The organism is Acinetobacter ihumii (genome assembly GCF_900625095.1).
GTDB lineage: Bacteria > Pseudomonadota > Gammaproteobacteria > Pseudomonadales > Moraxellaceae > Acinetobacter > Acinetobacter ihumii.
The window spans coordinates 902,774-960,444 of sequence record NZ_LR130760.1; the positions used below are offsets into that span (position 1 = coordinate 902,774).

Below are 57,671 nucleotides of genomic sequence, written 5' to 3' on the forward strand. Positions count from 1 at the left end.
TGTAACTCCAATCTATCGACGTCAAGGTTCAGCTCGACAACTGATTGATACCGCTATTCTCTTTGCTCGTCATGAAAATGCGCTCAGAATTAGCTTAGAAACCCAAAGAACCAACATTGAATCACATCGCTTATATGAATCTATGGGCTTTATCAGAGATGATGAATTTAGTACATATCACTGTTTTTTGAAATAGATTTTTTAACTGAGTTTTTAAGCCAATATTCCAAACAAGTTGGCTAAAATTATGTTGAAATCAATGATGTTCAACACTTTTTGACTTATGAATTGCCACCTTGTTGCGCCGCCATCACTTGTTGCGGATCAAGATAAATCCACTCTCCTTGTTCAAGCTCTGGTAAATCCAGCAAACCGATACGCTGACGATGCAAACTTTCCACTTTGTTGCCGACCGCAGCCAGCATACGCTTAACCTGATGATAAACCCCTTGATGAATGGTCATACTGAGTTGATGTTCATTTAAAAGTTGAACTTCGGTAGCAACGAATATGCCTTTTTCGTGATGTAACTCGACACCTTTTTCTAAAGCAATTAATTGTTGTTCCGAAATGGGATCAACTGTTGTGACATGATAAACCTTGGGCACATGACGTTTAGGATGCGTGAGTCCATGTAAAAACTGGCCATCGTCTGTCAGTAATAATAATCCTGTCGTGTCCTGATCAAGCCGACCTACCGCAGCCAAGCCACGTTCACGCAGTGTATCTGGAAATAAATGAAATACGCTTTGGTGATGTTGAGGTTGATGTGAACATTCAAAGCCTTGCGGCTTATTCAATGCGATATACACTTTTTCACGATAAATATAGTCCTCACCAAATACGGAAAAATGTAAATTTTCGAGATTTACCCGCAATTTCAGATCGGTTTGTAATTCACCTTGAATGCAAATTGCTCCATTTTTAATCAGTTGCTGGCAATGTTTACGTGAACCAAAACCTTGTGACTGCAACATTTTTTCCAAGAGCATAACCACATCCTAAATCAGCGATGAGATAGTTTAACTGATTTTCATAAAGCTTGAGTAGCGACATCACAACTGGAACTACCAAGATTCGCTGTCCCATCCATCATTGGAGCAACTTATTATCCAAAAAACTTAAAGAATACTCTAATCCATTGAATCAGTTAAATGATTAAGACTATGATCTTTTTAGATGAGTACATAAGAAAATCTATCTCGAATAGTTTGTACTCAAAGAGAAATGATCTTTTTCAACCATTGCTAAAATCATTATACAATACACCCTCTCCCTCTTAGATATTTGCCATCATTATGTCCCAGCTTGATATCAATCTGTTGGTTTTACTCATCCTCTTAGCCTGCGGGATCTTTAGCCAAAATTCAGCAGTCACGATTGCGGCTGGTGTACTGATTTTGTTTAAACTTACACCACTCAGTCAATATTTCCCTTATTTACAAGAACATGGCTTAAATATAGGCGTGATAATCCTCACCATTGGTGTACTTACGCCTATTGCGAGCGGCAAATTAAGTGGCGAAAGTATTCTTAAATCCTTTCTAAGCTATAAATCAATTTTAGCAATTGCAGTGGGTTTACTGGTTGCATGGCTGGGTGGACGTGGTGTCAAACTCATGAGCAATCAACCTGATGTAGTCGCAGGCTTATTAATTGGAACAGTTGCTGGTGTCGCTGTGCTAAGAGGCGTTCCCGTAGGACCACTCATTGCTGCTGGAATTTTATCTTTACTGGTTCGCTATTAATTTAGAGAAAATTTAACTTGTTTGAAATCTTATCTTGCTTCTTTAGTCTTTTAGATAAGTACATTTGTTGATCCGCAAATTCTAAAAGTTCTTCAACAGAACGTGCATCGGTAGGATAAATTGCAATGCCTGTACTACAGCGAATATTGAGATTTTTATCCTCAAAGATAAATTTTGGTTTACAAATCTGCTCAATCCGCTTTAAAACCTGTGTACTTAAATCGGGATTTTTTAACTGAGTTAAAATAATCGCAAATTCATCTCCCCCGATACGGGCAATATGATCCTGCGAACGAATGACTAATTTCAATCGTTTTGCAAACTCTTTTAGCACAGCATCCCCGACACGATGCCCATATTGATCATTAATTGGTTTCAATTCATCCATATCAATAATAAATAAAGCAAAAGAATGTTGATCAGACTGTGCTTTTGCTAAGCATTGCCTAAAACGATCTAGAAATTGACTACGGTTGGACAGTTCAGTCAGAACATCCTGTGTTGCCATCCGATACAGTTCTTGTGTGCCAAAACGTGTGGCATGATACATGGCAGCAGCAATCAATTCAGACATGAGTTCAAGTAGTTGTAAGTCACCCGATTGATATGCTTCTACGCGTTTTGAATAAATTTTTAAAACGCCCATGGGTTCATCACAATGAATAAGTGGCACGACTGCCATTGATCGCAGCCCTACATAACGACAAGCTTCACGGTCAACTCGCGCATCATCTTCAGTATCGGAACTATATAAAATTTCTTTTTTTTCAATACATAAACCAGATAGGCTATTTTTAATTTTGATACGATGCCCCAGTAAATTTGAGGCACTGCCAGCCACTGAGTGCACCACCATTTCATCTGCTTCTAGCAGTTCAATAATTGCTCCATCTGCCCCAATGATGGTCTGTGCCTGCTGAGTGACCATCATCATCACTGCATTTAAGTCCAAACCTAATTTTGCAATGGCGGTCTGTGTCTTGATGACTAAAAGTAGCTGTTCAACTGTGGGTTGACCTTGACCTGACATGTTGACCCCTGAGCTTTGTTTTAATTGATTGTAAAAATTTTAGCTTTTGAATTTAGTCGTGAAAGTATGTTTCTAATTTTACGTCTTCTAAAAATAAATGCATAGCAAAGAATGAAATACATAGTCACGCAAATATTTGCTGAACTGATTCAGCTCAAACTCAGCTGATCGGGAAAGATCAGCTTGAGTAATCATCCGATCCAGTTAAGCGGTATAAAAATTGGTTCGTTTTTGAGAAAATTTTTCGAGCTGTTTTAAAAAGCCTTCAAAATAGCTTTTTTCCTTTTCCTCTGTTCGATAGCCTGCATATAAAGTACGACGTAATCCATGGGCTGACACACAATCCAGACGGCGGCTGGTCACCCAACCCTTTTGCTCATATTCGTTAACCACCCAATCAGGTAAAGCCGAGATCCCTCGACCGCTTGCCACCAGTTGTATCAACATTTGAGTTAAATCAGTAGTTCGTATTTCTTTGGGCTGTATATTTGCAGGAATAAATAAATGCGCCATGATATCCAGACGATGCTTATCGACTGGATAGGTAATCAAGGTCTGTTCTGACAAATCCTGAACGGTAATTGTTTCAGCGCGAACCAACGGATGTGTATTTGAAAGCACCAAACGCGACTCATATTCAAAAATTGGAAAATATTCAATCCCTTTTAATGCAATCGGATCTGCGGTAATGAGCAGATCAAATTCACCTGTTTGTAAGAGCTCATGTGGATTAGCTTCAAAAGCCGAAGCAAAGTCTAAATCAACATCCGGATATTGTTGGCGATATTGATTCAATAAAGGCATTAACCAGTCAAAACAGCTATGACATTCCGATGAAAAAATAATGCGCCCCGTTTGTCCATGTACAATACGAGTGATATCACTTTGTGCAATCTGGATTTGTGGCAAAACATCATCTGCAAGTTTTAATAAGCGTTGTCCTACACTGGAAAAAGTCACTGGACGACTGCGTCGATTGACCACTTCTACCCCATACCAATGATCCAGCTCTTTAAGTTGATGCGAAATGGCTGAGGGTGTTAAACACAGATCATTTGCCGCAGCAACCAGCGAACCATGCTCACGTAAAGCCAATAAAGTTTTAAGATGACGAATTTCAAGCATGATCAATATCCAGTAAGATGACTTTAAGGTCTCGTCATTGCAGATACTGCATACAATGTAAAAAACTAAAGTTACGAGATAAAAGTGAATACTTTTCATCTTAACATAAAATTAATGAGTTTCTTTAATACGTTATTTATTTCATTCTTCGATGGATGAAGTAAATCAGGCTAAACTAAAAGCAGATGAAGATAAAATTTGCTGATGATCAACGTCATAGCGAGCAATAAACTTGCATGAAAACTCATATCTTGTGCTTGGTGTCTACTTGGCGATTTCATCCTAAAGTCATAGACAGGCTTCATGTTAGCCATCAATCTGAATAAAAAAGCAAATAAGCTTCAGTGTTCACTACTCTAAATCAAATTTGATCTAGAGCATTGATAAAAGAATCATCTTAAAGCATTCGTTTATTGTGCAGTTGTCGTGGTTTGAGTTTGAGATGGAGTCTGTACCGACAGTAATTGATGACTTGCCACATGGTCTTGCTGATCAAATACGATCTGATATGACAGTTTTTTTCCATCAAAATAAGATTCGGCAGGTGTGCCAATCACTTCCCACAATCCTGCCGATGCTACATCTGCCAAACCGTGCCAGATCACACGACTGGTTTTATTTAATTTAGAGTAACCCTGTTGAAAGGTATAAATTTCTACACGCTGACCATCTTTATATTCTGACATCACGGGTGCGCCAAACTCCGCAATGACATGATTTCGTGGGATACCCGTATTAAGTACAGTCAAATTTTTCTTACTTGGCTGATTACTCGCCATTACCACGGCACAACCAGAACTTGCCAACACACAAACTGCTAACCCCACCACCAGCATATTTTTTAACATCTTAAATACTCATTATTTTGATCAATTCCCCAACCGCATTATTTCCAGCAAATGCAGCAGCTAAATATATTATAAGTAAAGTTTTTTTCAATGATTATTTAAAATAAACTTCAACAAAAACTTAACCAATTCCAAGTAAATTGCTAAACTTTTAGGCGCAATTTCCACTATAATAATTAAGGATATTTCTCTCCCTATTTAAAATTTTTATGCTTTCTTCATCGAACAACTCGATTTCTCCTTCGCCACACCGTTCATTATTTTGGATCATTCTCGCCCTTGCCATGGGTGGTTTTTGTATAGGAACCACTGAATTTGTAGCGATGGGACTTATTCAGGAAATTGCGCTTGATTTGCACATCAGTCTTCCGGATGCAGGTCATTTTATTAGTGCTTATGCTCTAGGCGTGGTCATTGGCGCGCCTGTCATTGCAATTCTGGGTGCGCGTATTCCGCGTAAGTCACTATTGCTTGGGCTCATGCTGTTTTATGGCATTGCCAATGCATTCACAGCCTTAGCAAATACTCCTGAAACAGTTTTACTTTCCCGGTTTATCGCTGGCTTTCCTCATGGTGCATATTTTGGTGTTGGTGCTTTGGTCGCTGCAGAATTGGCAGGGCCTAAAAAACGAGCTTCGGCAGTTGCACAAATGATGATGGGTCTAACAGTCGCGACTGTACTTGGAGTTCCACTGGCAACATGGCTTGGCCAGCAATTTGGCTGGCGTTCGGGTTTTGAGTTTTCTTCCATTATTGCTTTTTTGACTTTATTCGCGATCGCATTTTTTGTGCCTGCAATTCCTGTACGTGCTACAGCCAGTATCAAAACCGAATTGGCTGGACTGAAAAATATCAACATGTGGTTAACCCTTGCTGTAGGTGCAATTGGGTTTGGTGGCATGTTTTCTGTTTATAGTTATGTCTCACCGATTTTGACTGAATACACTCAAGTGAATATTGATATCGTTCCGATTGCACTGGCCATTTGGGGCGTTGGTATGGTGATTGGGGGGCTGGCTGCTGGATGGCTCGCAGATCGTAATTTAAATAAAACAATGGTCGGAGTGCTCATCTGTTCTGCTCTGGCGTTTGTTTTTGCAAGTTTTATGATGAGTCAAATATATACTGCCATCTTGGCGTTATTTCTGATCGGTCTAACTGTCATGGGCTTAGGAGGTACACTACAAATGCGTTTAATGGATGTGGCCGGTGAAGCACAAGGTTTGGCAGCGTCGCTCAATCATTCAGCATTTAATCTGGCAAATGCATTGGGTGCATTTCTTGGCGGATGGGTTTTGAGTCATAAAATGGGTTGGATTGCGCCAATTTGGGTTGGTTTTGTTCTCAGCCTTGCAGGATTAATCGTATTATTATTGGCTTTTGCAGTAGAGAAGAAAAAGCAATTTCAGGCAAAAGTTTAAGGTGAATCTATTAAACTAGTGCGGTGAAGTATAAATTAATACGCATTTAAACTCAGCAGCAAAGCCTATGTTTATATTCACGTATATCTACATTGGGCTTTGTTGCATGAGGGACTCGCGCTTATTTAATCTCCATAAATATTAGGTTGCATTCATCTAATTGTTTATTCATAACTTGCAAGACGGTGTGAAAGTAACTGAAAAAAACCATCCCGATTAATATGACGTAGAAATTCTGCATTGGCTTTACGATCAGTCACACGCCACCAATCTACTACTGTCGCTCCTAGTGTAAGTGCACTGTTGGTTTCAATTTCAACATTCACCCAGCGTCCAGAAAATAATTCTGGCTGTATCAAATAAGCGATCACGCAAGGATCATGCAGTGGCGCACCTTCTGAACCATATTTTTCTCGGTCATAACGTTCAAAAAAATCTGTCCACGCAGCGACAGCGGTTCCGACCTGATTATTCATAGCGCGCAAATCATCGAGCCATTGTTTAGAAGTTAACGCCTGATGCGTCACATCTAAAGGAATAACTGTCAAAGGAATACCTGATGCGAACACAATTTGTGCCGCTTCAGGGTCAACATACATATTAAATTCTGCGGAAGGTGTAATGTTGCCACCTTCAAAAAAACCACCACCCATCAGCACAATTCGTTCAATGCGGGATGCAATGTCTGGGGCTTGCATAAGTGCTTGGGCTGTGTTGGTCATTGGCCCCAAAGAACACAAGGTAATGGTTTTTTCGGGTGCTTGTCGTAAGGTTTCAATCATAAAATCCACGGCATGCATGGACTGTAGCGGCATAATGGGTTCAGGTAACTCAATACCATCCAGTCCTGTTTTGCCATGCACATTTTCAGCCGTTACCAATGCACGTTTAAGTGGTTGATGACACCCAGCAAATACTGCAACATCAGATCGTTTCGCCAATTCACACACTCTACGCGCATTCAAACTGGTCAGTGCCAAAGGCACATTGCCTGCAACGGTGGTAATTCCTAACACTTCTAATTCAGGGCTTGCCAAAGCCAGCAAGATTGCAACGGCATCGTCTTGTCCAGGATCTGTATCAATAATAATTTGACGAGGAAAATGTGTCATAGAGCCGCCTTGATGCCATGCATCCAGATATTAAAAGTTAAAATATTAAGCATTATCTTTCTATGTTTTATATCGACTATTACAGTAAAATTTTTCCATCCTGAATGACCTTTAGCTCTTGCATACGCTGTGTATGATAAGCTCCCGCAGTATAACGTTCTGATAACACTACATCTTTACGCGGTTGTAAAAAAAATGGCATCGCAATCCGTTCTTGCTCTAAATCCTGATTTTTATATTTCACCACGCGATGGGTAGTGGAAGGATAATAAAACTGTGAGGCTTCTTGCAGCATATCTCCAATATTAATAATGATCGAGTTAGGTTCTACAGGGACATCGTACCATTGCCCAGAAATATCTTTTACCTGCAAACCCGGAGCAGTTGCAGCAGGCAAAATGGTGATTAAATTAATATCTTCATGCGCTGCTGCACGCACATAATCATCCTGAGTATCTATGGGTGTATAACGAAGTATGCGTAATAAACTCTCTGAACCCTCAATCATTTGAGGTAAGGGCTCACTATAGTTTTTTTGAACGTCGGCAGGAGAAAAGTCCTGAATCCATTGCAATAACTGTTTCGCCAATAATAGTGCTTGTTGATAATATTGGTGAGTCTGATTGGACAAATGTTCAGGAAAAACGCCTGAGGGGAAAATATGAAAGAACTCTTTTAAATCTTTGACAGTTTGCCCTTTCGCAGTTTCAGATAAATCTGCTGGAAAAAATCCTCCTTTCATATCAGGACGCACCCGATACTGATGTTTTCCCTCTGATTGGAAAAAATTCAGCCATTCTACATAAATAGACTGAATTAAATCCCAATCTAAAGGATGATGCACAATCACCGCAAAGCCTGTCTGACGAAGTGACTGTGTAAAAAGCTGAGCTGCATGAGGAGCTTGATAATCAATAGTCGCAATCTGCATAGAAACTCCTTATCTTTCACTTCTTCTAGCAAGAAACAAGCCGTAATCAGAATTTAGCATAAAAGCTCATCATTCAAGTCAACTCTGAGTCAAATCATGATGTTGATATATCTCTTTATATTCAGCGTGATATATGATCATCATCAAACTGGGCTGATACAAAACTTAACCTTCTGGCAGTTTCTCCCCGCAATGCGGGCAATATCGAAAACTGGCTTGGCTCTGTTCTTTTTCTTCCAGATCCTTTTCACGAATAAGTTGCATAATGACATCATGGGTTTGTTCTTTACCTAAACCGATTTTTTTCCTTATTTTTTCAATTTGTTCATTTTCATGTAAATAATCAATTTGATTGGACAGTAGCATATTTCTAAACTCCTGAACCAGCCGTTGATTACGTAAACTCAACTCATTGGCAAGACCTGTTGCCAAAATACCAGCGGGTAAAGCTGCCAAGCCTACCCCTAATATTGTAATCACTGCGCCTAATAACTTACCAATATTGGTAATAGGTGTGACATCGCCATAACCTACTGTCGTGAGAGTAACCACTGCCCACCACATGGCTTGTGGAATTGAACTGAATACACCCGGCTGGGCTTTATTTTCAACAACATAGATTCCACCTGCTGCCATCACAATCATAATCAACAAGATAAAAACAACTGCCTGAAATGAACCTTTTTCACGTTCAATCACGGCTAGCAAAATTTGAAGCGATACAAAATAACGTGTGAGTTTGAGTAAACGAAGTAAGCGTAAAATTCGAAGGAAACGCAAATCTATCGGGACAATAAAGTTTAAATACGCAGGCAAAATTGCCAGTAAATCAATAATTGCGCCGCCACTCATCATCCATTGCAATCGTGTTTTCCATGCCTTTTGCTCAGGATGTTCTTCAGGCACACACCATAACCGCAAAAGATATTCGATACTAAATAATCCAATTGAAATAAATTCAAAACCATCAAAAAAAGGTTTATATGCCCAATAAATTGAATCGACCGATTCCAGCATGACTGCGAGCACATTGGTAACAATTAAAATAATTAAAAAAAAGTTAATCAAACGACTCAGTGGACTTTCATAATCACTATTATGTAAATGATTAAAAATGAAACGGCGTAAATAACGGATTGAAAATGTAGCCATAACCATCGACACTTATCGTGATACTTCGTATTTCCTTCAATTTATCACGTCTTTTAAAAATTTATATCACCTTAAATGTGAGCATTGAAAAATGCCAGATTAACAGATGACGAACAATTCTGTGTTTGTCGCCTGATTCATCATCTTTCATAATCAATCTATAAAACATAAAACAATCGTTCTCCATACAAGATTGTTCAACACATAAATTAAAACTTAATCATATTCATAATAAGGCGGTCATTATGGGTTTTAAACCAATTCCAGCAGCCATTGCCTGTGCTTTAGCACTCATTATCTGGTTTCTTGTGCCAGTTTCTCAAGGCGTTCAACCTGATGCTTGGCATTTATTTGCAATGTTTGTGGGGGTGATTGCAGCAATTATTGGTAAAGCCTTACCAATTGGTGCAATTGCTATGCTTGCTATTACGTTGGTGGCAGTCACAGGAGTCACCAATGATCAGCCTAGTGAAGCAATTAAAGATGCGCTAAGTAGTTTTTCCAACCCGCTCATCTGGTTGATTGGTGTATCAATCATGATTTCGCGCGGTCTACAAAAAACTGGATTGGGTGCTCGCTTAGGCTATTTATTTATTGCAGTCTGGGGCAAACGTACCATGGGCATTGGTTATAGTATGGTGCTGTCTGAGCTGATTCTAGCTCCCGTAACCCCAAGTAATACTGCACGTGGCGGTGGGATTATTCATCCGATAGTCCGTGCAATTGCGACTAGTTACGACTCTGACCCAGCCAAAGGTACGGAAGGTCGTATGGGTAAATATCTGGCATTAGTCAATTACCACGCCAACCCAATTACTTCTGCCATGTTTATTACCGCAACAGCACCAAATCCCTTAGTGGTTGATCTAGTTGCCAAAGCCACCAACTCTGAAATTTCTCTTAGTTGGAGCACATGGGCAATCGCCATGCTGGTGCCGGGCATTATTGCTTTGGTGATTATGCCGATTGTAATCTATTTTATGTATCCGCCCGAAATTAAGAGAACACCCAATGCAGCGCAGTTTGCTAAAGAACGCTTAAAAGAAATGGGTTCTGTCACAGTACATGAAGTCATTATGCTGGGTGTTTTTGGCATTATGTTATTACTCTGGGCGGGTATTCCTGCCATGATCTTGGGGCCTGCATGGGCTGTCGATGCAACCACCACAGCCTTTATTGGTTTAAGTTTGTTATTGCTGACGGGAGTATTGACTTGGGATGACATTCTTAATCAAAAAAGTGCTTGGGATACTGTGACTTGGTTTGCAGCACTGGTCATGATGGCAACTTATCTTAATAAACTCGGACTGATTACTTGGTTTTCTGGTGTATTAGAAAACAACATTGCACACTTGGGTTTAAGTTGGGTATTTGCCAGTTTATTACTGATGCTGACATATATATATGCTCATTATATGTTTGCCAGTACCACAGCACATATTACTGCCATGTTTGCTGCTTTTTATACCGCGGGTATTGCGCTGGGTGCGCCACCAATGTTATTTGCCCTGATCATGGCTGCTGCTTCCAGCATCATGATGACGCTTACCCATTATGCAACAGGAACTTCACCAATTATTTATGGTTCAGGATATACCACGCTAGGCGAATGGTGGAAAACTGGATTTGTCATGAGTGTCATTAATATTGTGATTTTTATTTTAATTGGTGGAATCTGGTGGAAATTCCTCGGTTATTGGTAATAACTTAACATAGTCGATTAATCATCGATCTGATTTAAACAGTCTGTTGTGAATATGCCACAACAGACTGTTTAAAATGTCTGAATCATGAATGCTTTAAGCACCAATCACGACAAGTTTCTTTTGTACAAACTCATTGAAGCCCAGCTCAGATAATTCATGGCCATAACCTGAACGCTTGACCCCACCAAACGGTAACTCTGGTGCAGTTTGGGTTAAGCTATTAATCCAGATCATGCCTGTTTCAACGCTTGATGCCAATTTTTTAGCTCGATCAATATCTTGAGAATGAATTGCCCCACCTAAACCATAGTGCGATTGGTTTGCGATTTTGACGATTTCCTCGTCATCTTTGGCGACATAAAGTTGTGCTACTGGTCCAAAAAACTCTTCATACCATGCTGGATTACTTTCCTGAATATTTTCCAAAATAGTGGCTTCAAAGAAATTTCCAGCACCTTCCACAGGTTTTCCGCCTAAAACCAGTGTTGCCCCTGCACTCACAGCTTGATCAACCTGCTTATGTAAGTTTTCAACTGCGGATGAAGACGATAATGGGCCTAAACTGGTGGACTCATCCAATGGATCGCCCATTTTCAGCTTTTGAAATGCCTCAATCATGCCCTGCTTAAATTGCTCTGCAATTTTTTCATGTAAAATAAAACGTTTTGCAGCAGTACAGACTTGACCTGCATTATTTAAACGCGCTTGACAGCCCACTTTAATCGCACGTTCAAGATCTGCGTCATCCAGTACAATAAAAACGTCGTTACCACCTAATTCAAGCGTCGATTTTTTCACATACTTACCCGCTTGCTCTGCCACACTACTACCGGCGCCTTCCGAGCCAGTTAATGCAACCCCTTGCACACGTGGGTCTTTAATAATGTCAGCCACCTGATCGGTTGAAATAAATAAATTTGTCCAGACACCTTCGGGTGCACCTGAATCGTGAATAATCTTCTCAAAGGCTTCCGCACACTGTGGAACAATACTGGCATGTTTGAGTAATACAGGATTACCAATTGCGCAGTTCGGTGCGAATACACGCATAAGTTGGTAGAATGGAAAATTCCACGGCTCTACCGCCATAATGACTCCCAAAGGATGATGTTCAACCCATGCTTCACCTAATTCTGAAGGGTATTTTTGAGGGCTCAGGAACTCAGGAGCACGTTCAGCGTAGTATTCTGCAATGTTGGCACAAAGTTCAATCTCGCCACGACTTTGTTTAATCAGTTTGCCCATTTCTTGAGACATCAATTGCGCTAGCGGTTCTTTTTGCTCACGTAAATGTGTAGCTACTTTTTTTAATAACGCAAGACGGTCTTCAAGATTTTTTCTTGACCAATCAGAGTTGAGTAGCTTTTCCGCAGCGTCAAGGCTTTGATCAATTTTAGCTTGATCATGAGAAGAATAGCGTTTTAAAATTTCACCGTTATAAGGGTTAACCGATTGGTAACTCATGGAAATCTCCAATAATTGTGTTTATATACATGCTTTATCTAAATCTACACTTTCATTTTGAATGACTTGAGCGATGTCTAGCTATACGACTGACTCTAAAGAACCGGTTCTAAACAAACTACTCACATGCATGAGTAAATTTTCTAAAAATATCTGCTTTAAATATCGACCACTAGACACCTACAACATACTGTTCCACCTTAAATGCAGTTGAATGGGTTGAACAGGCTTTGCAGCAAAATGTCGCTAAAGCCTCACTCATTGATACAAAAGCGCTTTCTACATAGTATTTGAGTAAATAAAACCGCGGTTTTTGTATGTGATAAGACAAAAAAAAAGCCTTATTTTAGTTCCCTAAAATAAGGCTTTTCGCAACAATTAGTGTGATACCTAGATACCACGCCAATCGACACGTGCATTTCGTTCGGTAGCATAAATACGCTGTACATACTGACCTAGCGGCAGACTCAGTAAATATTCTTTATATTGACGTAATTCTGGAGAGCTCACTTCGTTATTTTCACGCTCCCAAGGCGTCCCTGACAGTTCTAAAATGGGGGCCAACATGGAACAAACTGCAATATCGGCCAAACCTAAACGGTCACTGACCAAATAACGCCCAAAGTTGTCAATTAAGCGTTCGTTTAAAACCAGCACCAATTCATCTATCCGTAATTTGGACTGTGCAATCTTCTGCTCTTCTAACTCATAACTTTTGGTCACGAGTGTTTTTAAGAACGGTTTTGAAAATTTTTGAAATTGGCGTAAATAACCTTGCTCACCCATCATAATTTCAAGGGGTTCATCGCCATGGGTTAAAGCATGTCCGAGACTCCAGCGCCGAACATGTACGCCAAGCTCATCCGCAATTTTATCGATATCAAGTGCCAGATCTCTTAGATGGACATCACGTCTTAACAATGAATGTTCAGGATAATGATCATCCAGATACAAGGCAATTTGCGTTGATTCTGCAATCCATTGTTTATCATCTTTTAAAATCGGGAGTTTGTTTTGACCCGTTTTGAGTTGGGCAAAGGCACGATGGAATCCTGGAATCAGATTATGCGCAACATAATCCAGTTCCTTATGATCTAGTAACCAGCGAGCTTTTTCACAATAATGAGATAAAGGAAACTGGTATAAAACCCGCATAAAAGCTCCAAATTATTTTTTTATTAAACCAAATGTAAAAAACAACCTCTTGTTTTTGTTACTTTAGAAGTAACCGAACATGAAAACAATGTACTTTTTGTGCCAAAGATTTGTCTAAATCGCCTATTGATTTCTTTTTTTGAGTAAAAAATACATATCACAATTTATATGTTTTCATGCGGTTATTATGCATAAATTGAATAATGCACTTATTTGAGACAGCAGCATCACTGATTAAAAAATAACAAACCCCTGATTCTTATCATTTTAAATATATATTGAAAAGTGAACCATTTAGCTTAAAAATTTTTAAGATTTTTTATTGATAAACTTTGAACAATACTTCGTTTAACCTGTTTTACCAAGTTCTCTAAGGTAGTGATATCTCAAGTAGGTATCATTATGTCAGTGTTAAATTCTTCCTCCCCACGATTAGCTCAGATCATTCAAAACGATCAACAAGCCATTAATGCGGCTTATCAGGTCGCCGATTTTGCTTTGGAAGGTCGTGACCAACGTGATCAAAAGCGGATTTTACCTTTCGAAGAAATTGATCAGTTTAGCCTCAAAGGTTTGGGGGGAATTCGTATCCCGAAGCGATATGGCGGTGCTTTTGTTTCCAATAAAACATTGGCACAGGTTTTCCGTATTTTAAATAAAGCCGACTCAAGTGTCGGACAAATTCCACAGAATCAAATCAGTTTATTGAATTTAATTGATTTAATGGGTACAGAATCACAAAAACAATTTATTTTTAATGAAATTTTATCAGGCAAACGTTTGGCAAATGGTGGACCTGAACGCAATACCAAAGACTCCAAAACACTGCATACCCGTTTAACTTTGCAGAATGGTCAATATATTTTAGACGGCGAAAAGTTTTATTCCACAGGCAGTATTTTTGCGCATTGGCTTGCCATTAAAGCCATTCATCCTGAAGGTCATGTGGTATTGGCAATTGTCAATCGACATAGTGATGGGATTGAAGTCATTAATAACTGGAACGGTTTTGGACAAAGAACGACGGCCAGTGGCACTGTAAAATTGCATCAAGTCAAAGTTGACGCAAACTTAATTTTTGACGAACGATTGCTCACTCAAGCACCGACTTATCGGGGTGCTTATTCACAATTATTACAGGTTGCTATTGATGTGGGTATTGCTGAAGCTGCCTTCGCTGATTTAGTTTCAGCCATAAAAAAAGCACGACCTATCCTTGATGCACATGTCGAAAAATCCAGTCAGGAACACTACACCTTACAGGAAACAGGCAAGCTCGATATTTTACTGAACGCTGCCATTTTACTGCTAGACGAAGCAGCGGAATATCTGGATGAACTGGATCAGTTAGATCACATTACAGAAGAGCAAGCAGCCAAAGCTTCTATTTTAGTCGCAGAAGCCAAGGTCTATGCCAATGATGCTGCTTTACAGATTTCTGAAAAGTTACTCGAACTTGGCGGCAGCCGTGCCAGTTTAAGTCAGTTCAATCTCGATCAGCACTGGCGCAATGCACGCGTACATACCTTGCACGATCCTGTGCGCTGGAAAATCCATGCGATTGGAAATTACTACCTGAATGGTGTTTTTCCTGCGCGTCATGCGTGGATTTAAGCTCTAAATTTGAGGATCACAATCATGACATCTTATCAAGCAGCACACCAAGCAATTCATAAAACATTGAGACATCCAAGTACTCAAAATTATTCAGCGTTACGTGTCATTCAAAATGATGCGGAAGCTTTAGCAATTGCAAAAGAACTTAGCCAGCAATTTAAAGAGAAAAGTATCGCGCGTGATGCCGAACGTCTTTTACCTTTTGATGAGATTGAAGCCTTTAGTCAGTCTGGACTGTGGGCAATTACTGTACCGAAACGTTATGGCGGTGCAGAAGTCTCTAGTTTCACTGTTGCCAAAATTATTGCGCTCTTTAGCGGAGTCGATGGCTCGATTGGGCAAATTCCACAAAACCATTTTTATGCGTTAGAAGTGCTACGCAATACGGGTACAGAACAACAAAAACAACGCTTATATCAAGAGGTTTTAAAAGGTGCTCGTTTGGGTAATGCCTTGGCAGAATTTAAACCCAAGAATGCCAGTTTAAAACAGACTGCACTCACAACGTTTGAAGATGGCTACCGGATCAATGGTGAAAAATTTTATTGCACAGGCAGTTTGTTTGCGCACCGCATTCCTACATTGGTCGTCGATGCTGAAGGTCGTGAATATCTAGCTTTTGTCAAACGCGATAGTGAAGGTTTAACCCTGATTGATAACTGGACTGGTTTTGGGCAACGTGTCACAGGCAGTGGCAGTGTCAAGTTTCATCAGGTATTTGTCGCTGCTGAAGATGTAATCCCCTTTGATAGCGCATTTCATCAACCCACATTGGTTGGGCCATTTGCACAAATCATGCATGCAGCGATTGAAGTCGGCATTGCTCGTGCAGCATTTGAGGAAACCTTAAAACGGGTGCATCAGGCACGTCCGTGGATTGACTCAGATGTCGAAACAGCCGCACAAGATCCGCTCAGTATTTATGAAATTGGTCGGATTGCCGCCGATGTACGTGCCAGTGAAGCCTTACTGAAACAAGCCGCTCAATCGATAGATGCTGCAAAACTCAATACAACTTCAGAAAGCATTGCCCAAGCATCCATTGATGTTGCTAAAGTCCGTGCACATAGCACCGATACAGCGCTTAAAGCCTCTTCAAAGCTGATTGAACTGGCAGGCAGTCGTGGCAGTCAGACAGAAGATGGCTTGGATCGCTTTTGGCGTAATGCACGTGTTCATACTTTACATGATGCTGCTCGCTGGAAATATTACTTTATTGGCAACTACATTTTAAATGGTGTACTCCCACCACGCAGAGGGACATTGTAATGACAAATGCAATACCAAAAAAAATTCTGCTAAATGCCTTTGATATGAACAGTGTCGGTCATATTAATCATGGTTTATGGACCCATCCTCGTGATCAATCGCATCGTTTTAATGAACTCAGTTATTGGACAGAACTGGCAAAAACGCTCGAAAAAGGTCTTTTCGATGGCTTGTTCATCGCAGACATTACAGGGGTTTATGATGTCTATCAAAACAATATCGATCTGACCTTGCGTGAATCGATTCAACTGCCGAGTCATGATCCGAGCACACTGGTTTCTGCCATGGCTGCCGTCACACAGCATTTAGGTTTTGGGATTACCGTCAATTTAAGTTATGAAACACCTTATCAATTTGCACGACGCTTTGCCTCACTGGATCATCTCACAGAAGGACGAATCGGCTGGAATATCGTCACAGGTTATCTGGACAGTGCTGAACGCTTGATCGGTCATTCCGGCTTAAAAGATCATGACTTGCGTTATGAACAAGCCAAAGAATTTTTGCAGCTTTGCTATAAATATTGGGAAGGCTCATGGGAAGATGATGCAATTCAAAAAGACAAAATTCAGCGCATTTTTACTGACCCAAAAAAAGTGCATGAAATTCACCATCAAGGGCAGTTTTACCAAAGTCAGGGCGTGTTTCAGGTCGCGCCATCTATTCAGCGTACGCCTGTTTTATTTCAGGCAGGCGCTTCCCCTCGTGGATTAACGTTTGCAACTGAGCATGCTGAATGTATTTTTATTGGCGGTGATCAACCTGAAAAAATTCGCCAACAAGTGCGTAAAATTCGCGAGCAGGTCGTACAACAAGGTCGCCAAGCCAGTGATATTAAAATTTTTCTCGGTATTACGGTTGTCACTGGGGAAACTGAGCAAATCGCTCAAGACAAATTGGCCGAATATCGTCAATACGCCAGCCCCGAAGCAGGACTTGCGCATTATGCCAGTTCAGTCGGAATTGATTTATCCAAATTTGCCGATGATGAGATCATCCCCTATCAGAAAAGTAATAGCATTGCTTCGGTCAATGAGAAATTCAAAACCCAACAAATCAGCAAAAATGATTTAAAAAATCAGCATGTTTTGGGTGGACGTTATCCATTGATTGTAGGAAGTGGCAGCAGTGTCGCAGAGCAACTGATTCATTTGCTGGATGAAACAGACATTGATGGTTTTAATCTAACCCGAACTGTCGCGCCTGAATCTCATCAAGATTTTATTCGTCTGGTAATTCCTGAATTACAACACCGTGGACGCTATAAAACCGAATATCAGGCGGGTTCTTTACGACACAAACTGCATCATCAGGGTGATCGTCTTGCTACATCGCACCCTGCGAATGCCTTCCGATGTCGACCTTCACAACAAGAAAAAAATTCAACTCTTTCACAACAGATTAGCGCATAATTTTTGGAGTATCCAATGACGCAAACTACTTCTACAACACCTTCAAGCAAGAAAAAACTGATTATTTTCGGGGCAATTTTTGTCATTGTGATTATTGGTTTACTGATCTGGAATCAGCAACGCCAAAGCCAGAATGAAGCATTGGTCATCGGCATTAGTCCTCCTTTTGCTCATCCACTTCAAGCCGCCGCTAAAGAAGCAGAAAAACAAGGTATTCATGTCAAACTTGTGGAATTTTCTGACTGGAATACCCCGAATATCACTTTGAATAATGGCGATATTGATGCCAACTTTTTCCAGCACCAACCTTTTTTGGATAACGCTATTAAAGAAGGTGGCTATACATTAAAAGCATTTGGTGTGGGTGCTGCATCACATGTTGGACTGTATTCTAAAAAATATAAAAGTCTGGATGAGCTACCTCAAAATGCTCGCGTTGTTGTTCCGAACGATCCGGTCAATCAAGGGCGCGCTTTATTATTGTTACAACAAGCCAATTTAATTCAATTGAAAGATCCGAAGAACTATTTATCTAAACTGAGTGATATCTCATCAAATCCTAAGCAATTACAATTTATTGAAGTCGAAGGTCCACAAACTGCACGTGCAATTGATGATGTCGATTTGGCTTTTGGCTATCCACATTATTTACGTTTGGCCAAAACCGCAGATCCTGAAAGTGCCTTAGTGTTAGACGATACCACCAATAAACGCTATGCGATTTTATTTGTGGTGCGTGATGATTATCAGGATAAAAACGATAAATTGAAAAAATTTGTCGAAATTTATCAAACTTCTCCTGCTGTAAAAGCAGCGCTTAATGAAGATTTAGGACCCAAACTTTGGTTCCCAGGTTGGGTATAGGTTAAGTCTAAGGAGTTAGGTCATGGTCAGTTTCGGTGCTCAGGTGAATTTTGCAGTTCCACATATTCAAATTCGCTCACTTCATAAAACCTATGAGAGTCAAGGTCAACAAGTTCAGGCCTTAAAAGAGATCAATCTGGATATTCCAGAAGGTAAAATCGTAGGCATTATTGGTAAAAGTGGTGCAGGCAAATCCTCTTTATTACGGACATTGAATGGACTGGAACAACCCAGTTCTGGTTCAATTAAAATTCATCAGGATGAACTCACCACACTGGATCATCATCACCTGATTCAGTTGCGTCAGCGTATTGGCATGATTTTTCAGCACTTTAACTTAATGTCGGCTAAGACGGTATGGGAAAATGTGGCATTGCCGCTCAAAATTTCGGGTTATGCCAAATCTGACATTAAAAGTCGTGTGGATGAAGTTTTATCGTTAGTCGGTTTAAGCCATAAAGCAGAGCAATACCCTTCTCAGCTTTCAGGGGGGCAAAAGCAGCGCGTGGGGATTGCCCGTGCGCTGGTACATCATCCTGAAATTTTACTGTGTGATGAAGCCACTTCGGCTTTAGACCCTGAAAGCACTTCTGTGATTCTTTCTTTATTGAAAAAGATCAATCGTGAACTTGGTATTACAATTGTCTTGATCACCCATGAAATGCAGGTCATTCGTGAAATTTGTGATCAAGTTGTCGTGATTGATCATGGTCAAATCGTGGAGTCAGGGCAAGTTTGGTCAGTATTTTCCAACCCCAAACAACCCATTACACAAGAACTTTTAAATCTGGAACAACTAGAGTTACCTTTTCAGATTCACCCATCTGTTCAGACAGATTCAACCCAGACGATTGTCAAACTTAAATATGAGAGTGAAGCGCAGCATGCGCCTGATCTGACTCAAATTCTAGCCAGTTTTGCTGCCCCTGTATATTTATATCAAAGTCATGTGGACAGCATTCAACAGCATTTCATTGGATCATTGATTGTGGGTGTACCACAACTTGATCTTAATCTAAACCAATTAAAACAACAGCTTAAATCATTGATTCAACATATCGAGGTGATCGGTTATGCACGACCAACTCATTGACTTATTACTGACAGGAACGCTCGACACCCTCATTATGGTCGGTGTTTCTGCCTTACTGGCTTTTCTGATTGGACTACCATTGGCAGTGATCTTGGTCAGCACGTCTGCTCAGGGTATTTATCCTTCTCAGAAAATTAATCAACCGATTGGCTGGCTGATTAACGTCACGCGTTCTATTCCTTTTTTGATTTTAATGGTGGCATTGATTCCCATCACGCGCTGGATTGTGGGAACAAGTTATGGGGTTTGGGCTGCGGTCGTGCCACTGACCCTTGCCGCGATTCCCTTTTTTGCCCGAATTGCCGAAGTCAGTTTACGCGAGGTTGATCAAGGTCTCATTGAAGCGGCACAAGCCATGGGCTGTAATCGCCATCAGATTATCTGGCATGTGTTATTACCTGAAGCACTGCCCGGCATTGTGGCAGGCTTTACTGTGACCATTGTGACCATGATTAATTCCTCGGCGATTGCAGGCGCAATCGGCGCAGGAGGATTAGGCGATATCGCCTATCGCTATGGCTATCAACGTTTTGACCTCACCATTATGTTTGCCGTAATTTTAGTTCTTATCGTGTTAGTCATGTTGATTCAAGCCACAGGAGATGCACTTTCTCAACAGTTAGATAAACGTAAAATTTAAACTTGTGATCAATCACACTTCGCCATGACCTGACTTTGTCATGGCTTTCATGTAAAATCAGCCTCAGTTTTTAATTTACATATTTTGTGAGTCATCTCATGGGTTTTAATTGCGGTATTGTCGGCCTTCCAAACGTTGGTAAATCAACACTTTTTAATGCACTCACCAAGGCTGCAATTGCCGCAGAAAACTTCCCGTTCTGTACCATTGAGCCGAATACAGGTATCGTTCCTGTACCAGATGCACGCTTGGATAAACTAGCAGCGATTGTAAAACCACAGCGCATACTACCAACCACGATGGAATTTGTAGATATTGCAGGTTTGGTCGCAGGCGCATCGAAAGGTGAAGGTCTAGGTAACCAGTTTTTAGCCAATATCCGTGAAACTGATGCAATCGCACATGTAGTGCGTTGTTTTGAAGATGAAAACGTGATTCATGTGAATGGAAAAATTGATCCATTAGATGATATTGCTACAATTAATACCGAGCTTGCATTGGCCGATCTTGAGACTGTAGCTAAAACACTATTACGTTTGACTAAATCTGCCAAAGGTGGTGATAAAGAAGCGATTGCGACTAAAGCGGTATTAGAAAAAATCCAGCCTTTACTGGATGAAGGTAAACCTGCTCGTGCGGCTGATTTAAGTGATGATGAACGTAAACTGATTCGTGGTTTTGGTTTAATGACTTTAAAACCAACCATGTATATTGCCAATGTCGCAGAAGATGGCTTTGAAAATAATCCACATCTGGATGCAGTCAAGAAACTAGCAGCAGAAGAAAATGCGATTGTCGTACCTTTATGCAACCAGATTGAAGCCGAAATTTCATTGCTTGAAGATGAAGACCGTGCTGAATTTTTAGAAGCGATGGGCATGGAAGAACCTGGCTTAAACGTAGTGATTCGCGCGGGTTATGCCCTACTCGGTTTACAAACTTACTTTACTGCGGGTGTTCAGGAAGTCCGTGCATGGACAGTCAAAGTAGGCGCAACTGCACCGCAAGCTGCGGGCGTGATTCATACTGACTTCGAAAAAGGTTTCATTCGCGCAGAATGTATTGCTTATGATGACTTTGTCCAATACAACGGCGAAGCAGGTGCCAAAGAAGCAGGCAAATGGCGTTTAGAGGGTAAAACCTATATCGTTCAAGATGGCGATGTACTGCACTTCCGTTTCAACGTGTAACCGCCTGACCTCATCCTATATAAAAAACCAGCATCTGCTGGTTTTTTTGTGCTTAATTAAATACTATGAATAATAAATATAACGATAATAATTATCATTATATTTACATAAATCTTTGCATCCCCTACACTAAAGCAGATTAAGACACTTTAATTCTAAGATTTGATTTTAAAAAAGGATGATTCTCATGGCGTACACCCTACCTGCTTTGCCTTATGCCTATAATGCTCTTGAACCCAATATTGATGCTAAAACCATGGAGATCCACCATACCAAGCATCATCAAACCTATATCAACAACATCAATGCTGCCATTGAAGGGACTGAGTGGGAAAAATTGCCTGTAGAAGAATTGGTATCAAAGGTTAATGAAGTACCTGCCGATATCAAAAATGTGGTCATTAATAATGGTGGTGGACATGCCAACCATTCATTGTTCTGGACAGTCATGAGTCCTCAAGGCGGCGGAAATCCGACAGGCGCAGTTGCAGCAGCCATTGAACAAGAGCTTGGCGGTTTTGATGCTTTTAAAGAAGCCTTTACCAAAGCAGCAATTAGTCGTTTTGGCAGTGGTTGGGCTTGGCTCAGTGTCACCCCTGAGAAAAAACTGGTCGTAGAAAGTAGTGGCAATCAAGATTCTCCACTCATGAATGGCAATACGCCAATTTTAGGTCTGGATGTCTGGGAACATGCTTATTATTTGAAATATCAAAACCGTCGTCCTGAATATATTGCTGCATTTTATAATGTCGTGGACTGGAATGAAGTGAATCGTCGTTATCAAACGGCTACTCAATAAGAGGTTGAGCTATTTTGCACACAGGTTCTTATGACATGTCCTTTCCTGCACTGTTGCGTTACACAATTGGTATTTTAATATTGTGTGGAGGTTTAATGGTTGTTTTACACCATTTTTTACAGGTCTAAATTTTATATGATTAGATTTCTTTCATAACGGTTAAAGATTTCTTTTATTTCTCTTATCAAGGCAGAAATAAAAAGGACGCATGAAAGAAATCTATCTCTATAGTCGTCAAAATAAATAGTTGTCAAAATACAAGGCCGTGCCCTGCTGTCATGCACTGACTGTGGGGTAAACGAAATCAAAGGACTAATCTGCCAATTAAAGCCTTAAAACTTAAACCTCAATTAAAAATAAAATTATGACTATAAATCTTAATATTTTTAAGTAAATACAACACATAACCTGTCTTTCGAGTTATGCAACAGTCCACTATTTTTTAATCAGGCACTAATGCCTGATATTCTCCAGAACACTATGAAAAAAATTTCGGTCATCATCCTCAGTAGTAGCTTGGCATTACTCAGTGCAACCGCGTTTGCCTGCCCAAAAGGAACGTCTCTGCAAGGTGGAACAGGTCCAAATCATAAAGGTGGTAAATGTGTTGCCGTAACTGGTACACAGGCAAAAGCTGCAAAAAAAGCTGACACAAAGAAAACCACTCAAACCGTAAAAGCGACAGAAGTGAAAGCTGCAAATGTGAAAAGCCCCCAACCCACTGAAAAAGTGAAAACAGCAACCACGACAACTTCAACAACAACCAATCATCAACAACACTAAATCTATTTCAATGAAAAAGCGAAATTCAAATCAATTTCGCTTTTTGTTCTTTCCTGCTGTGTTTGCTTAACGTTTCGGATCGGTATTGCCTAAGACTGGATTATCAATCGCATCTTTACATTGAGCTTTATCACGTTCATATTCTGCCTGTTTTTGGCTCACTGTCGGACTATGGTCTCTGGTTTCTCGTGCCCAAGTGTCTAGTGAGGTTAAGGCTTTGCGGCACAGCGCATATTTACCTTCTGTGACTGAATCTGTCATTTTGACATTAATTCGCCAGTCTGTACTCAGTTGACGTAATGGCTTTCTGACCTGTTCATCAATCTGATCCAATTTTTGAGTATATACCACTGGGTCAATTTGATTAATCAACTCCCACGCTTGATGGGCATAGGTCGTTGCATCATTGGTTAGAGTCGGCGCAGCTTTAATTTCAACCTTGTCGGCTTTGTCAGGATCACGTTGATGACAAGCAGAAAGTAAGGTCAAAGTTAAAAGTATAGGCATAAACATCAAAAATTTTGGTGTTGAAGTGATCATCCACGATTACCTGTCTCAACATTTCGGCACTATGCTAGTGAATTCATTCAAAATACACAATGTTTGATATTTTGTTTTTTTGATAAGATAAAAATCTGTACTGGCATCATCACTATTTACTGTTTTTAGCCGCCCAAAATGAATATTTAAAATGTCTCAAATTAAAATTTATGCGCAGCACTGCACTATTGAAAAATATAGAGTTTCTCTTTCAAATGCGATTCATGACGCTTTAGTTAGTGCATTGCAATATCCATCAGATAAACGCTTTCAACGATTTATCGATTTGTCAGCCGAGAACTTTATATACCCTACTGACCGAAGTGATAACTACCTCATTATCGAGATTTCAATGTTCTCAGGTCGTAAAATAGAAACTAAGAAACAGCTCATTCGGCAGATTTTTAACAATATCGAGCACCAATGTAAAATTAGTCCGCAAGATGTAGAAATTACCATTTTTGAAACGCCTAGAGAAAACTGGGGAATTCGAGGACAACATGCCGATGAACTACAACTTAACTATAAAGTAAGCATTTAATTTTAATTTAGATTTGAGATTTTTTAGTTTTTATTATTGGCAAACAAAAGTATATTTTTATGTGAAACAAGGCTTAATTCAAGTTCGAGTTCTGCTATGCTTAAGACCCAACTTTTGCACGGATGATTCGCATGAGCGTGACTATTGGTACTCCCCTCCAATCTTCTGCCTTTAAAGTTTTATTATTAGGTTCAGGAGAACTGGGTAAAGAAGTGGTTATTTCTTTACAACGCTTAGGCGTCGAGGTGCATGCCGCAGATCGTTATGATCATGCTCCCGCAATGCAGGTTGCACATTATTCGTATACCCTCAATATGGCCGATGCCAACGAATTACATCAACTGATTGAAACAATTAAACCCAATCTGATTGTGCCAGAAATTGAAGCCATCGCGACTGAAGTATTGCTTGAGATTGAAAATAAAGCCATTGCTACGGTAATTCCCTCTGCCAAAGCAGTTAATTTGACGATGAACCGTGAAGGCATTCGTCGTTTAGCTGCTGAAGAATTAGGACTACCGACCTCTGCGTATCGTTTTGCAGACTCGCTAGAAAGTTTCCGTGCCGCATGTGACGACATTGGTTATCCTAATTTTGTAAAACCTGTGATGTCTTCATCTGGTAAAGGTCAGTCTCGTGTTAAAAGTTTTGCCGAGGTTGATGCCGCTTGGGAATATGCTCAAACCGGTGGACGAGTTAATCAAGGCAAAGTGATTGTAGAATCACAAATTGATTTTGATTTCGAAATTACGCTTTTAACCGTTCGCGCCAAAAATCCTGAAACAGGTGAAATTGAAACTCAATACTGTGACCCTATTGGACACCGTCAAGACTCAGGTGACTATGTCGAAAGCTGGCAGCCTCAGGCAATGACTAATGCAGCATTGATTGAATCCAAACGCATTGCTCATAAAGTCACAACTGCATTGGGCGGATGCGGTATTTTTGGCGTAGAGCTTTTTATTAAAGGTGATCAAGTTTGGTTTAGTGAAGTCTCCCCTCGTCCACACGACACAGGTCTGGTGACTTTAGCCTCCCAATTTCAAAGTGAATTTGAACTGCATGCGCGTGCTATTTTAGGTTTACCTGTCAATACCACACGTCATAGTGTTGCAGCCAGTGCCGTGATCTATGCAGGTGTCGATGCCAATAATCTAAGCTTTGGCCAACTTAATCTTGCTTTGGCACATCCAGACACTGACTTACGTTTGTTTGGTAAACCTGAAGGTTTTAAACGCCGTCGTATGGGGGTAGCAACTGCACGAGCAGAAACTACCGACCAAGCGCGTGAACTTGCGGCACACGCCGCGAATCTGGTTCAAGTCAAAACAAATTAATCTATTTAAGCTAGGTCTATTTTTATGCTCAATACTTCTCCGCTGCTGAGTTATGTCACTAGTCACCATGACATCAAAGCGATTAATCAATGGCGAAATGACGTTGAACAGCAGCTACAGGAGTTTTATGAAAATGGATCTCCGATACGAGATATCGTTTTAGCGCGTTCTAATTTGATTGATGAAGCTCTGATTTTTTTATGGAATCATGCGGGTTTGAATCAAACTGAACTTGGATTATTTGCTGTCGGTGGTTATGGTCGCCGTGAAATGCTGCCCTATTCAGATGTGGATATTATGATTTTGTCTGAACAGGACATCACACCTGATCAGGAAAAGCAGATCTCTACTTTTGTCTCATCTTTATGGGATGTTGGAAATTTTAAGCCCGGCATTAGCGTTCGTACTATTCGTAATTGCTTTGAAGAAGCCACCAATGATTTGACCGTTGCCACGACATTGATTGAAGCTCGACTTATTCAGGGTAATCCACATCTTGCCAAATGGCCACGCCGCATTGTCTCTCAAACATGGACTGATAAAACATTTTTTGATGCAAAAATGGAAGAGCAGGAAAAACGCCATGCTCAACATAATAATACCGAAAGCAACCTAGAGCCAGACATCAAAAATGCGCCGGGCGGCATTCGGGATATGAATCAAATCGGCTGGATTGCCAAACGCCATTTTCGGGTCAATCGTATTTATGACTTAGTTCATCTGGGTTTTATTTCTGAATTTGAACTGAGCGTACTTGAAGAAGCAGAAAGCTTTTTATGGGAAATTCGCACACATTTGCACCGTCTCACCAAACGTGATGAAAATCGCCTGTTGTTTGATTATCAACGTGATATCGCGGCAAAATTTGGCTACGTACAAGAAGAAGGCAAACCTGCTAACTATGCCATAGAACAGTTTATGAAACGTTACTATCGTACGGCGCAGCAAGTGTCTACCTTAAATGAAATGCTACTGGCATATTTCAATGAATCGGTCATTACGCCGCGTTTACCCAACTATGAGCGTAAAATTGAAGAGATTAACGAAAACTTCAAGCTGGTCGATGGCAAACTTGCTGTTCAGCAGCATAAAATATTTGCGGAACATCCAAGTGCAATTTTAGAATTATTTTATTTACTGGCAAATCGTCCTGAAATTGAGGGCATTCGCGCAAGAACCTTGCGCTTACTCATTATGGCTGCAAAACGGATTGATCAGGAGTTTCGTGACAATCCCATGCATCAAGCCTTATTTATGGCAATTTTGCGCTCACCGTATCGTCTTTATGACACTTTGGTGGATATGAAACGCTACGGCATTTTGGGTAATTACATCCCGGCTTTTGGTCAAATTATGGGGCTGATGCAATATGATCTATTCCATATTTACACCGTCGATGCACATACGCTGTTACTTATTCGCAATTTAAATCGTTTTAAAGAGCCTGAATTTGCCCAGCACTTTCCAGTGGTTAGCTCCGTATTTCAAAGGTTGGCACGTCGCGATATTGTGTATCTTGCTGCGATTTTCCATGATATTGCCAAAGGTCGTGGGGGCGATCATAGTGAACTCGGTGCGGAAGATGCGATTGAATTTTGTCGTAAACATGGCTTTACCGAACGTGAATGCAAACTGGTCGCATGGCTGATTCAAAATCATCTACTGATGTCACTGACTGCCCAGAAAAAAGATATTTCTGATCCTGATGTCGTCAAAGAATTTGCCGAAAAACTCGGTGATATGGAGCATCTGGATTACTTATATAGTCTGACTGTGGCTGATATTAATGCGACCAATCCTAAGTTATGGAATACGTGGCGTGCATCCTTAATGCGTCAACTTTATACCTATTCCCGTGACATTATTCGTTCAGGTTTAGGTCGTCCTGTCGATTATCAAATGCTGATTGAAGACACCAAATTTATTGCCAGTGAAGCATTGGTCAATGAATTTTCATTGGATGCCGTTGAAAAAGTCTGGCAGGAGCTTGGAGATGAATATTTCCTCAAAGAATCTGCTGACGAGATTGCATGGCATACCCGTGCGATCTTACAACATGGTGACAATGCCGAACCTTTAGTGTTATTCCGCGCACATCGTCAGTCAACACAAGCGCAGGATGCCATCCAAATCTTTATTTACACGCAAGATAAACCAAATTTATTTGCAACCACTGTTGCTGTGCTGGATCGCATGAATCTGGATGTTCAAGACGCGCGAATTATTACAGCAACCAAAGCCTTTAGTCTGGATACTTATGTAGTGCTGGATCGTTTTGGTACATTACTGACCGACCCTGAACGCCAATCGACAGTGAAACAAGCTTTGGTAAAAGCCTTGAGCCAGTCAGATAAATATCCGGGGTTAATGCAACGCCGTATTCCACGACAGCTTCGCCATTTTGACGTGGAAAATACGGTTGACATTACCCTAAACCCTGCGCTTCAACAGAATATGGTTGAAATTTCCACTCTGGATCAGCCCGGTTTATTGGCGCGTGTCGGTGGATTATTTATGATGCAGGGTTTAGATATTCATTCAGCTAAAATTGCAACATTGGGTGAACGTGCTGAAGATATTTTCTTTGTCACCAAAAAAGATGGTCAACCCATGAATATAGATGAAGCGAAAATTTTTGCAGCGCAATTAAAATCTGCACTCGATGAAGCGTCCAACCAAGTAGTTAGTCAAAACTAACGTAGTTTTTTACGAATCGGTAATTGTTTAATGAACTCAAGTTTGTCCTTATTACACCCTTATCCTTTTGAAAAGTTAAATGCGCTTTTTAAAGATGTGACACCGGCAGATTTGCCGTTAATTCCACTCTCTATTGGGGAACCCAAGCACCCTGCTCCTGAGTTTGTTAAACAAGCGATTATTGATAACTTTCAGCATTTATCAACATATCCCAATAGTAAGGGCTTACCAGAATTACGCCAAAGTATTGCAAACTGGCTAACGCAACGTTTTCAGCTTAATCATATTAGTGCTGAAGATCATATTTTACCTGTTACGGGTACTCGTGAAGGGATTTTCTCTTTTGTTCAGGCATTGATTAAGCGTGAAGATGCCCCTTATATTGTGATGCCAAATCCTTTTTATCAGATTTATGAAGGTGCAGCCTTACTCGCAGGTGCAAAACCGTATTTTATCAATTGCACCCCTGACAATGATTATTTGGGTGATTTTGATGCTGTTCCTGCCGAAGTTTGGGAGAAAACTGCCTTATTGTTTGTGTGTACACCGGGTAATCCAACGGGTGCGGTATTATCAAAAGAAAAGTTTAAAAAATTAATTCAACTTTCTGATCAATATGATTTTGTGATCGCTTCAGATGAATGTTATTCAGAACTCTGGTTCGATCAAGCGCCTGTAGGCTTACTGGAAGTCTGTGCAGAAATCGGGCGTGATGATTATAAAAACTGTATCGTTTTTCACTCGCTATCCAAACGTTCCAATTTACCCGGAATGCGTTCTGGCTTCGTGGCTGGTGATGCTGAGCTATTAAAACCGTATTTAAAATTCCGTACTTATCATGGTGCTGCAATGCCTGTACAGCATCAACTTGCTTCTATTGCAGCATGGAATGATGAAACGCATGTTGAAGAAAACCGCCAGCAATATCGTGCAAAATTTAACTTATTTCAATCGGAACTCGGCTCTTTACTACCGCTTAAAAAACCTGATGCAGGATTTTATTATTGGTTGCAGGTCAACAATGATGAAGCCTTTGCAAAAATGTTGATGGAAAAAGCACATATTAAAGTGTTACCGGGTCGGTATTTATCCCGCGAAACCGAACTAGGCAATCCCGGTGAAAACCATGTACGCATGGCATTGGTCGCAGATCTCGCACAATGTGAACAAGTGGTGCAGCGATTAAAGAGTATTTTGTAATGCTTTAGTCAACGACCAAGCATTTTCCAGAACGTAAATGCTTGGTCGTTCATAATTGCATCTATTAGAGATATATCAAAAGACTCGCAAAGCCCAAAAAACAGATTCCAGAAAGATAATACAGCCATTGAGAATATTTGCGTAAAGCAGAAATCCAACGTGGATGCGAGAGTAATCTAAGCAAAAACATATTCCAGAATAAAACGACTAACACCATCCAAAGCGAGATAGCAATTTTTTGATAAATATTAAATTTTTCTGAAACCAACAAAGTCAGACTGCTATAAAAAAATATATTTTTAGGATTGAGTAAACTGGATTGAAGTCCCAATAATATGGATTTTAAAGAAGAAATATTAGTATGTTGGCACTGACTTTTAAGATCAAGACGAATATGTGCATAACGAAAACACAAGTAACACAGATATACTAGATAACATGCTCCCACCCATTTTAAACAAGTCAAAATCCAAACATCTATTTTTCCAAGCAAATGCCAGCCAGAAAAAACCATTAATAAAATAAAGGCATTCCCTAGCGCAATTCCCCAGCAGACTTTCTGTGCAGCTGTTTTATTTTGATTAAGTAATGTTGTTAAGATCAAAAAGAAGTCAGGGCCTGGAGAAAGTAAAGCAACAAAATGAGTAAACGCAATCGCAAAAAAAAGTTCCATAAAAACAGTTCAATCAAATAAAAACCGTAGCTTATGGAAATAGTAAATCTGGTTATTGTACAAAATTGCGTTTAGCAACCACTTTGATACTGTTTCGGTGTAACACCTGTCAGGCTTTTAAATACCCGATGGAAATGACTTTGATCACTAAAACCCAGATCATAAGCAATGCCAGCCACTGTTTTGCCTTGTTTAAGCCTTTCTCGCGCCTGATTAATCCGCAAATTAAGTTGAAATGCATGAGGAGTCAGACCAAAATTTCGTTTAAACAGACGTATGACTGCATAACGGCTAATTCCACTTTGGCGAGACAATTGCTCAAGTGAGAGAAAATGCTCATGTCGAGAAAGAATATCAACTAAATTTTTTAAATGCTGTTCAAGATAATTTTTTTCATCTAGTCGTTTCAATTGTAATGATGGAAATATGATCTGACTCAGCGTTTCAACCAAAGTCTGTTCTTTTTCCAATATGGTTCGCTCCGAATCAAACAAACTATCATTTAAGAAACAAAATTGCTGATAAATTTCAGGATTTTTTATAATTTCTGGTTTTAATTTAGGCCTCTGTTGGCACACAATGTCTGTCAAGGATTCTTCAAGTAACTGATTGAGCCAATCCAGATCAAGGTGCATCATCTGATAACTCCATGTCTGATGAGGTAACGGGTTACAAGAATGTTCAATATTGGCAGGAATACTGACGATTGAACCTGATTCAATATTCACTGTTGTATGTAAATAACTACTAAAGCAACTTTGCCCCTGATCCACAGCACCAATAGAAAACGTTGTATGACTATGTGATTTATAGCAAATACGACTTTGACATGCCTTACGTGTTTCCACATAAGGCATTCGAGGATCACTCCAAAATACTACATCGACATCAGACATAAATAACTTACAGGCTCTTTAAAAGCGCAGCTTATTGTGCCAATGCTTGTTCAATATCTGCTTCAATACTTTCTGGTTTCGTGGTCGGTGCGTAACGATTAAGCACCTTTCCATCTTTACTGACCAAGAATTTAGTAAAATTCCATTTAATGCTTTCACTCCCCAAAATTCCTTTTGCTTCACGAGTTAAGTAGCGAAAAATCGCGTGTGATTCTGGCCCTTTAACGTCCACTTTGGCAAACATTGGAAAACTTACGCCATAGTTGCGCTGACAAAAAGCACCGATTTCATCATTTGAACCCGGATCTTGTCCACCAAATTGATTGCAGGGAAAACCCAGCACCTCAAAGCCTTGATCCTTATATTTTTCATATACTTTTTCTAAACCTGCAAATTGCGGAGTAAATCCACATTTACTGGCAGTATTTACAATCAGAAGTACCTTGCCTTCAAAATCAGCAAGAGACTTCGTATCTCCCTCTAATAATTCAGCTTCAAATTGATAAAGGCTGGTCATGGATAAGTTTCCTCATCATTCTTTTCGTTAGTTTTTAATTGTAATGAAGCCGAATTTACGCAATAGCGAAGTCCTGTCGGCTGCGGTCCATCTTCAAACACATGCCCTAAATGAGCATCACAATTATGGCAAACAATTTCAGTTCGCGTCATACCGTGTGTCGAGTCTTCATTTTCATCTATAACTGCGGCACTTACCGGTCGGTAAAAGCTTGGCCAGCCACTACCACTGTCATATTTAGTTTCTGATGAAAATAATTCTGTACCACAACAACGGCACACATAGGTTCCCTGTTGTTTGCTGTTCCAGTATTGTCCTGTAAATGCTGGCTCAGTGCCTTTTTGCCGTGTAATGCGGTACTCTTCAGGTGATAACTCTCTTTGCCACTCTCGTTCTGTTTTATTGAGCTTTCCCATGATCTTTTCCCTGCTTATATTGCTGTTTCAACTAGGATAATTCTATATTTACGTGATTCATTCTAAAATTTCTAGTCTTTACTCAACATTTTACAAAACACTCATAATTGGAGATGAAAGCAAAAAGATAGCAATAATAAAAACAAAGAAAGCAATTTTCTTATTGCAATGCTTTTTCGTAAGCAAAAAAAATGATACTCTTGTCCTATTCTTGCTCAGGATTAAAAAATGTCGCAGAAAAAAAGCGTTGTTTTTAAAAATCTACTGCCTGTGATCAAACAATATCAACAGGCAGGCTTTACGCATGAAAAAATTGTTGCATTGCTCAGAGACCAACACGGTCTTGATTTGGTAACAACGGAAACATTTAAAAGCTATTTATATCGTTATGCAAAAGTGAACGCCACTCCTTCTGAGAGCCCTAAAATGAACAGTACACTTCAAACTCCACGACAAATTAAAAAATCGTCTAAGCTCGAGCATGTTTGCTACGACATTCGTGGACCTGTGTTACGAGCGGCCAACGAGATGGAGGAGCAAGGTCATAAAATTATTAAACTCAATATTGGTAATCCGGCCCCATTTGGCTTTGAAGCCCCTCAGGAAATTATCAATGACGTGGCATTAAACTTGCCGAATGCTATTGGTTATACTGACTCTAAAGGCATCTTTCCTGCTCGCAAAGCGATTTGTCAGTACTATCAACAAAAAGGAATTCGCGATATGCATGTCAATGACGTGTATATCGGAAACGGCGTGTCTGAACTGATTGTCATGGCAATGCAAGGCTTGCTGGACGATGGTGACGAAATGCTAGTGCCAATGCCTGACTATCCACTTTGGACAGCAGCCGTGAATTTGTCGGGCGGTACGGCGATTCATTATAAATGTGATGAAGAAAATAGCTGGTATCCGGACATTGCGGATATGGAAAGTAAAATTACGCCAAATACTCGTGGCATTGTGGTGATTAATCCGAATAATCCAACAGGTTCGGTTTATCCACGCCATGTGTTAGAGCAAATAGTGGCTTTGGCGAAAAAGCATGATTTGATTTTATTTGCTGATGAAATCTACGACAAAATCATTTATGACGGTATTGAACATGTGGCTTTAGCCGCTTTGGCAGGTGATCAACTCTGTATTTCCTTTAATGGGTTGTCTAAATCCTATCGTATTGCAGGCTATCGTTCAGGCTGGATGGCAATTACAGGTGATAAGTCCCGTGCCAAAGATTATATCGAAGGTTTGGACATGCTCGCCTCCATGCGTCTTTGTGCTAACCATCAGGCACAGTATGCCATTCAAACAGCCTTGGGCGGTTATCAATCGATTAATGACTTAATCCGTCCAAATGGTCGCTTATATGAGCAACGTAATATTGCATGGCAAATGCTCAATGAGATTCCGGGAGTGAGCTGTGTCAAACCTGAAGGTGCGATGTATTGCTTCCCTAAACTCGATCCAAATATTTATCATGTTGAAGATGATGAACAACTGATGCTGGACTTTTTACGTGCAGAGAAAGTTCTTTTGGTGCAAGGTACAGGCTTTAACTGGCCAACGCATGATCATTTCCGTTTAGTCTTTTTACCGGCAGAAAATGAATTACGTGAAGCCATTAGCCGTTTAGGTCGTTTCTTGGCCACAAAGCGTTAATAATGACTACATAATAATTTGCCAATGACTTGGTTGGTTAAAAAACATTAAATTAAAGCAATGTCTGGCACAGACATTGCTTTTTAAATGGAATTTTAACAACTAGGAAAACGGTTAATGATAAGTAAAACTTTTAAATCATGTGGTTTGGCACTGACTTTACTTGCTGCATCAGTTTCTTTATATGCAAAAAATAATGTGGTGGTGGTTGCAACGGGTGGAACCATTGCCGGTGCAGGTGCAAGTTCAACCAATAGCGCAACGTATACAGCCGCTAAAGTTCCAGTCGATGCGTTAATCAATGCGGTCCCTCAAGTTCAAGATTTAGCCAATGTGAGTGGCGTTCAGGCCTTACAAATTGCCTCTGAAAGTATTACTGACAAAGAGTTACTTTCACTTGCACGTCAGGTCAACGACTTAGTCAAAAAACCCTCGGTGAATGGGATCGTGATTACTCACGGAACAGACACCCTAGAAGAAACCGCTTTTTTCCTGAATTTGGTCATTCATACTGATAAACCGATTGTTTTGGTCGGTTCAATGCGCCCATCTACTGCCCTTTCAGCCGATGGCCCACTTAACCTTTATAGTGCCGTCGCACTCGCTGCTTCAGATGAAGCAAAAAATAAAGGCGTCATGGTGCTGATGAATGACTCTATTTTTGCCGCACGGGATGTGACTAAAACCATTAACATTCATACCAATGCCTTTGCAAGTCAATGGGGAGCTTTAGGAACCTTAGTAGAGGGCAAACCGTACTGGTTCAGAAATTCGGTTAAACGCTTTAACAATGCTTCTGAATTTAATATTGAAAATATCAAGGGCGATCAGTTGCCATTGGTTCAAATTGTCTATGGTTCAGATTCAATGCTGCCAGATGCCTATTCAGCATATGCCAAAGCAGGCGCTAAAGCCATCATTCATGCAGGTACAGGCAACGGTTCGGTCGCTAATTATATTGTTCCAACTTTAAAACAATTACATGATGAACAAGGCATCCAGATTATTCGCTCGTCTCGAGTGCCTCAAGGCTTTGTATTGCGCAATGCAGAACAGCCTGATGATAAATATGGCTGGGTCGTAGCACATGATTTAAACCCACAAAAAGCGCGTCTTTTAGCTGCGCTTGCATTGACCAAGACTAATGATGCCAAAGAAATTCAACGCATGTTCTGGCAGTATTAATCCAATAAATTGATGCCGTTTTTTAACACAAACAGGTTAAGCGAGACTATCTTTTCGCAACTGTTCGAACTCAAACAGCATCTAAAAATGATATGCGTGCAATGTATTAGATAACCACAAATATATTGCACGTTTTATAATGTGATGACGCAAGAGCAAAATTCTTGCGTCATCCTCACTTGGCTAGCCCACCTCTTGCTAAGCTTTACTTCCCAAGTCGAATCCAAGCATATTGCAGTTATCTCAATCCACAAGATGATGACGTTTTAAATTAAGACGCTCTAAAACATTTTATTTTCAAATAGGGCTTTTATATTTATTCTTTTCATGATGTTTCTTTGTGAAATATATTTTCAGCCCAAACAGATTATGGTGTTATTGGAAAAATAATAGACAACGGCTCAACTCAGAGCGTGTTAAACTACTCAGACTTTATAATCATCGACGAACTTGGTCAGGATCGTTTTATGCAGTTTGTTCATCTTGGTATTCATACAGAGTTTTCGATTACCGAATCGATTGTTCGGATACCTGATCTTATCAAAGCTGCGGTGAATGAAAGCATGCCTGCGCTGGCATTGACTGATCTTTCCAATTTACATGCTGCCGTCAAATTTTATGGAAGTTGCCTCTCGAAAGGGATAAAACCCATTTTAGGTAGTGAAATTCGTCTCAATGATGCCGAGCATCGAGTGACTTTACTTGCTATGACCAATGATGGCTGGCGTAGCCTGACTGAAATCGTGTCACGTGGGTTTATTGAAGGTCAGCAACTGAGTATTCCTTGTGTACAAAAACAATGGGTTTTAGACCAACATCAAGACATGATCGTTTTACTCGGGCAACATAGTGATGTCGGCAAAATGCTGTGTTCGTCCAACCCACAAAAAGCAGAACCTTTACTACAAGCTTGGCAAGAAAAATTTGGCAATCGCGTTTATCTTGCATTAACTCGCACAGACCGTGTTGGTGAAGAAGATTATATTCAGGAAGCGGTCAAGCTTGCAGCCAAATATCATGTCGGTGTGGTCGCACATAATGATGTGCATTTTGTTGAGCGTGATGATTTTGAAGCACATGAAGCACGTGTCTGCATCGCAGATGGCTATGTTTTGGCGGATGATCGTCGTCCACGCACCTATAGTCCAGAACAATATTTTAAAACTGCCGAAGAAATGTCTGAATTATTTTCAGACATTCCAAGTGCTTTAGAAAATACCTATTACATTGCCCAGCGTTGTAATGTCAGCTTGCAACTGGGCACCTACTTCCTGCCTGATTATCCGATTCCTGAAGGTTTTACCATTGATAGCTACTTTGAGCATTTGTCCAAAGTCGGTTTAGAGGAACGTCTGGAATTACTTTATCCTGTTGCAGAGCGTGACGAAGACTGGTCAGAGATTCGTAAACCTTATGATGAACGTATCAAATATGAAGTTGATATTATTCTCAAAATGGGTTTTCCGGGTTACTTCCTGATCGTCATGGACTTTATTCAATGGGCCAAAAATAACGGTGTCCCTGTGGGACCGGGACGTGGTTCAGGTGCAGGTTCATTGGTGGCGTATAGTTTAAAAATTACCGATCTTGATCCCCTACGTTACGATTTGCTCTTTGAACGTTTCTTAAATCCAGAACGTGTTTCAATGCCCGACTTTGATGTCGATTTTTGTATTGCAGGTCGTGACCGCGTCATTGACTATGTGTCACGTACCTATGGTCGTGAAGCGGTATCGCAGATTGCAACCTTCGGTACCATGGCGGCCAAAGGTGCCATTCGAGATGTAGCACGGGTTTTAGGGAAATCCTATGGTTTGGCCGATCGTATTTCAAAAATGGTACCGACCAAACCGCTTGGCGTAGATTTAGCCACCGCCATTGAAATGGAACCGCAACTTAAAGATATCGTCACCAATCCGTCCAATCCAGATAATGATGATGCCAGTGAAATCTGGGAAATGGCACTTAAACTCGAAGGGATTACCCGTAATACAGGTAAACATGCGGGTGGCGTGGTCATTGCACCGGGTAAAATTACCGATTATTCAGCCGTGATGTGTGAGGCGGACGGAACAAACCGTGTTGCGCAATTCGATAAAGACGATGTAGAAGCTGCGGGGCTGGTAAAATTTGACTTTTTGGGTTTACGTAACCTGACCGTGATTGAGGATGCGATTCAAAATATTAATAAACGCGCTGATGTTAAGGAACCTTTAGTCATTGAACGCGTACCACTCGATGATGCTGATGCATACAGAGTCTTCGCGGATGCCAATACTACAGCGGTATTCCAGTTTGAATCCGTCGGTATGAAACGCATGCTTAAAGAAGCGCGTCCAAGTAAGTTTGAAGAAATTATTGCTTTCGTATCATTATACCGTCCAGGTCCAATGGATCTGATTCCTGACTTTATCCATCGTATGCACGGTGGCGAGTTTGAATACTTACATCCTCTACTTGAAAGTGTGCTTGAACCGACTTACGGTATTATGGTTTATCAGGAACAGGTGATGCAGGCGGCACAGTTCTGTGCAGGCTATACACTTGGCGGTGCGGACTTGTTGCGCCGTGCGATGGGGAAAAAGAAACCTGAAGAAATGGTGAAACAACGCCAGATCTTCATTACGGGTGCTGCTGAAAAAGAGATTGATGAAGCCACAGCCAATCATATCTTTGACTATATGGAAAAGTTTGCAGGCTATGGTTTTAACAAATCGCATGCTGCTGCCTATGCCCTTGTCGCCTATCATACTGCATGGTTGAAAGCACACTATCCTGCGGAGTTTATGGCAGCGGTCATGTCATCGGAAATGCAAAACACAGATAACGTCGTGTTTTTAATTGATGACTGCCGTAGTAATGGATTGGAAGTTTTACCGCCTTCAGTCAATATGTCGATTTATCGCTTTCACGCCAGTGATGAAAAAACTGTGGTTTATGGCTTGGGTGCCATTAAAGGTGTGGGTGAACAAGCCATGCAATCAGTGATTGATTCACGCGAAAAAGATGGCCCTTATACTGACCTTTTTGATTTTTGTCATCGTATCGACCTGAAAAAAATCAATAAACGAACCCTTGAAGCGTTAATTCGTGCGGGCGCATTAGATTGTTTGGGTATTGAACGCTCAAGTTTAATGGCACAATTGCCTGAAGCAGTACAAGCCGCTGAACAGGCACGGCAAAATCGCGAAACAGGAATTATGGATTTGTTTGGTGAGGTTGAAGAAGTTCAGCGTAAACCAGCAAAACCAGTCAAACCTTGGTCAGACGAAGTTCGTCTTAAAGGTGAAAAAGACACACTTGGCTTATATTTGACTGGTCATCCGATTGATGTTTATCGTCCAGAACTCAAAGCATTTATCCCAGCCAAAATTAATGAGCTAACGCCAACTCGCCGTGGTCAAACCACGGTTATTGCAGGTTTGGTGGTCGATGTTGCCAACTTCCCAAATCGGATCATGATTACGCTAGATGATGGTACTGCCCGAATTGAAGTCAGCTGTAATCATGAACGCTTTCAACGCTTTAAAGATATTATTCAAGTTGAACAAGTCGTCGTCATTGAAGCCGAAATTTATGAACGTGAAGGCTTTGACCGCCCAATGGCACGTTTAAGTAAAGCCTTTAGCCTCAATGAAATTCGGCAAAAACGTGCCAATCATATTCGGATTCAACCGACTAAGGACTTAATGAGTGCGTCATTGGCTCATGATTTACAACAAATCATTTTGCCGTTTTGTAATATTGATCTGTGTCAGCATATTCCTGTACAAATTGCGATTGAACAAGACTACGCCACAGCTGAACTCTATCTTGGACAAAACTGGAAAGTCGCACCGCTTGATGAACTACTGGTCAAATTGCGTGATTATTTTGGAAAAGAATCGATTTATATCGAATATCAAGTCAAGTCCAAAGCCGCAAAAGCAGCCGAGCCAATACGCAATGCGCCTCTTGCGCCACCACCAACGGACCTGTCTATGGATGAAGCCATGGACATGTATCAGGCAGAAGTCTCGCAATATTCTTAAAATTTTAGATCTGGATCATTTATGAATACATCTGACAATGCGTCAGTTTCACAGTCTTTGTCGCATGTAAAAATCGTCATGGTGAATACCACATTGCCTGCGAATATTGGTAGTGCGCTTAGAGCCATGAAAACCATGGGACTGAGCAAACTGGTTCTAGTTAAACCTAAAACTTATCCGCATCCAGATATCGACGCCCTAGCAGCGGGCGCGCAAGATTTAATTGAACAGATTGAAATTGTAGACACCTTGGAACAAGCCATTCAGGATTGTCATCTTGTGTTTGGTACCAGTGCGCGCAGTCGTACTATTCCGTGGCCATTGCTTGATGTCCGCCCTGCTGCTGAACTTTCCATGCAAGCTGTAGTACAAAAGCAACAGCAAGTTGCGATTGTATTTGGTCGTGAAGACCGTGGCTTAACCAATGAAGAATTAGCATTAGCAAATTATCATCTGACCATTCCAGTGAACACGGAGTACGGTGTATTGAATGTAGCGCAAGCCATTCAAGTCGTGTGTTATGAAATGCGCATGGCAACTTTACAGCAGCTTCAACAAGAGACTGAATCACAAGAAAATGCCAATGTTGGGCAAATGCCTGTCACCGCTGACACGGCAATGGAATGGGATGAACCTTTAGTCAATCATCAACAAATGCAGGAATTCTATCCACATTTAGAAAAAATGCTGGTCGATATCGAGTTTCTTGATCCAGAAAATCCGCGTTTGTTACCTTTACGCTTGCGTCGTTTATTCGGACGTATACAATTAGATCGTATGGAATATCATTTACTTCGTGGCATATTTAGCCGTGTCCAAGCCTTAAGTCAGGGCACATGGAAAAAAACATCAATGGATAAAGAGGATCAATCCAATGCTTAAACAGCTCAAAGAAGATATTCAGGCTGTATTTGCGCGTGATCCAGCAGCTCGCAATACTTTAGAAGTCATTACCAACTATCCGGGTATTCATGCACTGTTCATGCATCGCGTCGCGCATAAACTCTGGGAAAAAGACTGTAAAAGTACTGCACGCTTATTATCAACTTTTAGCCGTTTTGCAACAGGCATTGAAATTCATCCCGGCGCTAAAATTGGCAAACGTTTCTTTATCGATCATGGTATGGGTGTGGTTATTGGGGAAACGGCTGAGATTGGGGATGATGTAACCTTATATCATGGCGTCACTTTAGGCGGTACTACATGGAATAAAGGTAAACGCCATCCCACTTTGGAAGATGGTGTGATTGTCGGTGCTGGCGCAAAAATTTTGGGACCTTTTACCGTCGGTAAAAATGCCAAAGTGGGCTCAAATGCCGTCGTGACCAAAGAGGTTCCTGCGGGTGTTACCGCAGTAGGCAATCCTGCTCGCTTTATCTATAAAGATAAGATCACTGAAAATGAAGAAGAACAACGTCGTCGCAATTATGCAGAAAGTATTGGTTTTCAGCCCTATGCAACGACCACTGACCAGACTGATCCGATTTTAGAAGGCATGCGCGTATTGCTGGACCGTATTCAACACAATGAAGCGCGGATGAATACCTTGTGTCAGCGATTATCACTACTTGATCCGACCTTTAATCAACAAAAACAGGATGAACAACCTTTTAGTGATGAAGAATTGAAAATCATTGAAGAAGTGCGTCGTGAATGTGAAGCACAAAGTCAATCGTCTAAAGCATAAACAATTGGTTTAATACTGTAACACGTCTCTCATTGCATGTTTGTCTGGCTTTTTTTAGACTGGCTCGACAAACAGCTTTTTAACTTTAAACAACAAAGAATGGACGTTTCTATGATGCTTAAGCCTTTGGCATATACCCTACTTGCAGCTTCAGTATTAACCGCCTGTAGTCCCGTTGCTGTCAAAAAAAATAATGCACCTGAACCTTTTGTTTTTACAGAACCTGAGGTTTCACCTCCTTTTTATGCGCTCAATCCATTTAATTACGATGCACCACCTCCATTTGAAATTGCACTCAAAGAAGCTGCTGCACAACCTGTGACTAAAATGGTCATTACGCATCCAGATGATCCGTCTAAAAGCATTACACTTGATGTCAACAAACTGATTATTCCAACTGCTAACAACAATACCCGAGCCATGAAATACGCTGCTTTAGCTGGTGAAAATGAGCTTGATGTGACAGATATAGATGATTTCTTACAACTGGTTGAAGGTAAAGCCCGTCATTACCCACCCCGCTTTACTGACCGTCAGGAACGTAAAGGCTATGAAAGCAAGTTAAAGGAAGTCTCGTCTCAACTTGATACACTGGCGACTAATCCAAATGCATCATTTGACGTTTTAATTCGTGCTTTCAAAGCCAGCGTATTAGGTCGTAATCTGGATTTGGGCTCAGCTTATACCACTAAATCCCTCACTTACGCGCAACGTTTACTTAAAATGAATCCTGAAGATGCTGAAGCAAATTTCTGGTTTGGTTTTGGTCTGTCTGAAGGTGGCGGTCAAAGTGAAGCGATTCCATATTTAAATAAAGCCATGCAAGGTGGTGTTCAAGAGGCGTATCTGGCTTCTGTTAATAACTACATTGCAATGGAACAAAAGAAAAACGCAATTCAGACCCTCAAAAACTACAAAATCAAATATCCTGATGAGGCAGAAGTGGCAGATCGCTTGCTCACTGAAATTGAAAAACAGGGTCGCTGGAATGTCTGGCAGGTTCTTAATAATCCTGCGATTGCAGCTAAACCTGCATCGTAAATATCCCCATTTAAAATCAGGCTGTTTTTACAGCCTTTTTTTTTCAATAATTATTTTTTACTGAATTGAAAATTCATTCAGATCACGTATGATCAGACCATGATCAAATCAATTTTTATCGATTGAACTCTATGAAACTTAGAAAAAAAAATACATCCCTCTTTCTGATCTCTGCCCTATCTCTTAGCATGTTCAGTGGATGTCAGGTGGTCAGCGTTAAGCAACAGGCATTAAATGTCAGTATCGCCAATGAACGTAATAGCATCCTGATGCAGGACAAATTAAGTGAAGCGAGCCTGAATGTTCTGTCAATGTCTGGACGTGAAGCGAAAGTATGTATGGATAACCCAACTGCTTGCGTCGATGAGCTCAAGATGATTCCAGAAATTGTCGATGAACAATTTTTATCGACAGCCAGTGAGCTATATTTAGCCAAATCCATGCAACTGGATAAATCAGCCGCCTGTACCACCAGTACTGTGACCAAATACCGTTCAGAAGAACATCAGCAACAAGTCCATAAAGCTTTTAATGATTGCCAGACACAGCAGTTAGAAATGCTGGATAAAAGTATTCGTTATAGTTACGCCTACTTATTTAAAACTAAACGCAAACCTGTAGATCGTATTTTTGATAACCGTCAGGTTCAAATTCGGGATTTTTACAATCAGGCGATTGCAAAATTGGTCACCATAAGTGCCAAGCGCTCGACCACTAAAAAAGCTACAGATAGCTTTAAAGTCGGTAATAGCACCTATAATATTGATCTGGATCATTACACTTTACTGAAAAATAAAGAGCTGGATCGATTTATTTCGACCTATAACCTCAATTTTTCTGGACTTCGCACCATTAACCGTCGTGATGGTTTTGGCTCTGAATTTGTAGTAGTTTTTCCTGATTCAGATGCAAAAACAACCAACAAATATGTTATTAATCCGCTGGATGACGCTTATCAAAAGAAAGCAAACCCCAACATTCATAAAGCACGCTATTTATCTGCCACCATGATTGCTCGACCAGTCAAAGCCAATAGTGTCGATGAAATTATTAACTCACCTAATTTTGTTGTGCAAGTCTATGATCCTTATGGCACGGAAAACGTAGATGTTGCTGGAAAAAATTATCCACTTGCTGCAAATTTTTCCGCTCCATATGGTTTATGGCTGGCAGAAAATAATTTAGGCGCAGCTGCATATTTAAGTTTGATCGACCGTGAAGAACGTTTGACCATGCCGCATTTATATATGCTTGAACCTTATAATCCAAATAAAAAAGTCATTGTTCTGGTACATGGTTTGGCCAGTAGCCCTGAAGCATGGATTGCCCTGACCAATGATATTATGGGGGATACCATCTTGCGGGAACACTATCAGGTCTGGCAAGTGTTTTATTCAACCAATATGCCAATTCTGGAAAGTCGATTTCAAATTTATGCCTTATTAAAACAGGCATTTGCCAGTATTGGTCCAAATGATCCCGCTGCAAAAGATGCTGTATTAATTGGACACAGTATGGGCGGCATTATTAGCAGATTATTGGTCAGCAAGGCCGATGTCAGTCAAAAAGCCTTGTCCATTATGAGCCCTTATCAGCAAGCAAAACTTAAACGTCAGCCAATTGTATATGAACGTTTAAGAATGCAGCCGATTGCTAATTTTGATCGTGCGGTTTTTATGTCATCTCCACATAAAGGTACTGATTTTGCTGACCTTTGGTTTACCCGAGCAGCAAGGAAAATTATTAAATTACCGGGTGCATTCTTGGGTGCAGTGACAGATACCATTACCAGTCAGGATGTTGATGCTAAAGATTTACTCAGTCGAATTGATAAAGGATTAATTCAAAATGGTCCAAGTGATTTAAGTCATCAATCCAAATTTATGGCATTGACAGAAAATATTAATCCTCCTCAGGACTTAGTTTTCCACTCAATTATTGGCAATAAAACCAATAGTCAGGATCCAAACGTAATGACCGATGGCATTGTTCCGTACAAAAGTGCTCATCTTGATGGTGCAACTTCGGAAATTATCATCAAAGGTGGCCATTCAATTCAGGAAACCCCTGAAGCTGTGCTCGAACTCAGACGAATTCTTAGACAGCATCTGGTTGACCACCAAATCAAATAATTTTTTCATTGCGAATATATCTAGGCTCTGCTCAATAGCAGAGCCTTTTCATGATAAAAATTAAAAAATTCAATCATTAAGGTTTTTAATGATAATGATTATTAGTTATAATATGCTGCTTTTAGATATCCTACCCAAATTAATATAAGGTTTTAAAATGAAACAATTTAAATTACTTGCCTGTCTGCTATTGACCACATCTACTTTTGCTCATGAACCCTATTTAGCCCCATTGAGTTATCATACTGAAAATACCCAAGTTGCTTTAATTGCAGGTTATGCAGAAGAAGCGCTTAATAGTGAGCATCCGCTCAAAGATGCAAAAATCACAGTGATTAATCCACAGCAACAAAGTTCACAAATTAATGTTTCCACGCAATTAAAATCGGCAAGTGTTGCTGATCTTGGACTACCCATTTCTGGAACATATTTATTGGAAACCAAAGCCAGTTTCCCATTGAATTATGTGAAAGATCAAAAACAATGGAAACTCTTATTTGAAGTCCCTGCCGATAAAGCAGGTGCCAAATCACAGCGCGACTATCTCATTCCAGATGACTTTAAAAATAAAAAATACAATGTAGAAAAAGTGACCCGTGAGTGGACTTTACAAAGCTACGTCACTAAAAATAAAGCCACTCCTGTTTCTACAGCAGGTACAGCGGCTATTCAAGTGGTATTTGATCAGAATCCGACTCAGCTTAAAGCCAACCAAGCGGTTAAGCTTAAGTTGACTCAAGCTCAACAAGCGCTCACCAATGCTGAAATTCATTTACGTGCGAAAGGTGCAACAGATAAACAGTCGATTCAATTTAAATCTGATCAACAGGGTGCAGCAACGATACGCTTTCCTCACTCAGGTGAGTATTTAATTGAAGTGACCAAGAGCCTTGATCCAGCAGAAAAACCACAAAATCAGTATTACACCATTATCACAGTATCTGTTCAGCCAGAACAATAAATAGATGACTTGATGCCTATAAAAAATGCCCTTTTAAACGGATTCAAAAGGGCGTTTTTTTAAATAGATTTTCCAACAAATAACTGGGTACTACGCCAAGGCAAGCATCAAAATGGTAAACATGCTGCCTAAACTAAGGGCTGCCATCACTTTGAAAAAACGTGGTGCATGATAAGTTAAAGTCCAGCCGACAGTCAGTCCTGCTAAAGTCAATATACCAAACCAATAGCTTATGCCTATAGATGGTCTTAGTACTATGATAGCGAGTAACAACGCAATGATTAAAAGTATATAGCCGATAAATACTGCGAATTTAGCAGTACGATCAGATAAGTTTTTTTGATAAATTTGGCTCTGATGTTTCTCATAATAAGATGCCAAAGCAATAAATCCCCATAGGCATAACACATATAGCATTAAGAAAATCATAATCCATCCTCCACAACAACTGTCGAAGTTTGAGGACGTTTACTATTCTTTTTCACTTTGGCTGGCGTTTTATGTAGTTTTAATTTAAGAAAACTAAATAAAAACAACAAAGCCAGAAAAATACAGATTAAATCAAAACTTGCCACCATCCATTGCTGTTGGTACACGCTACTCCATAATCCACGACCACCTGTAAGTCCATTCAGTAATGGGATACAAGCATAAAGACAAGTCGCAAGTAAAAGTAACTCTAACCATGCTTTGCGTGCCTGACGTATTACTGCATAAATCAGAACCAGCAACCAGACCAGAAAGAACGCTTTAATTTCTAAATCAGAACGCTGAGCAAGCTCACTCGGTATAATTCGATTTGCGTAAAAGTAACTTGCAATAGCAATCGGTAAACCAATAATTGCAGCAATATTGAGACTTTCTACTAAACGAAATCCAAAACTTTTATAACCTTGTTTTTCCTGTTGTGGGGCGCGTTTTACACACCAAAGAATTAATCCTGTGGCAACCATCAGCGTCCCCACCACACCAGATATAAACAATAACCATCTTAGACCAAGGTCAAGTCCACGTCCTTCATGTAACACAGTGACCGCATTGTAAATTCCAGTAGGTACAGAAACATAAACAGCTTGCGGCCCTGAAATCAGCTCACCAGTGACACCATTAAAAACCAAGGTCGGCAAAACATTACGGTGTAACACACTATCGGCATACAAAGCTCGAATTTCAATCTGACTCTTACTAGTATTGGGTTGCACAACTGTCACACTTCCCACTTTATTATCCGGCCATTGCTTTTGTGCGTATTGCATCAGCGGTGCAATATCTGTCAGGGTCGCAGCTTGGGTATGTTGATCATGATCTCGATGCGCGCCTCCTTGTGCCCGACCTTGTTCGGACTGGTTGGCTGAACGTTCACCACGCGGCATGTGTTGCATTTGACTGGCTTGTGCTTCACCTGTATTGCGATGACCTTGAGACTGACTGCGTTCACCACGTTCCTCTCGGTTCATACCTTCACGTGCCTGTGGAGCGGGTTCACCTAACATTTCTGCACGTTGTGCCTGCAATAGCTCTCCACGACCCTCGGTGTAGACTGAGGAAATCCCCCATGGCATAAGCACATACATCAACAGCAACAAGCCACTAAAAGTAATCATAATATGAAAAGGTAATGCTAGAACTGCGGTTGCATTATGTGCATCCAGCCATGAACGCTGTCCCTTGCCCGCTCGAAAAGTAAAAAAGTCCTTAAAGATTTTTTTATGGGTGATAACACCACTCATAATTGCGACGAACATCAGTAAGGTTGCGATTCCCACAATCCAGCGTGCCCAAATTCTTGGTAAGCCATAAAGTTCAAAATGAAACCGATAAAGAAAGCCACCGCCCCGCGTTTCACGTGCTTTAATTTCTTCACCTGTTTTTGCATCAATCGTGATTCTTTCTCCTCCACGACGAGCACGTGGATCTTCATTTTCACCGCGAATATTTAACTCCGTGGTGGTTTGTCGACTGGAGGGCAAATTAATATTCCAAGCACCCGCATGTGGAGCTTTATTTTGTAAAAAGACCAATGCGGTTTGAAGTTGCTCAAGCTGGGACTGAGGTGGTAATGATTGATGCTGTTCTGGTTTCATCCAGACCGTCATTTCACTTTGAAAAAAACTAAGCGTGCCTGTTACAAATATGGCATACAATAACCAGCCTAAAATCAGGCTTGACCATGTATGCAGCCAAGACATCGACTGGCGCGGGCCTTCCGCCTTTCCATCTATACGCATTAAATGCTGCCTCCCAAGCCAAAATAAGCTATTGAGAGAACAACCAAAGAAATAACAATACCAGAAATTGATTTAAGCAAACTTCGTTGCATAAACACCCAGATAAAAATACCCACGTGACATATAAATGCCAACATTGTTGCTGTTATAACAGCACTGACTGGTGTTTCTTTAAACCCCAGACTAATGACCATGGCGAGCAATGCTGAAACAACATAACCTCCAATAAACGCAAAAGCAAAACGTATAAAAACCTGAATACGATATTGGATTGGAACGACTTTGGTCCTTCTTTTAGTAGAAGCAGGTTTTGCAGGTTCGGGCTGGATATTCAGCTCATTTGTCAGTTCAGACGTAGACATATTCAAATCCCCTGATATGTCTGGATGGATAAAAATTAAAATAATAACAATAATCATTATTAATTGTTATAGTATAATAAAATTATGAATGCTTTGTGGATTTTTCTGCGCTGAGCTTAAAATTAGAAACAAAACATGGCCTTAATTTCTCTAAGTCATGCTTTTTTGTAGCAGAATCGCTTTATGAAAATACAACGCGTTCCAATCGCTATTAAAAAAAGCAACTACGTTCAGTTGCTTTTTGATCAATAGATCGTCGTTTTATCTAGTGTATTTGCCGATTTATCACTTAATTCGACTGTTCTGCCAACCACGCCATAAATTTTTGGCGTTCTGTTTTTGATGATTTTTTCCAAAGTTCGACCAGCTTTTGCTCATTATTTTGATTTAAGCTTTGCTGTGTACTGACAGTTTGAGTGACAGTGGCAGCCGTTGGGGAGTTTACTGATTGTGCATATGTTGTGTTTGGCTGCGTGGTATATACGGCTGCTGGCTGAGGCGATGCAGATTTATTCTGGGTTAAATCATAGGCTTTTCCAAAAAGACCTTTGCTAAACCATGGCTTAGCTTCAGTATTTGCGCCTGTTTGTTGTACTAGCACTTGCTGCTTGGCATTATAGAGCGCGATGGTCGGTTGCTCTGCATACTTTTTCGCATCTTCAAAATTTTTAGGTGCATTGACTAAATCCAGCTTATAACTTGCACCCTCTGTTAATGCTGGCGTTTTAATGGTAACAATTCCTGATTTTACAATATCATGCTCACCATCCTGATGTTGAAAAAATTCCTGATAGCGAACACTTAGACTGATTTCACCTGCATCGACTTTGTAATCATTTTTTTTACTACGAAGTAAGCCTGAATTCACCTCTTGATCATTCACTGCCAAAATAACGATTTCTTCTGGCGCAGTGATGGTAGCAGCCGCAAAAACTGAACCACTTAAACAAATACTGAATGCAGCGATACCCAATCTTAAAGCCATTACTTAATTCTCTTTTCATTTTTAAATCATGAGCACTATGCAGTGCGGTTATGACAATTTTATGACAAATATTTCAAAGTTTTTACTAAGTCATTCAATCTTTTCATGATATTTAAATGAAGAAAAAAGCTTTTACAGCTTATTTTGTAGATATCCGTCATACAAAAAAAGAGTGCGTAACCGCACTCTTTGATGAACATTTTGAATAAAACTGTAAATTAATTGAATGTTTTAAAACGAATGTCATCGCTGATGAAGTCTTTATCGCCAGCAGGTGCTTCGATTGAACCGAACACCAATTGCGCGCGCAGTTTCCAGTCTGCTGGAATGCCAAATGTTGCAGCGACTTGGTCATCCACAATTGGATTGTAATGTTGTAATGAGGCACCAATATTATGTTCAGCCAATGCTGTCCACACTGCAAACTGAGCAATTGCAGTTGAATGCTCCGACCATACTGGAAAATTATCTGCATATAACGCAAATTGTTCTTGCAAGCCTTTAATGACCGCCTGATCTTCATAAAACAATGCCGTACCAAAACCTGCGGCAAAACTGTCAAGTTTACCACTGGTCGCTGCAAAAGCTTCAGCAGGTACAATATTTCTTAACGTCTCACGCACGATTTCCCAGAACTTGTGATGTGAATCACCAAAAAGAATCACGACACGTGAAGATTGAGAGTTAAATGAAGATGGGCTGTGTTTTACTGCATCTTTAATGATTTGATCAATCTCAGCTTGCTCTAATGCCACATTTTTTCCAATGGCGTAGATACTACGACGATTTTTAATTTTCTCTAAAAACGATGTCATTTTTTGTGTCCTATATACATATGACCTGTTCGGTCGTGATCTGGAATGCTTGTCAGTTTATTGAAAACCTACGACCGCATCATTACTATATTTATTACATACTGTTTTATTTTTGGAACAATTTACAAGAGTTCTTGCATGACTAATTGAAAACCCTGTTTATGTGTCTTCACCAAAGCCACACGCCAAAAGCACAAATAAATGAAAGAACTCTATTCATTTTCGTCGCGATAAAAAAACTCCACATGGTGTGGAGTTTTAATCAGCTTAATTGAATTATTTATCTGACTCAAACAAGGCTGCTACGAACGATTTTGCCGAGAATGGACGCAAATCATCAATTTTTTCACCCACACCGATGAAACGAATTGGCACATGGGTTCGGCTCGCAATATTAAACAATACGCCCCCTTTGGCTGTACCGTCCAATTTAGTGATGGTAATCCCTGTTAAGCCCACTGCCTGATCAAATTCTTGTACCTGATTAATCGCATTTTGACCTGTACCCGCATCAACCACCAGCATAATTTCGTGTGGTGCTGTCGCATCTATTTTCTGCATGACACGTTTTACTTTTTTAAGCTCTTCCATCAGGTTACTTTTGTTATGCAAACGCCCTGCGGTATCTGCAATCAGGACGTCTATCCCTTTGGCTCGCGCACTTTCAAAAGCATCAAAAATAACCGACGCACTGTCAGAACCATGACCCTGTGCAACTACAGGAATATGATTTCGTTCACCCCAAATTTGTAGTTGTTCTGTCGCCGCAGCACGGAAAGTATCACCTGCCGCTAACATGACTTTCTTGCCTTCACCTTGTAATCGCTTCGCCAGTTTACCAATAGTGGTGGTTTTGCCGACACCATTGACACCGACCATTAAAATTACATAAGGAGATTTATTCGGATCAATATGCAGAGGTTTAACCCGTGGTGCAAGTAAAGCCACCAGTTCTTCCTGTAAGGCCTTATAAAGTGAATGTGAATAAATTAAATCACCACGCGCGGTACGTTCAGTCAGATTGGCAATGATGGTCTTGGTCGCATCCACCCCAATGTCAGACACTAATAGTTGTTCTTCAACTTCTTCTAAAAGTTCGTCATCAATTTCTTTCCCCCCGATCAGGATATTCACCATACCATCTGCCAAATTACGGCGGGTCTTGGTTAATCCATCCTTCATGCGGCTGAAGAAACCGCCTTTAGATTGGGTTTCTACTGCATTTTGATCAGTTTCTTGAATATCAGCAGTTTCAGATTCAGCAGCAACCGTTGAAGCGGATTCTTGTGTTTTTACAGCATCATCAATAATAGGAACATTGATAATAGGTAAGTTAGGTAATGTGACATCGTCATCCCCAATGTCAGCATCAATCAAGAATTTATTTTGCATATTCGATTGCTGTTGCATACCGATTCCCTTGAAAAGCAGCGGGTTAAAAAACAAAGAGTTTAGCACAGATTCATGGTATTGCCTGAGCTTATTCAAGCGGCTTGTGTAGCCTGATGAAGATATCAACAGGCCTTGCTGATCATGTTAGTTTCAAAGGATTTACCCAGTTTCAGTCAAACAAAGTTCACTAAAACACAACAGGATATTCTTGAGTTTAAACGCTATTTTTTTAAGAATAGATTGAAATATGAGAAATACCTATGGACGGCTTGTGTTCAAACTGTGGCTGCAACATTCTAAATTCATCTTATTCATGTCTTGTTTATCGTTATTAAGTCTGACCAAAAGTCACGCAGAAACGCAAAGTCAGCTTGGGCGTACCACCTTTGAAACGACACTGGCCAATGGTTTAAAGGTGATTATTCGTGAAGACCATCGCGCACCCATTGCGATTGCCCAGATTTGGTATGCAGTCGGTAGCAGTGATGAATCAGGCAATATTTTAGGGGTATCACACGCACTTGAACATATGATGTTTAAAGGCACGACCAAAGTTCCCGATAATGAATTTACCCGTTTAAGCCGCATCTACGGAGGTCGGGTCAACGCTGCCACTTCCAGCAACTATACCAATTATTACCAGCTTTATCCTAAAGCTTATTTACCTATGGCTTTGGAATTAGAAGCAGATCGCATGACCAATTTGCGCTTACAGCAACCTGATTTTTCAACTGAGATCAATGTGGTCATGGAAGAACGCCGACAACGAACCGATGATAATCCACGTTCGCTTGCCTTTGAGCGGTTTAAGTGGCTGGCTTATCCAACCAGTCATGCTCGACAGCCGGTGATTGGTTATATGAAAAATTTGCAAAATATCCAGCTCGATGATCTCAAGCAATGGTACAAAACATGGTACAGCCCCAATCATGCGACATTGGTGATCATTGGTGATGTAGACGCAGAGGCAACACTCAAACAGGTTCAAAAATATTTTGCACACATTCCCAAACAAATGACTCCTGAACGCAATGACGTGCTTGAATTTGATCGGGTTGGATATCGGCATATGGAGGTTGAGCTTCCTGTACATGTAGCGAATTTGTATATGGCTTGGAATGTTCGCTCAATTAAGACCGCCAAAAATCCACAAGATGCCTATGCACTCACCATCATTCAAGCTCTACTTGATGGCAATATTTCGTCTCGTTTACAGCAACGTTTAGTACGAGACAAAAAAATTCTAACGTCAATCAGTGTCAATTATGATCCGTATAATCGCGGTGACAGTTTATTTACCATTACTGCTTTGCCTGCGGATGGTATCAGCCTAGCCTCCGCTCAAGAGGCTATTCAAAAAGAAATCGATGCACTCAAAACTGAACTGGTTGAACCCGTCGAACTTGAACGTGTCAGCAATAATTTTGTTTCCAATCTCATCTATAGCCAAGACGATATTGTGGGTCAGGCACATCTGATCGGATTATTGGAGGTCAATGGTTTGAGCTACCGACTGGTGGACGATTTGCCACAGCATTATCAAACCGTCACCCCACAAGATATTCAACGTGTTGCCAATGCTTACTTAATCAAAAGCAACCTGACGACATTGTATTTAGAACCAGAACAGGAACAGAAAAAATAAAGGAAAGATGATGAAAAAATCCTTATTCATAATCATGACAGTCTCTCTGTTCTCTGTTTCAGTGTTTGCAGACGTTGCAGATCAAGACCTGCTTGAACAAGATGACTCGTCTCCTTTAAAGTCTATTGCACAGCTGAGCAGCCTTAAACATATTTCTAAAAAACAAACAGAACAAGCACCCTATGTTCATGACCTAAAAAATGCTGAACAAGTACGTACACTATTTGTTGAATCCCAAGCATTACCGATTGTCGATATACAGTTGACCTTTAATGCAGGATCAGCACGTGATGAAAACATTGGTAAAGGTCTATTTGGCATCGCCAATATGGCAGCAAACTTAATGACCGAAGGGACTGAAAAATACACTGCCGCCCAAATTGCCAATACATTTGAACAACTTGGTGCACAGTTTAGTGTGAAAGCATATCGAGATATGTTTGTTGTTCGCTTACGCGTTATGTCAGATCCACAAAAACTAAATACAGCAGTCGATCTTATGCTGGACATCTTGAATCATGCCACGTTTAGTACCTCTAGTTTAAATCTGGTGTATAGCAACACCCAAGTGGGGCAACGTCAGTTACAGGAAAATCCAAATCGACTGATTGATATCCGTCTTTATCGTACTTTATATGGTACACATCCCTATGCTGAACCAATCACTGGAACCAATGCCAGTATCCGAAAAATTACCCCTGCTCTGCTCAAACAATTTCGTGAGCAATTATTAGTTGCACAAAACATGAATATTGCCTTAACAGGACAATTAAGCCCCCAACAAGCCAATGATCTGAGCCTAAAAATTATTCAATCGCTCCCGCAAGGTCAACGAGCTATGCCGCTTGCTGCTCCCAAGCCGCAAGGAGGAATTAATATTCAGCATATTCCCTATCAATCTACGCAAGCCTATGTCACTTTCGGACATTTAGGCATAAGTCGAAATGATCCAGATCAACTTGCACTTGAACTGGCCAATCAAATGCTCGGAGGCTCTGGTTTTAATTCTTTACTCATGAAAGAGCTTAGAGTGAAACGAGGTTATACCTATGGGGCGTATAGTGCATTTAATTTTACCCAAAGCAATGGAATCTTTAGTTTAAATTATTCGACCAAACAAGATCAGCTCATGCAAAGCATCCATGTTGCACACCAGACCCTGATTAACTTTGTCAAACAACCGCTTGATCAAAAACAGCTTGAAGAAACACGAAGTGGAATGTTGCGTGCTTTTCCCATGACCTATAGTAGTAATGCCAATATTAATGCACAGCTAGGTTCAATTGGATTTTATGGATTAACTGCCGATTATTTGTCTAAATATCCAGAACAACTGAGAAAACTGACTGTACAAGATGTACAAAAAGCCATTAGAAAGCATATTCATCCCGAAAATTTAACTCTGATAGTTGCAAGTGAAAAACTAGATAAAGAACAACTCTTACAGGATTTAAAAGAAAATCTGGGACCTACACAACCCGTTCAAATTGACTCAGATGCTATTGGTCTTCCAACGCCATCGCAGGATAATGTTTCGCCTTCGCATTCTCAAACTGATACGCCCGCATCAATTTAAAATATTCACTACGTTTTATGACTTGCTGTTGCAATAACTGGGACGCCATTTTTTGCGTTTCGGGATTATTTGCCATTTGTGATAAATTCAGCATCATTTGATGCTGAGAAACAGAAATAGGACGTTGTAATGCAATATACGCCAATGCAAGTATAAAAATAATCATGACCGCAACCACAACGTTGTAAATGCGTTCTAACTTGATTTCATGTCTAAGTTTTAGAAAGTTTTGTTTTGAAATGAGCATACACGACCTCGAATATAGGTAGTGTATGACCCATTGATTTTTTACACAAGTCGCAGCAACTAATTCTGTTTATCAAGCAGAATCAGTTAAATGATTTAATTAAGCCAATGTAGAATAAAATAGCTTGCAACATCCTGATAGAATTAAAAAACTTTAAAATTACCAGCCTAATTAACTCATTAAACCACGTACAAAAGCGAAATATAAAATAAAGGCGATAATGACCAACACAATCACAATAGCGAAGTAACTTACTCCACTTTCAGCATCCGCTGGATGCAAATCTTCTTCATCGGCTAAACGCAATAACTCACCGTCATATACACGATAAAACTGTGCTTTGGTTTGCGGTTCAAGCTGACGGGTAAAATCATAAACGCGTTTTCGCTGCGCTAAACAATAATCCCCCAAATGAATTTCTTGATGAAAAACCGCCTCGTCCAATTGTTTACGGTGGTATTGTGCCAAAGCAATAATTTGTGATTCATCGGGTGGAACATCAAAATTAAAACTATCTATCGTTGTTAGCATATTGTTCTCCTTGTCATGTCATCATTAAATGTCATATTTAATTGTTATATTGATTTTACTAAAAAATATTTTTGTTTAATGTTTAAACATGTAAGCTTGTAATTCGAGAATGATGCCCCATCTAATACTTGACTTATCACGCTTATTGTAATATTAGTTTAACAATCAACTGTTAAAATAATTTAACAAGGCGATAAAGCCGAGTTGATGTGATCATAATTACAACTATAAGGAGTTTTTAATATGATTCAACAAATTTCCCATCATGACTTAGAACATGTGTATGCTTCTGCGGTGAATACCATTCAATCACAGATGAACTTCCAAGATGCTGTGACACAGCTTGAAGAAGCTGCGCGTGCAGGACATGGTAAAGCAGCCATGTTTCTTGCTGAACTTTATTATCAAGGTTTCCGTGTAGAACGCGACTCATTGAAAGCACAGTATTGGCAGAAGATGGCCACGATGCAAGCATAATAAAACGTCACTCAGGTGGCGTTTTTTAATGCCTATGCAAAACTTTATTACGATTTAATGCAAAGCTGTAACTGAAATTAAGTATTTATTTTTTATAATAAAGCTGAATGTTAACCGCAGCATACTCATGAAAACTTATACGCAGCTCCATCCTGTTTCCAGAGATTTAATTATAAAAATTTCTATTCTAAAAACCATGATGTATTGTGGTGCTGTTTGGGGACTTTACCATCAAGGCTGGGCGATTAAATCAGATCAGGGAGATTTTGTTTTTCCTTTTTGGTTGAATGGGCTGCAAGCACATCGTTATGCCAAAAAGCACTGGCCAAATTATGTACCCCGAAAAATTACCCCGAAAGATTTTCAGGAATCTTTATTGCCCACTCTAAGCCGTCTACAAGTGACTCCTGCTTTGTTTAACTCATGTCAGCATAAATTTAAACTGTCTACACACCAGATGCGTCATTTTTTCTTTGCACCAGCAAATTTTAAAACTGCCTAAATCGGCAACAGAACATATCTTTTAAAGATATAACAAGGTATTGGACGTTGCATGACAATTTGAATTGACAAAATATTATCCATTTGTTGCGTCAAAGTCTTTGCAATTTCATTAAATCGCGCTAAGTTAAATTAAAACGATAACACTCGCCAAAAGGATATAAAGATGACAAACGTGGCTCAAGTGATACAAGATAAAGCTGAACAAGCCATTTATACTATTTCGCCAGATGCAACTGTCCTTGAAGCAATTTCGATCATGGCAGATAAAGGTATTGGAGCACTGGTCGTCACAGAAAAGGAAGATGTGGTTGGCATTTTATCCGAACGTGATTACACCCGAAAAGTGGCTTTGATGGAACGTTCATCTTATGACACCATCGTGAGTGAAATTATGACGCCCAAGGTATTAACCATTACTCGTTCAAATACGGTTGAAGAATGCTTACAACTGATGACCGATCGTCATTTACGTCACTTACCTGTGGTCGAAAACAATAAATTGGTAGGACTGATTTCAATTGGGGATTTGGTTAAAGCAGCCATGCAGGATCAGAAAAATTTAATTGATCAGTTACAGCAATATATTTCAGGCTAAATAAAAGGGCATCCTAAATAAAAGAGCATCTTAATCAGATGCCCTTTTTGTTTCACTCAGCCACGTCTCTTTGCATGAACACAAATTAACGTGAAAGATAACGTGTTAAATCCTCAATGCCTTTTAAAGTCATCGGATACATATGATCTTCAAAGATCTGTTTGATGAAGCCAATGGTCTGGGTATAGTGCCAATAACCTTCTTCTTCTGGATTCAACCACGCAGTTTTTTCAAAATGCTGACGCAATCGACGTAACCAGACTTCTCCAGTCTCGTCATTCATATATTCCACAGAACCACCGACCGAACGAAGTTCATATGGCGCCATACTGGCATCGCCAACCACAATCACACGGTAATCTCGTCCATATTTATGAAACAAATCCCACGTGTCTAAACGGCTGGCTTGTCGACGATGGTTATCTTTCCAGACATAGTCATAAAGACAGTTATGAAAATAAAAATATTCAAGCGTCTTAAATTCAGTTTTGGCTGCGCTAAACAGTTTTTCACACTGCGCAATGTAAGAGTCCATTGAACCGCCTACATCAAACAACATCAGCACTTTAATACGATTACGACGTTCAGGAACTAACTGTACATCCAGTATGCCCTGCTTTGCCGTTTCGCGAATTGTGCCATCGACATCTAGCTCTTCTGCTGCGCCTTGTCGCGCAAATTTGCGTAAACGGCGTAAAGCCAACTGCATCTGACGTGTGCCCAAAATCTGATCATCATCCAGATTTTGATAGTTACGTTGCTCCCAGACTTTTACCGCAGAACGTTTACGACCTGGCCCACCAATACGAACCCCTTCGGGATGATCACCAAAAGCACCAAAAGGCGATGTACCTCCCGTACCAATCATGCGATTTCCACCCTGATGTTTTTTATGCTGTTCGCGTAGACGCTCTTCCAGCATTTTCATCAGTTCTTCCAGAGAACCTGCTTTTTGTAAAGCTTCTCTTTGTTCAGGAGTCAGGTGTTTTTCAAGAAGTTCTAAATCCAGCCATTCTTTCGGAATTTTATGAACTTGTTTAAGCAGTTCATCCAGATCAAAAGTTTCTATCCCTTCAAAATAGTCCTTAATCGCACGGTCAAACTTATCGAAAAAACGTTCATCCTTGACCAAAATGGTTTTGGCAAGCTGATAAAATTCATCCTGATCTGCAAATACCAGTCCTTGTGCCACAGCCTGATTGAGATCAATCAGTTCGCGTGTGGTAACAGGAACACCATATTTTCTTAGGGTATAAAACAGTCGCACAAACATAAGCGACCATCCTTAACGACGTGACATAAAGGCAAGGCGTTCAAGTAACTGTACATCTTGTTCATTTTTAATCAGTGCGCCATACAGCGGTGGAATGGCTTTGGACTTGTCATGATTACGCAGTACATCTTCTGGCATATCATCTGCCATGAGTAAGCTTAACCAGTCA

Annotated in this window: 54 protein-coding genes (2 of these 54 running past the window's edge); 30 read left to right on the forward strand and 24 right to left on the reverse strand. The window is 40.3% G+C overall.

Annotated elements, in window-relative coordinates; translation table 11 throughout:
- A protein-coding gene (locus E0D95_RS04240; RefSeq protein WP_130802714.1) for a GNAT family N-acetyltransferase crosses the window boundary here: on the forward strand, positions 1–196 show its 3' end. It extends 248 nt beyond the left edge of the window; only the last 196 of its 444 coding nucleotides appear in the window; its start codon lies off the left edge, out of view; the stop codon is at positions 194–196.
- 85 nt (positions 197–281) lie between these two features.
- Here E0D95_RS04240 and E0D95_RS04245 read toward each other — a convergent pair whose 3' ends face one another.
- Complete coding sequence (locus E0D95_RS04245) at positions 282–992, reverse strand: pseudouridine synthase (RefSeq protein WP_130802715.1); 711 nt, start codon at positions 990–992, stop codon at positions 282–284.
- A 306-nt stretch (positions 993–1,298) separates the two neighbouring features.
- Here E0D95_RS04245 and E0D95_RS04250 point away from each other — a divergent pair, with 306 nt between their 5' ends.
- Entirely contained in the window at positions 1,299–1,748 is a 450-nt protein-coding gene (locus E0D95_RS04250) for a DUF441 domain-containing protein (RefSeq protein ID WP_431830736.1), read from the forward strand.
- A gap of 1 nt (position 1,749) precedes the next feature.
- Here E0D95_RS04250 and E0D95_RS04255 read toward each other — a convergent pair whose 3' ends face one another.
- From E0D95_RS04255 to E0D95_RS04265, 3 genes are all read right to left on the reverse strand, one after another.
- Positions 1,750–2,778, reverse strand: coding sequence for a GGDEF domain-containing protein (locus E0D95_RS04255; RefSeq protein ID WP_130802717.1), 1,029 nt, complete (start codon positions 2,776–2,778; stop codon positions 1,750–1,752).
- A gap of 204 nt (positions 2,779–2,982) precedes the next feature.
- Complete coding sequence (locus tag E0D95_RS04260; protein ID WP_130802718.1) at positions 2,983–3,903, reverse strand: LysR family transcriptional regulator; 921 nt, start codon at positions 3,901–3,903, stop codon at positions 2,983–2,985.
- A 410-nt stretch (positions 3,904–4,313) separates the two neighbouring features.
- Positions 4,314–4,751: a hypothetical protein gene (locus E0D95_RS04265; RefSeq protein WP_130802719.1), complete on the reverse strand. Its 438-nt coding sequence runs from the start codon at positions 4,749–4,751 to the stop codon at positions 4,314–4,316.
- Positions 4,752–4,960: 209 nt separating this feature from the next.
- On the opposite strand from E0D95_RS04265, the gene E0D95_RS04270 reads away from it, so the two are divergent.
- The gene (locus E0D95_RS04270; RefSeq protein WP_130802720.1) at positions 4,961–6,172 is read left to right on the forward strand and encodes an MFS transporter; all 1,212 of its coding nucleotides are present in this window, start codon (positions 4,961–4,963) and stop codon (positions 6,170–6,172) included.
- 164 nt (positions 6,173–6,336) lie between these two features.
- Here E0D95_RS04270 and E0D95_RS04275 read toward each other — a convergent pair whose 3' ends face one another.
- The 3 genes from E0D95_RS04275 to E0D95_RS04285 form a co-directional block, all read right to left on the reverse strand.
- Entirely contained in the window at positions 6,337–7,284 is a 948-nt protein-coding gene (locus E0D95_RS04275; RefSeq protein WP_130802721.1) for a nucleoside hydrolase, read from the reverse strand.
- Positions 7,285–7,363: 79 nt separating this feature from the next.
- Positions 7,364–8,215 carry a 2OG-Fe(II) oxygenase family protein gene (locus tag E0D95_RS04280; RefSeq protein ID WP_130802722.1) on the reverse strand — a complete coding sequence of 284 codons (852 nt, stop codon included), beginning with the start codon at positions 8,213–8,215 and terminating at the stop codon, positions 7,364–7,366.
- Positions 8,216–8,380: 165 nt separating this feature from the next.
- On the reverse strand, positions 8,381–9,367 hold the full coding sequence (locus E0D95_RS04285; protein ID WP_130802723.1) for an ion transporter: 987 nt from the start codon (positions 9,365–9,367) through the stop codon (positions 8,381–8,383).
- A 245-nt stretch (positions 9,368–9,612) separates the two neighbouring features.
- On the opposite strand from E0D95_RS04285, the gene E0D95_RS04290 reads away from it, so the two are divergent.
- Positions 9,613–11,070, forward strand: coding sequence for a DASS family sodium-coupled anion symporter (locus E0D95_RS04290; RefSeq protein WP_130802724.1), 1,458 nt, complete (start codon positions 9,613–9,615; stop codon positions 11,068–11,070).
- A gap of 96 nt (positions 11,071–11,166) precedes the next feature.
- Here E0D95_RS04290 and E0D95_RS04295 read toward each other — a convergent pair whose 3' ends face one another.
- Together E0D95_RS04295 and E0D95_RS04300 are read right to left on the reverse strand one after the other, a co-directional pair.
- Positions 11,167–12,537, reverse strand: a complete 1,371-nt coding sequence (locus E0D95_RS04295) for an NAD-dependent succinate-semialdehyde dehydrogenase (RefSeq protein WP_130802725.1) — start codon at positions 12,535–12,537, stop codon at positions 11,167–11,169.
- Positions 12,538–12,927: 390 nt separating this feature from the next.
- Positions 12,928–13,692 carry a glutathione S-transferase family protein gene (locus tag E0D95_RS04300; protein WP_130802726.1) on the reverse strand — a complete coding sequence of 255 codons (765 nt, stop codon included), beginning with the start codon at positions 13,690–13,692 and terminating at the stop codon, positions 12,928–12,930.
- Positions 13,693–14,094: 402 nt separating this feature from the next.
- Between E0D95_RS04300 and E0D95_RS04305 the strand changes: the two genes are divergently transcribed.
- The 9 genes from E0D95_RS04305 to E0D95_RS15950 all read left to right on the forward strand — a co-directional run bounded on the left by E0D95_RS04305 (position 14,095) and on the right by E0D95_RS15950 (position 23,359).
- Positions 14,095–15,306: an SfnB family sulfur acquisition oxidoreductase gene (locus E0D95_RS04305; protein WP_130802727.1), complete on the forward strand. Its 1,212-nt coding sequence runs from the start codon at positions 14,095–14,097 to the stop codon at positions 15,304–15,306.
- Positions 15,307–15,330: 24 nt separating this feature from the next.
- Positions 15,331–16,578, forward strand: a complete 1,248-nt coding sequence (locus E0D95_RS04310; protein ID WP_130802728.1) for an SfnB family sulfur acquisition oxidoreductase — start codon at positions 15,331–15,333, stop codon at positions 16,576–16,578.
- Complete coding sequence (locus E0D95_RS04315; RefSeq protein ID WP_130802729.1) at positions 16,578–17,990, forward strand: LLM class flavin-dependent oxidoreductase; 1,413 nt, start codon at positions 16,578–16,580, stop codon at positions 17,988–17,990. Before E0D95_RS04310 ends, E0D95_RS04315 begins: the two co-directional genes overlap by 1 nt.
- 15 nt (positions 17,991–18,005) lie before the next feature.
- Positions 18,006–18,854: a MetQ/NlpA family ABC transporter substrate-binding protein gene (locus E0D95_RS04320; RefSeq protein WP_130802730.1), complete on the forward strand. Its 849-nt coding sequence runs from the start codon at positions 18,006–18,008 to the stop codon at positions 18,852–18,854.
- A gap of 22 nt (positions 18,855–18,876) precedes the next feature.
- A complete protein-coding gene (locus tag E0D95_RS04325; RefSeq protein WP_130802731.1) occupies positions 18,877–19,947 on the forward strand; it encodes a methionine ABC transporter ATP-binding protein in 1,071 nt (356 codons plus the stop codon).
- Entirely contained in the window at positions 19,928–20,587 is a 660-nt protein-coding gene (locus E0D95_RS04330; RefSeq protein WP_130802732.1) for a methionine ABC transporter permease, read from the forward strand. The genes E0D95_RS04325 and E0D95_RS04330 overlap by 20 nt, the downstream gene beginning before the upstream one ends.
- 98 nt (positions 20,588–20,685) lie before the next feature.
- Entirely contained in the window at positions 20,686–21,777 is a 1,092-nt protein-coding gene (ychF, locus tag E0D95_RS04335; RefSeq protein WP_130802733.1) for a redox-regulated ATPase YchF, read from the forward strand.
- Between the two features lie 187 nt (positions 21,778–21,964).
- A complete protein-coding gene (locus tag E0D95_RS04340) occupies positions 21,965–22,576 on the forward strand; it encodes a superoxide dismutase (RefSeq protein ID WP_130802734.1) in 612 nt (203 codons plus the stop codon).
- 480 nt (positions 22,577–23,056) lie between these two features.
- Positions 23,057–23,359, forward strand: coding sequence for a hypothetical protein (locus E0D95_RS15950; RefSeq protein ID WP_171478561.1), 303 nt, complete (start codon positions 23,057–23,059; stop codon positions 23,357–23,359).
- 66 nt (positions 23,360–23,425) lie between these two features.
- Here E0D95_RS15950 and E0D95_RS04350 read toward each other — a convergent pair whose 3' ends face one another.
- Entirely contained in the window at positions 23,426–23,899 is a 474-nt protein-coding gene (locus tag E0D95_RS04350; protein ID WP_130802736.1) for a hypothetical protein, read from the reverse strand.
- Between the two features lie 151 nt (positions 23,900–24,050).
- Between E0D95_RS04350 and E0D95_RS04355 the strand changes: the two genes are divergently transcribed.
- The 4 genes from E0D95_RS04355 to dapC all read left to right on the forward strand — a co-directional run bounded on the left by E0D95_RS04355 (position 24,051) and on the right by dapC (position 29,674).
- On the forward strand, positions 24,051–24,440 hold the full coding sequence (locus E0D95_RS04355) for a tautomerase family protein (protein ID WP_130802737.1): 390 nt from the start codon (positions 24,051–24,053) through the stop codon (positions 24,438–24,440).
- 122 nt (positions 24,441–24,562) lie between these two features.
- On the forward strand, positions 24,563–25,777 hold the full coding sequence (gene purT / locus E0D95_RS04360; protein ID WP_171478530.1) for a formate-dependent phosphoribosylglycinamide formyltransferase: 1,215 nt from the start codon (positions 24,563–24,565) through the stop codon (positions 25,775–25,777).
- Between the two features lie 24 nt (positions 25,778–25,801).
- Positions 25,802–28,474, forward strand: coding sequence for a [protein-PII] uridylyltransferase (gene glnD / locus E0D95_RS04365; protein ID WP_130802739.1), 2,673 nt, complete (start codon positions 25,802–25,804; stop codon positions 28,472–28,474).
- A 30-nt stretch (positions 28,475–28,504) separates the two neighbouring features.
- Positions 28,505–29,674: a succinyldiaminopimelate transaminase gene (gene dapC / locus E0D95_RS04370; RefSeq protein ID WP_130802740.1), complete on the forward strand. Its 1,170-nt coding sequence runs from the start codon at positions 28,505–28,507 to the stop codon at positions 29,672–29,674.
- A gap of 64 nt (positions 29,675–29,738) precedes the next feature.
- Here dapC and E0D95_RS04375 read toward each other — a convergent pair whose 3' ends face one another.
- The 4 genes from E0D95_RS04375 to msrB all read right to left on the reverse strand — a co-directional run bounded on the left by E0D95_RS04375 (position 29,739) and on the right by msrB (position 32,176).
- Positions 29,739–30,347, reverse strand: coding sequence for a LysE family translocator (locus tag E0D95_RS04375; RefSeq protein ID WP_130802741.1), 609 nt, complete (start codon positions 30,345–30,347; stop codon positions 29,739–29,741).
- 71 nt (positions 30,348–30,418) lie between these two features.
- The gene (locus E0D95_RS04380) at positions 30,419–31,243 is read right to left on the reverse strand and encodes an AraC family transcriptional regulator (RefSeq protein ID WP_213073694.1); all 825 of its coding nucleotides are present in this window, start codon (positions 31,241–31,243) and stop codon (positions 30,419–30,421) included.
- 31 nt (positions 31,244–31,274) lie between these two features.
- Positions 31,275–31,760 (reverse strand): glutathione peroxidase, encoded by a 486-nt coding sequence (locus E0D95_RS04385; RefSeq protein WP_130802743.1) that lies wholly within the window; start codon positions 31,758–31,760, stop codon positions 31,275–31,277.
- Positions 31,757–32,176, reverse strand: coding sequence for a peptide-methionine (R)-S-oxide reductase MsrB (gene msrB, locus E0D95_RS04390; RefSeq protein WP_130802744.1), 420 nt, complete (start codon positions 32,174–32,176; stop codon positions 31,757–31,759). The genes E0D95_RS04385 and msrB overlap by 4 nt, the downstream gene beginning before the upstream one ends.
- A gap of 228 nt (positions 32,177–32,404) precedes the next feature.
- Here msrB and E0D95_RS04395 point away from each other — a divergent pair, with 228 nt between their 5' ends.
- The 8 genes from E0D95_RS04395 (at position 32,405) to E0D95_RS04430 (ending at position 44,872) form a co-directional block, all read left to right on the forward strand.
- Positions 32,405–33,835 carry a pyridoxal phosphate-dependent aminotransferase gene (locus tag E0D95_RS04395; protein ID WP_130802745.1) on the forward strand — a complete coding sequence of 477 codons (1,431 nt, stop codon included), beginning with the start codon at positions 32,405–32,407 and terminating at the stop codon, positions 33,833–33,835.
- 117 nt (positions 33,836–33,952) lie between these two features.
- Positions 33,953–35,020, forward strand: coding sequence for a type II asparaginase (locus tag E0D95_RS04400; protein WP_130802746.1), 1,068 nt, complete (start codon positions 33,953–33,955; stop codon positions 35,018–35,020).
- A 467-nt stretch (positions 35,021–35,487) separates the two neighbouring features.
- Positions 35,488–39,051 (forward strand): DNA polymerase III subunit alpha, encoded by a 3,564-nt coding sequence (gene dnaE, locus E0D95_RS04405; RefSeq protein WP_130802747.1) that lies wholly within the window; start codon positions 35,488–35,490, stop codon positions 39,049–39,051.
- Positions 39,052–39,072: 21 nt separating this feature from the next.
- Entirely contained in the window at positions 39,073–39,933 is an 861-nt protein-coding gene (locus E0D95_RS04410; protein WP_130802748.1) for an RNA methyltransferase, read from the forward strand.
- Entirely contained in the window at positions 39,926–40,738 is an 813-nt protein-coding gene (cysE, locus tag E0D95_RS04415) for a serine O-acetyltransferase (protein WP_130802749.1), read from the forward strand. The genes E0D95_RS04410 and cysE overlap by 8 nt, the downstream gene beginning before the upstream one ends.
- Before the next feature lie 111 nt (positions 40,739–40,849).
- The gene (locus E0D95_RS04420; RefSeq protein WP_130802750.1) at positions 40,850–41,779 is read left to right on the forward strand and encodes an ABUW_2363 family tetratricopeptide repeat lipoprotein; all 930 of its coding nucleotides are present in this window, start codon (positions 40,850–40,852) and stop codon (positions 41,777–41,779) included.
- Positions 41,780–41,910: 131 nt separating this feature from the next.
- The gene (locus tag E0D95_RS04425; protein WP_130802751.1) at positions 41,911–43,911 is read left to right on the forward strand and encodes an alpha/beta hydrolase; all 2,001 of its coding nucleotides are present in this window, start codon (positions 41,911–41,913) and stop codon (positions 43,909–43,911) included.
- A 157-nt stretch (positions 43,912–44,068) separates the two neighbouring features.
- Positions 44,069–44,872: a DUF4198 domain-containing protein gene (locus E0D95_RS04430; protein ID WP_130802752.1), complete on the forward strand. Its 804-nt coding sequence runs from the start codon at positions 44,069–44,071 to the stop codon at positions 44,870–44,872.
- A 90-nt stretch (positions 44,873–44,962) separates the two neighbouring features.
- On the opposite strand, the gene E0D95_RS04435 is transcribed toward E0D95_RS04430, so the two are convergent.
- The 6 genes from E0D95_RS04435 to ftsY all read right to left on the reverse strand — a co-directional run bounded on the left by E0D95_RS04435 (position 44,963) and on the right by ftsY (position 50,672).
- On the reverse strand, positions 44,963–45,301 hold the full coding sequence (locus E0D95_RS04435) for a DUF3325 family protein (RefSeq protein WP_130802753.1): 339 nt from the start codon (positions 45,299–45,301) through the stop codon (positions 44,963–44,965).
- Positions 45,298–47,100: a PepSY-associated TM helix domain-containing protein gene (locus tag E0D95_RS04440; protein ID WP_130802754.1), complete on the reverse strand. Its 1,803-nt coding sequence runs from the start codon at positions 47,098–47,100 to the stop codon at positions 45,298–45,300. The genes E0D95_RS04435 and E0D95_RS04440 overlap by 4 nt, the downstream gene beginning before the upstream one ends.
- Complete coding sequence (locus E0D95_RS04445) at positions 47,100–47,462, reverse strand: hypothetical protein (RefSeq protein ID WP_130802755.1); 363 nt, start codon at positions 47,460–47,462, stop codon at positions 47,100–47,102. The genes E0D95_RS04440 and E0D95_RS04445 overlap by 1 nt, the downstream gene beginning before the upstream one ends.
- 289 nt (positions 47,463–47,751) lie before the next feature.
- A complete protein-coding gene (locus E0D95_RS04450; RefSeq protein ID WP_130802756.1) occupies positions 47,752–48,447 on the reverse strand; it encodes a DUF2057 family protein in 696 nt (231 codons plus the stop codon).
- Between the two features lie 218 nt (positions 48,448–48,665).
- Positions 48,666–49,262 carry a nitroreductase family protein gene (locus tag E0D95_RS04455; RefSeq protein WP_130802757.1) on the reverse strand — a complete coding sequence of 199 codons (597 nt, stop codon included), beginning with the start codon at positions 49,260–49,262 and terminating at the stop codon, positions 48,666–48,668.
- 276 nt (positions 49,263–49,538) lie between these two features.
- A complete protein-coding gene (gene ftsY, locus E0D95_RS04460; protein ID WP_130802758.1) occupies positions 49,539–50,672 on the reverse strand; it encodes a signal recognition particle-docking protein FtsY in 1,134 nt (377 codons plus the stop codon).
- Positions 50,673–50,967: 295 nt separating this feature from the next.
- Here ftsY and E0D95_RS04465 point away from each other — a divergent pair, with 295 nt between their 5' ends.
- Together E0D95_RS04465 and E0D95_RS04470 are read left to right on the forward strand one after the other, a co-directional pair.
- A complete protein-coding gene (locus tag E0D95_RS04465; protein WP_130802759.1) occupies positions 50,968–52,299 on the forward strand; it encodes a M16 family metallopeptidase in 1,332 nt (443 codons plus the stop codon).
- A 7-nt stretch (positions 52,300–52,306) separates the two neighbouring features.
- Positions 52,307–53,875 carry a M16 family metallopeptidase gene (locus E0D95_RS04470; RefSeq protein ID WP_431830737.1) on the forward strand — a complete coding sequence of 523 codons (1,569 nt, stop codon included), beginning with the start codon at positions 52,307–52,309 and terminating at the stop codon, positions 53,873–53,875.
- Here the strand turns inward: E0D95_RS04470 and E0D95_RS04475 are convergent.
- Together E0D95_RS04475 and E0D95_RS04480 are read right to left on the reverse strand one after the other, a co-directional pair.
- Positions 53,799–54,122 carry a hypothetical protein gene (locus tag E0D95_RS04475; protein WP_130802761.1) on the reverse strand — a complete coding sequence of 108 codons (324 nt, stop codon included), beginning with the start codon at positions 54,120–54,122 and terminating at the stop codon, positions 53,799–53,801. The two genes, E0D95_RS04470 and E0D95_RS04475, sit on opposite strands and share 77 nt — an antisense overlap.
- A 171-nt stretch (positions 54,123–54,293) precedes the next feature.
- Positions 54,294–54,653 (reverse strand): hypothetical protein, encoded by a 360-nt coding sequence (locus E0D95_RS04480; RefSeq protein ID WP_130802762.1) that lies wholly within the window; start codon positions 54,651–54,653, stop codon positions 54,294–54,296.
- 243 nt (positions 54,654–54,896) lie between these two features.
- On the opposite strand from E0D95_RS04480, the gene E0D95_RS04485 reads away from it, so the two are divergent.
- The 3 genes from E0D95_RS04485 to E0D95_RS04495 all read left to right on the forward strand — a co-directional run bounded on the left by E0D95_RS04485 (position 54,897) and on the right by E0D95_RS04495 (position 56,229).
- Positions 54,897–55,130, forward strand: a complete 234-nt coding sequence (locus E0D95_RS04485) for an SEL1-like repeat protein (RefSeq protein WP_130802763.1) — start codon at positions 54,897–54,899, stop codon at positions 55,128–55,130.
- A 127-nt stretch (positions 55,131–55,257) separates the two neighbouring features.
- On the forward strand, positions 55,258–55,632 hold the full coding sequence (locus E0D95_RS04490; RefSeq protein WP_130802764.1) for a DUF2750 domain-containing protein: 375 nt from the start codon (positions 55,258–55,260) through the stop codon (positions 55,630–55,632).
- 165 nt (positions 55,633–55,797) lie between these two features.
- A complete protein-coding gene (locus E0D95_RS04495) occupies positions 55,798–56,229 on the forward strand; it encodes a CBS domain-containing protein (protein ID WP_130802765.1) in 432 nt (143 codons plus the stop codon).
- An 85-nt stretch (positions 56,230–56,314) separates the two neighbouring features.
- On the opposite strand, the gene E0D95_RS04500 is transcribed toward E0D95_RS04495, so the two are convergent.
- Together E0D95_RS04500 and E0D95_RS04505 are read right to left on the reverse strand one after the other, a co-directional pair.
- Positions 56,315–57,502 carry a vWA domain-containing protein gene (locus tag E0D95_RS04500; protein ID WP_130802766.1) on the reverse strand — a complete coding sequence of 396 codons (1,188 nt, stop codon included), beginning with the start codon at positions 57,500–57,502 and terminating at the stop codon, positions 56,315–56,317.
- Positions 57,503–57,514: 12 nt separating this feature from the next.
- Positions 57,515–57,671, reverse strand: the 3' portion of a protein-coding gene (locus tag E0D95_RS04505; protein WP_130802767.1) for an AAA family ATPase. The gene runs 695 nt beyond the window's last position; the window shows 157 of its 852 coding nt (coding positions 696–852); its start codon lies off the right edge, out of view; its stop codon occupies positions 57,515–57,517.

Excerpts from the sequence above, each read along its gene's own strand:
- E0D95_RS04245 (WP_130802715.1), bottom strand. The coding sequence starts at position 992 with ATGCTCTTGGAAAAAATGTTGCAGTCACAAGGTTTTGGTTCACGTAAA.
- E0D95_RS04250 (WP_431830736.1), top strand. The coding sequence starts at position 1,299 with ATGTCCCAGCTTGATATCAATCTGTTGGTTTTACTCATCCTCTTAGCC.
- E0D95_RS04255 (WP_130802717.1), bottom strand. The coding sequence starts at position 2,778 with ATGTCAGGTCAAGGTCAACCCACAGTTGAACAGCTACTTTTAGTCATC.
- E0D95_RS04260 (WP_130802718.1), bottom strand. The coding sequence starts at position 3,903 with ATGCTTGAAATTCGTCATCTTAAAACTTTATTGGCTTTACGTGAGCAT.
- E0D95_RS04265 (WP_130802719.1), bottom strand. The coding sequence starts at position 4,751 with ATGTTAAAAAATATGCTGGTGGTGGGGTTAGCAGTTTGTGTGTTGGCA.
- E0D95_RS04270 (WP_130802720.1), top strand. The coding sequence starts at position 4,961 with ATGCTTTCTTCATCGAACAACTCGATTTCTCCTTCGCCACACCGTTCA.
- E0D95_RS04275 (WP_130802721.1), bottom strand. The coding sequence starts at position 7,284 with ATGACACATTTTCCTCGTCAAATTATTATTGATACAGATCCTGGACAA.
- E0D95_RS04280 (WP_130802722.1), bottom strand. The coding sequence starts at position 8,215 with ATGCAGATTGCGACTATTGATTATCAAGCTCCTCATGCAGCTCAGCTT.
- E0D95_RS04285 (WP_130802723.1), bottom strand. The coding sequence starts at position 9,367 with ATGGCTACATTTTCAATCCGTTATTTACGCCGTTTCATTTTTAATCAT.
- E0D95_RS04290 (WP_130802724.1), top strand. The coding sequence starts at position 9,613 with ATGGGTTTTAAACCAATTCCAGCAGCCATTGCCTGTGCTTTAGCACTC.
- E0D95_RS04295 (WP_130802725.1), bottom strand. The coding sequence starts at position 12,537 with ATGAGTTACCAATCGGTTAACCCTTATAACGGTGAAATTTTAAAACGC.
- E0D95_RS04300 (WP_130802726.1), bottom strand. The coding sequence starts at position 13,692 with ATGCGGGTTTTATACCAGTTTCCTTTATCTCATTATTGTGAAAAAGCT.
- E0D95_RS04305 (WP_130802727.1), top strand. The coding sequence starts at position 14,095 with ATGTCAGTGTTAAATTCTTCCTCCCCACGATTAGCTCAGATCATTCAA.
- E0D95_RS04310 (WP_130802728.1), top strand. The coding sequence starts at position 15,331 with ATGACATCTTATCAAGCAGCACACCAAGCAATTCATAAAACATTGAGA.
- E0D95_RS04315 (WP_130802729.1), top strand. The coding sequence starts at position 16,578 with ATGACAAATGCAATACCAAAAAAAATTCTGCTAAATGCCTTTGATATG.
- E0D95_RS04320 (WP_130802730.1), top strand. The coding sequence starts at position 18,006 with ATGACGCAAACTACTTCTACAACACCTTCAAGCAAGAAAAAACTGATT.
- E0D95_RS04325 (WP_130802731.1), top strand. The coding sequence starts at position 18,877 with ATGGTCAGTTTCGGTGCTCAGGTGAATTTTGCAGTTCCACATATTCAA.
- E0D95_RS04330 (WP_130802732.1), top strand. The coding sequence starts at position 19,928 with ATGCACGACCAACTCATTGACTTATTACTGACAGGAACGCTCGACACC.
- ychF (WP_130802733.1), top strand. The coding sequence starts at position 20,686 with ATGGGTTTTAATTGCGGTATTGTCGGCCTTCCAAACGTTGGTAAATCA.
- E0D95_RS04340 (WP_130802734.1), top strand. The coding sequence starts at position 21,965 with ATGGCGTACACCCTACCTGCTTTGCCTTATGCCTATAATGCTCTTGAA.
- E0D95_RS15950 (WP_171478561.1), top strand. The coding sequence starts at position 23,057 with ATGAAAAAAATTTCGGTCATCATCCTCAGTAGTAGCTTGGCATTACTC.
- E0D95_RS04350 (WP_130802736.1), bottom strand. The coding sequence starts at position 23,899 with ATGATCACTTCAACACCAAAATTTTTGATGTTTATGCCTATACTTTTA.
- E0D95_RS04355 (WP_130802737.1), top strand. The coding sequence starts at position 24,051 with ATGTCTCAAATTAAAATTTATGCGCAGCACTGCACTATTGAAAAATAT.
- purT (WP_171478530.1), top strand. The coding sequence starts at position 24,563 with ATGATTCGCATGAGCGTGACTATTGGTACTCCCCTCCAATCTTCTGCC.
- glnD (WP_130802739.1), top strand. The coding sequence starts at position 25,802 with ATGCTCAATACTTCTCCGCTGCTGAGTTATGTCACTAGTCACCATGAC.
- dapC (WP_130802740.1), top strand. The coding sequence starts at position 28,505 with ATGAACTCAAGTTTGTCCTTATTACACCCTTATCCTTTTGAAAAGTTA.
- E0D95_RS04375 (WP_130802741.1), bottom strand. The coding sequence starts at position 30,347 with ATGGAACTTTTTTTTGCGATTGCGTTTACTCATTTTGTTGCTTTACTT.
- E0D95_RS04380 (WP_213073694.1), bottom strand. The coding sequence starts at position 31,243 with ATGTCTGATGTCGATGTAGTATTTTGGAGTGATCCTCGAATGCCTTAT.
- E0D95_RS04385 (WP_130802743.1), bottom strand. The coding sequence starts at position 31,760 with ATGACCAGCCTTTATCAATTTGAAGCTGAATTATTAGAGGGAGATACG.
- msrB (WP_130802744.1), bottom strand. The coding sequence starts at position 32,176 with ATGGGAAAGCTCAATAAAACAGAACGAGAGTGGCAAAGAGAGTTATCA.
- E0D95_RS04395 (WP_130802745.1), top strand. The coding sequence starts at position 32,405 with ATGTCGCAGAAAAAAAGCGTTGTTTTTAAAAATCTACTGCCTGTGATC.
- E0D95_RS04400 (WP_130802746.1), top strand. The coding sequence starts at position 33,953 with ATGATAAGTAAAACTTTTAAATCATGTGGTTTGGCACTGACTTTACTT.
- dnaE (WP_130802747.1), top strand. The coding sequence starts at position 35,488 with ATGCAGTTTGTTCATCTTGGTATTCATACAGAGTTTTCGATTACCGAA.
- E0D95_RS04410 (WP_130802748.1), top strand. The coding sequence starts at position 39,073 with ATGAATACATCTGACAATGCGTCAGTTTCACAGTCTTTGTCGCATGTA.
- cysE (WP_130802749.1), top strand. The coding sequence starts at position 39,926 with ATGCTTAAACAGCTCAAAGAAGATATTCAGGCTGTATTTGCGCGTGAT.
- E0D95_RS04420 (WP_130802750.1), top strand. The coding sequence starts at position 40,850 with ATGATGCTTAAGCCTTTGGCATATACCCTACTTGCAGCTTCAGTATTA.
- E0D95_RS04425 (WP_130802751.1), top strand. The coding sequence starts at position 41,911 with ATGAAACTTAGAAAAAAAAATACATCCCTCTTTCTGATCTCTGCCCTA.
- E0D95_RS04430 (WP_130802752.1), top strand. The coding sequence starts at position 44,069 with ATGAAACAATTTAAATTACTTGCCTGTCTGCTATTGACCACATCTACT.
- E0D95_RS04435 (WP_130802753.1), bottom strand. The coding sequence starts at position 45,301 with ATGATTTTCTTAATGCTATATGTGTTATGCCTATGGGGATTTATTGCT.
- E0D95_RS04440 (WP_130802754.1), bottom strand. The coding sequence starts at position 47,100 with ATGCGTATAGATGGAAAGGCGGAAGGCCCGCGCCAGTCGATGTCTTGG.
- E0D95_RS04445 (WP_130802755.1), bottom strand. The coding sequence starts at position 47,462 with ATGTCTACGTCTGAACTGACAAATGAGCTGAATATCCAGCCCGAACCT.
- E0D95_RS04450 (WP_130802756.1), bottom strand. The coding sequence starts at position 48,447 with ATGGCTTTAAGATTGGGTATCGCTGCATTCAGTATTTGTTTAAGTGGT.
- E0D95_RS04455 (WP_130802757.1), bottom strand. The coding sequence starts at position 49,262 with ATGACATCGTTTTTAGAGAAAATTAAAAATCGTCGTAGTATCTACGCC.
- ftsY (WP_130802758.1), bottom strand. The coding sequence starts at position 50,672 with ATGCAACAGCAATCGAATATGCAAAATAAATTCTTGATTGATGCTGAC.
- E0D95_RS04465 (WP_130802759.1), top strand. The coding sequence starts at position 50,968 with ATGTCTTGTTTATCGTTATTAAGTCTGACCAAAAGTCACGCAGAAACG.
- E0D95_RS04470 (WP_431830737.1), top strand. The coding sequence starts at position 52,307 with ATGATGAAAAAATCCTTATTCATAATCATGACAGTCTCTCTGTTCTCT.
- E0D95_RS04475 (WP_130802761.1), bottom strand. The coding sequence starts at position 54,122 with ATGCTCATTTCAAAACAAAACTTTCTAAAACTTAGACATGAAATCAAG.
- E0D95_RS04480 (WP_130802762.1), bottom strand. The coding sequence starts at position 54,653 with ATGCTAACAACGATAGATAGTTTTAATTTTGATGTTCCACCCGATGAA.
- E0D95_RS04485 (WP_130802763.1), top strand. The coding sequence starts at position 54,897 with ATGATTCAACAAATTTCCCATCATGACTTAGAACATGTGTATGCTTCT.
- E0D95_RS04490 (WP_130802764.1), top strand. The coding sequence starts at position 55,258 with ATGAAAACTTATACGCAGCTCCATCCTGTTTCCAGAGATTTAATTATA.
- E0D95_RS04495 (WP_130802765.1), top strand. The coding sequence starts at position 55,798 with ATGACAAACGTGGCTCAAGTGATACAAGATAAAGCTGAACAAGCCATT.
- E0D95_RS04500 (WP_130802766.1), bottom strand. The coding sequence starts at position 57,502 with ATGTTTGTGCGACTGTTTTATACCCTAAGAAAATATGGTGTTCCTGTT.